At 38.2% G+C, this 57671-nt stretch carries 62 protein-coding genes (1 of these 62 only partly in view); 18 read left to right on the top strand and 44 right to left on the bottom strand.

Features of this window, described 5'->3' with window-relative positions; translation table 11 throughout:
* Positions 1–199: 199 nt before the first annotated feature.
* The 7 genes from BN999_RS16205 to BN999_RS16235 form a co-directional block, all read right to left on the bottom strand.
* Positions 200–838 carry a pentapeptide repeat-containing protein gene (locus BN999_RS16205; RefSeq protein ID WP_096273071.1) on the bottom strand — a complete coding sequence of 213 codons (639 nt, stop codon included), beginning with the start codon at positions 836–838 and terminating at the stop codon, positions 200–202.
* 34 nt (positions 839–872) lie between these two features.
* A complete protein-coding gene (locus BN999_RS16210) occupies positions 873–1658 on the bottom strand; it encodes an ion transporter (protein WP_096273073.1) in 786 nt (261 codons plus the stop codon).
* A gap of 140 nt (positions 1659–1798) precedes the next feature.
* Entirely contained in the window at positions 1799–2404 is a 606-nt protein-coding gene (gene wrbA, locus BN999_RS16215; protein WP_096273075.1) for an NAD(P)H:quinone oxidoreductase, read from the bottom strand.
* A 330-nt stretch (positions 2405–2734) separates the two neighbouring features.
* The gene (locus BN999_RS16220) at positions 2735–3337 is read right to left on the bottom strand and encodes a response regulator transcription factor (RefSeq protein ID WP_096273077.1); all 603 of its coding nucleotides are present in this window, start codon (positions 3335–3337) and stop codon (positions 2735–2737) included.
* Positions 3334–4467, bottom strand: a complete 1134-nt coding sequence (locus BN999_RS16225; protein ID WP_096273079.1) for a sensor histidine kinase — start codon at positions 4465–4467, stop codon at positions 3334–3336. Before BN999_RS16225 ends, BN999_RS16220 begins: the two co-directional genes overlap by 4 nt.
* 88 nt (positions 4468–4555) lie before the next feature.
* Complete coding sequence (locus BN999_RS16230) at positions 4556–5608, bottom strand: fatty acid desaturase (RefSeq protein WP_096273081.1); 1053 nt, start codon at positions 5606–5608, stop codon at positions 4556–4558.
* Positions 5609–5785: 177 nt separating this feature from the next.
* Positions 5786–6304 carry a DUF3231 family protein gene (locus tag BN999_RS16235; RefSeq protein ID WP_096273217.1) on the bottom strand — a complete coding sequence of 173 codons (519 nt, stop codon included), beginning with the start codon at positions 6302–6304 and terminating at the stop codon, positions 5786–5788.
* A gap of 127 nt (positions 6305–6431) precedes the next feature.
* Between BN999_RS16235 and BN999_RS16240 the strand changes: the two genes are divergently transcribed.
* A complete protein-coding gene (locus BN999_RS16240) occupies positions 6432–7046 on the top strand; it encodes an NUDIX hydrolase (protein WP_096273082.1) in 615 nt (204 codons plus the stop codon).
* A gap of 503 nt (positions 7047–7549) precedes the next feature.
* Here the strand turns inward: BN999_RS16240 and BN999_RS16245 are convergent.
* The 6 genes from BN999_RS16245 to BN999_RS16270 all read right to left on the bottom strand — a co-directional run bounded on the left by BN999_RS16245 (position 7550) and on the right by BN999_RS16270 (position 13504).
* Entirely contained in the window at positions 7550–9481 is a 1932-nt protein-coding gene (locus BN999_RS16245) for an ATP-dependent DNA helicase (protein WP_096273084.1), read from the bottom strand.
* Between the two features lie 107 nt (positions 9482–9588).
* Positions 9589–10062, bottom strand: a complete 474-nt coding sequence (locus BN999_RS16250; protein WP_096273086.1) for a hypothetical protein — start codon at positions 10060–10062, stop codon at positions 9589–9591.
* A 246-nt stretch (positions 10063–10308) separates the two neighbouring features.
* Complete coding sequence (locus tag BN999_RS16255; protein ID WP_096273088.1) at positions 10309–11826, bottom strand: acetyl-CoA hydrolase/transferase family protein; 1518 nt, start codon at positions 11824–11826, stop codon at positions 10309–10311.
* 129 nt (positions 11827–11955) lie between these two features.
* Positions 11956–12582: a LytTR family DNA-binding domain-containing protein gene (locus BN999_RS16260; protein ID WP_096273090.1), complete on the bottom strand. Its 627-nt coding sequence runs from the start codon at positions 12580–12582 to the stop codon at positions 11956–11958.
* A 130-nt stretch (positions 12583–12712) separates the two neighbouring features.
* On the bottom strand, positions 12713–13003 hold the full coding sequence (locus BN999_RS16265) for a DUF3219 family protein (RefSeq protein ID WP_096273092.1): 291 nt from the start codon (positions 13001–13003) through the stop codon (positions 12713–12715).
* 18 nt (positions 13004–13021) lie between these two features.
* Positions 13022–13504, bottom strand: a complete 483-nt coding sequence (locus BN999_RS16270) for a PaaI family thioesterase (protein WP_096273094.1) — start codon at positions 13502–13504, stop codon at positions 13022–13024.
* A gap of 143 nt (positions 13505–13647) precedes the next feature.
* Here BN999_RS16270 and htpX point away from each other — a divergent pair, with 143 nt between their 5' ends.
* Entirely contained in the window at positions 13648–14523 is an 876-nt protein-coding gene (gene htpX / locus BN999_RS16275; protein WP_096273096.1) for a protease HtpX, read from the top strand.
* 323 nt (positions 14524–14846) lie between these two features.
* Positions 14847–15521 (top strand): SIMPL domain-containing protein, encoded by a 675-nt coding sequence (locus BN999_RS16280; RefSeq protein ID WP_096273098.1) that lies wholly within the window; start codon positions 14847–14849, stop codon positions 15519–15521.
* 30 nt (positions 15522–15551) lie between these two features.
* Here the strand turns inward: BN999_RS16280 and BN999_RS16285 are convergent, their stop codons facing one another.
* Positions 15552–16322, bottom strand: a complete 771-nt coding sequence (locus tag BN999_RS16285; protein WP_096273100.1) for a hypothetical protein — start codon at positions 16320–16322, stop codon at positions 15552–15554.
* Between the two features lie 801 nt (positions 16323–17123).
* On the opposite strand from BN999_RS16285, the gene BN999_RS16290 reads away from it, so the two are divergent.
* Entirely contained in the window at positions 17124–18185 is a 1062-nt protein-coding gene (locus tag BN999_RS16290; RefSeq protein ID WP_096273102.1) for an NAD(P)/FAD-dependent oxidoreductase, read from the top strand.
* A gap of 51 nt (positions 18186–18236) precedes the next feature.
* Here BN999_RS16290 and BN999_RS16295 read toward each other — a convergent pair whose 3' ends face one another.
* Positions 18237–18992 (bottom strand): hypothetical protein, encoded by a 756-nt coding sequence (locus tag BN999_RS16295; protein ID WP_096273104.1) that lies wholly within the window; start codon positions 18990–18992, stop codon positions 18237–18239.
* A gap of 313 nt (positions 18993–19305) precedes the next feature.
* Between BN999_RS16295 and BN999_RS16300 the strand changes: the two genes are divergently transcribed.
* The 3 genes from BN999_RS16300 to BN999_RS16310 are packed head-to-tail and all read left to right on the top strand — an operon-like array spanning position 19306 to position 21447.
* Positions 19306–19998 carry a DUF1538 domain-containing protein gene (locus BN999_RS16300; protein WP_096273106.1) on the top strand — a complete coding sequence of 231 codons (693 nt, stop codon included), beginning with the start codon at positions 19306–19308 and terminating at the stop codon, positions 19996–19998.
* Positions 19995–20765, top strand: a complete 771-nt coding sequence (locus tag BN999_RS16305) for a DUF1538 domain-containing protein (protein ID WP_096273108.1) — start codon at positions 19995–19997, stop codon at positions 20763–20765. The genes BN999_RS16300 and BN999_RS16305 overlap by 4 nt, the downstream gene beginning before the upstream one ends.
* A complete protein-coding gene (locus BN999_RS16310; protein WP_096273110.1) occupies positions 20719–21447 on the top strand; it encodes a P-II family nitrogen regulator in 729 nt (242 codons plus the stop codon). The genes BN999_RS16305 and BN999_RS16310 overlap by 47 nt, the downstream gene beginning before the upstream one ends.
* Positions 21448–21486: 39 nt before the next feature.
* Here BN999_RS16310 and BN999_RS20760 read toward each other — a convergent pair whose 3' ends face one another.
* Entirely contained in the window at positions 21487–21633 is a 147-nt protein-coding gene (locus BN999_RS20760) for a hypothetical protein (RefSeq protein ID WP_176482007.1), read from the bottom strand.
* A 498-nt stretch (positions 21634–22131) separates the two neighbouring features.
* The gene (locus BN999_RS16320; protein WP_096273113.1) at positions 22132–23823 is read right to left on the bottom strand and encodes an FAD-binding dehydrogenase; all 1692 of its coding nucleotides are present in this window, start codon (positions 23821–23823) and stop codon (positions 22132–22134) included.
* 49 nt (positions 23824–23872) lie between these two features.
* On the opposite strand from BN999_RS16320, the gene BN999_RS20350 reads away from it, so the two are divergent.
* The 3 genes from BN999_RS20350 (at position 23873) to BN999_RS16335 (ending at position 26193) form a co-directional block, all read left to right on the top strand.
* Complete coding sequence (locus tag BN999_RS20350; RefSeq protein ID WP_141249082.1) at positions 23873–24325, top strand: hypothetical protein; 453 nt, start codon at positions 23873–23875, stop codon at positions 24323–24325.
* 115 nt (positions 24326–24440) lie between these two features.
* Positions 24441–25034 (top strand): sigma-70 family RNA polymerase sigma factor, encoded by a 594-nt coding sequence (locus BN999_RS16330; RefSeq protein ID WP_255247494.1) that lies wholly within the window; start codon positions 24441–24443, stop codon positions 25032–25034.
* Positions 25027–26193: a hypothetical protein gene (locus tag BN999_RS16335; RefSeq protein ID WP_096273117.1), complete on the top strand. Its 1167-nt coding sequence runs from the start codon at positions 25027–25029 to the stop codon at positions 26191–26193. The genes BN999_RS16330 and BN999_RS16335 overlap by 8 nt, the downstream gene beginning before the upstream one ends.
* A 274-nt stretch (positions 26194–26467) precedes the next feature.
* Here BN999_RS16335 and BN999_RS16340 read toward each other — a convergent pair whose 3' ends face one another.
* The 5 genes from BN999_RS16340 to BN999_RS16360 all read right to left on the bottom strand — a co-directional run bounded on the left by BN999_RS16340 (position 26468) and on the right by BN999_RS16360 (position 29546).
* Positions 26468–26671 (bottom strand): CDGSH iron-sulfur domain-containing protein, encoded by a 204-nt coding sequence (locus BN999_RS16340; RefSeq protein WP_096273119.1) that lies wholly within the window; start codon positions 26669–26671, stop codon positions 26468–26470.
* Positions 26672–26778: 107 nt separating this feature from the next.
* Entirely contained in the window at positions 26779–27711 is a 933-nt protein-coding gene (locus BN999_RS16345) for a fumarylacetoacetate hydrolase family protein (RefSeq protein WP_096273121.1), read from the bottom strand.
* Between the two features lie 73 nt (positions 27712–27784).
* Entirely contained in the window at positions 27785–28363 is a 579-nt protein-coding gene (locus tag BN999_RS16350) for a GNAT family N-acetyltransferase (protein ID WP_096273123.1), read from the bottom strand.
* A 55-nt stretch (positions 28364–28418) separates the two neighbouring features.
* Positions 28419–28838, bottom strand: coding sequence for a VOC family protein (locus tag BN999_RS16355; protein WP_096273125.1), 420 nt, complete (start codon positions 28836–28838; stop codon positions 28419–28421).
* 141 nt (positions 28839–28979) lie between these two features.
* Positions 28980–29546, bottom strand: coding sequence for a DJ-1/PfpI family protein (locus BN999_RS16360; RefSeq protein WP_096273127.1), 567 nt, complete (start codon positions 29544–29546; stop codon positions 28980–28982).
* A gap of 462 nt (positions 29547–30008) precedes the next feature.
* Here BN999_RS16360 and BN999_RS16365 point away from each other — a divergent pair, with 462 nt between their 5' ends.
* On the top strand, positions 30009–30842 hold the full coding sequence (locus BN999_RS16365) for an N-acetylmuramoyl-L-alanine amidase (protein WP_096273129.1): 834 nt from the start codon (positions 30009–30011) through the stop codon (positions 30840–30842).
* Positions 30843–30863: 21 nt separating this feature from the next.
* Here BN999_RS16365 and BN999_RS16370 read toward each other — a convergent pair whose 3' ends face one another.
* Positions 30864–31400 (bottom strand): D-glycero-alpha-D-manno-heptose-1,7-bisphosphate 7-phosphatase, encoded by a 537-nt coding sequence (locus BN999_RS16370; RefSeq protein WP_096273131.1) that lies wholly within the window; start codon positions 31398–31400, stop codon positions 30864–30866.
* Between the two features lie 718 nt (positions 31401–32118).
* On the opposite strand from BN999_RS16370, the gene guaC reads away from it, so the two are divergent.
* Complete coding sequence (gene guaC, locus BN999_RS16375) at positions 32119–33102, top strand: GMP reductase (RefSeq protein WP_096273133.1); 984 nt, start codon at positions 32119–32121, stop codon at positions 33100–33102.
* A 96-nt stretch (positions 33103–33198) separates the two neighbouring features.
* The gene (locus tag BN999_RS21100) at positions 33199–33330 is read left to right on the top strand and encodes a hypothetical protein (protein WP_255247495.1); all 132 of its coding nucleotides are present in this window, start codon (positions 33199–33201) and stop codon (positions 33328–33330) included.
* 64 nt (positions 33331–33394) lie between these two features.
* Here the strand turns inward: BN999_RS21100 and spxA are convergent, their stop codons facing one another.
* The 3 genes from spxA to BN999_RS16390 form a co-directional block, all read right to left on the bottom strand.
* Positions 33395–33790, bottom strand: a complete 396-nt coding sequence (spxA, locus tag BN999_RS16380) for a transcriptional regulator SpxA (protein ID WP_026907937.1) — start codon at positions 33788–33790, stop codon at positions 33395–33397.
* A gap of 319 nt (positions 33791–34109) precedes the next feature.
* A complete protein-coding gene (locus BN999_RS16385) occupies positions 34110–35216 on the bottom strand; it encodes a metallophosphoesterase (protein ID WP_096273135.1) in 1107 nt (368 codons plus the stop codon).
* Positions 35209–35739, bottom strand: a complete 531-nt coding sequence (locus BN999_RS16390) for a GrpB family protein (RefSeq protein WP_096273137.1) — start codon at positions 35737–35739, stop codon at positions 35209–35211. Before BN999_RS16390 ends, BN999_RS16385 begins: the two co-directional genes overlap by 8 nt.
* A 173-nt stretch (positions 35740–35912) precedes the next feature.
* Here BN999_RS16390 and BN999_RS16395 point away from each other — a divergent pair, with 173 nt between their 5' ends.
* Positions 35913–36470, top strand: a complete 558-nt coding sequence (locus tag BN999_RS16395) for a CDP-alcohol phosphatidyltransferase family protein (protein ID WP_096273139.1) — start codon at positions 35913–35915, stop codon at positions 36468–36470.
* A 19-nt stretch (positions 36471–36489) separates the two neighbouring features.
* Entirely contained in the window at positions 36490–36945 is a 456-nt protein-coding gene (locus tag BN999_RS16400) for a nucleoside deaminase (protein ID WP_096273141.1), read from the top strand.
* A gap of 86 nt (positions 36946–37031) precedes the next feature.
* On the opposite strand, the gene BN999_RS16405 is transcribed toward BN999_RS16400, so the two are convergent.
* From BN999_RS16405 to BN999_RS16455, 11 genes are all read right to left on the bottom strand, one after another.
* On the bottom strand, positions 37032–37643 hold the full coding sequence (locus BN999_RS16405) for a response regulator (RefSeq protein ID WP_096273143.1): 612 nt from the start codon (positions 37641–37643) through the stop codon (positions 37032–37034).
* Positions 37618–39006 (bottom strand): sensor histidine kinase, encoded by a 1389-nt coding sequence (locus tag BN999_RS16410; protein WP_096273145.1) that lies wholly within the window; start codon positions 39004–39006, stop codon positions 37618–37620. Before BN999_RS16410 ends, BN999_RS16405 begins: the two co-directional genes overlap by 26 nt.
* A gap of 21 nt (positions 39007–39027) precedes the next feature.
* Positions 39028–39618, bottom strand: a complete 591-nt coding sequence (locus tag BN999_RS16415) for a DUF6305 family protein (protein ID WP_096273147.1) — start codon at positions 39616–39618, stop codon at positions 39028–39030.
* A 96-nt stretch (positions 39619–39714) separates the two neighbouring features.
* The gene (gene nikC / locus BN999_RS16420; RefSeq protein WP_373453638.1) at positions 39715–40626 is read right to left on the bottom strand and encodes a nickel transporter permease; all 912 of its coding nucleotides are present in this window, start codon (positions 40624–40626) and stop codon (positions 39715–39717) included.
* Between the two features lie 36 nt (positions 40627–40662).
* The gene (locus BN999_RS16425) at positions 40663–41667 is read right to left on the bottom strand and encodes an ABC transporter permease (RefSeq protein ID WP_096273149.1); all 1005 of its coding nucleotides are present in this window, start codon (positions 41665–41667) and stop codon (positions 40663–40665) included.
* A 97-nt stretch (positions 41668–41764) separates the two neighbouring features.
* Positions 41765–43363 (bottom strand): ABC transporter substrate-binding protein, encoded by a 1599-nt coding sequence (locus tag BN999_RS16430; protein WP_255247496.1) that lies wholly within the window; start codon positions 43361–43363, stop codon positions 41765–41767.
* 69 nt (positions 43364–43432) lie between these two features.
* On the bottom strand, positions 43433–44428 hold the full coding sequence (locus tag BN999_RS16435; RefSeq protein WP_096273151.1) for an ABC transporter ATP-binding protein: 996 nt from the start codon (positions 44426–44428) through the stop codon (positions 43433–43435).
* A complete protein-coding gene (locus BN999_RS16440; protein WP_096273153.1) occupies positions 44425–45423 on the bottom strand; it encodes an ABC transporter ATP-binding protein in 999 nt (332 codons plus the stop codon). The genes BN999_RS16435 and BN999_RS16440 overlap by 4 nt, the downstream gene beginning before the upstream one ends.
* A 231-nt stretch (positions 45424–45654) precedes the next feature.
* On the bottom strand, positions 45655–46269 hold the full coding sequence (locus BN999_RS16445) for a PH domain-containing protein (RefSeq protein ID WP_096273155.1): 615 nt from the start codon (positions 46267–46269) through the stop codon (positions 45655–45657).
* Between the two features lie 155 nt (positions 46270–46424).
* Positions 46425–46904: a DUF4188 domain-containing protein gene (locus BN999_RS16450; RefSeq protein WP_096273157.1), complete on the bottom strand. Its 480-nt coding sequence runs from the start codon at positions 46902–46904 to the stop codon at positions 46425–46427.
* A gap of 12 nt (positions 46905–46916) precedes the next feature.
* Positions 46917–47459: a PadR family transcriptional regulator gene (locus BN999_RS16455; protein WP_096273159.1), complete on the bottom strand. Its 543-nt coding sequence runs from the start codon at positions 47457–47459 to the stop codon at positions 46917–46919.
* Between the two features lie 255 nt (positions 47460–47714).
* Between BN999_RS16455 and BN999_RS16460 the strand changes: the two genes are divergently transcribed.
* Positions 47715–48962 carry an MFS transporter gene (locus BN999_RS16460; RefSeq protein ID WP_096273161.1) on the top strand — a complete coding sequence of 416 codons (1248 nt, stop codon included), beginning with the start codon at positions 47715–47717 and terminating at the stop codon, positions 48960–48962.
* 64 nt (positions 48963–49026) lie between these two features.
* Here the strand turns inward: BN999_RS16460 and BN999_RS16465 are convergent, their stop codons facing one another.
* Genes BN999_RS16465 through BN999_RS16475 form a run of 3 tightly spaced genes read right to left on the bottom strand, consistent with a single transcriptional unit; the run spans position 49027 to position 50078 of the window.
* A complete protein-coding gene (locus BN999_RS16465) occupies positions 49027–49311 on the bottom strand; it encodes a hypothetical protein (protein ID WP_096273163.1) in 285 nt (94 codons plus the stop codon).
* Positions 49312–49320: 9 nt separating this feature from the next.
* A complete protein-coding gene (locus BN999_RS16470) occupies positions 49321–49704 on the bottom strand; it encodes an SHOCT-like domain-containing protein (RefSeq protein ID WP_096273165.1) in 384 nt (127 codons plus the stop codon).
* Positions 49705–49715: 11 nt separating this feature from the next.
* Positions 49716–50078: a DUF2089 domain-containing protein gene (locus tag BN999_RS16475; RefSeq protein WP_096273167.1), complete on the bottom strand. Its 363-nt coding sequence runs from the start codon at positions 50076–50078 to the stop codon at positions 49716–49718.
* 202 nt (positions 50079–50280) lie between these two features.
* Here BN999_RS16475 and BN999_RS16480 point away from each other — a divergent pair, with 202 nt between their 5' ends.
* Both BN999_RS16480 and BN999_RS16485 read left to right on the top strand, forming a co-directional pair.
* Positions 50281–52095 (top strand): LysM peptidoglycan-binding domain-containing protein, encoded by a 1815-nt coding sequence (locus BN999_RS16480; protein ID WP_096273169.1) that lies wholly within the window; start codon positions 50281–50283, stop codon positions 52093–52095.
* Between the two features lie 140 nt (positions 52096–52235).
* Entirely contained in the window at positions 52236–53927 is a 1692-nt protein-coding gene (locus BN999_RS16485) for a methyl-accepting chemotaxis protein (protein WP_096273171.1), read from the top strand.
* Positions 53928–54285: 358 nt separating this feature from the next.
* Here the strand turns inward: BN999_RS16485 and pstB are convergent, their stop codons facing one another.
* The 4 genes from pstB to BN999_RS16505 all read right to left on the bottom strand — a co-directional run.
* Positions 54286–55089, bottom strand: a complete 804-nt coding sequence (gene pstB, locus BN999_RS16490) for a phosphate ABC transporter ATP-binding protein PstB (protein WP_255247503.1) — start codon at positions 55087–55089, stop codon at positions 54286–54288.
* A 51-nt stretch (positions 55090–55140) separates the two neighbouring features.
* Positions 55141–56025, bottom strand: coding sequence for a phosphate ABC transporter permease PstA (pstA, locus tag BN999_RS16495; RefSeq protein WP_096273175.1), 885 nt, complete (start codon positions 56023–56025; stop codon positions 55141–55143).
* Position 56026: 1 nt separating this feature from the next.
* Positions 56027–56980: a phosphate ABC transporter permease subunit PstC gene (gene pstC / locus BN999_RS16500; RefSeq protein ID WP_096273177.1), complete on the bottom strand. Its 954-nt coding sequence runs from the start codon at positions 56978–56980 to the stop codon at positions 56027–56029.
* A gap of 110 nt (positions 56981–57090) precedes the next feature.
* On the bottom strand, positions 57091–57671 hold the 3' portion of the coding sequence (locus BN999_RS16505) for a PstS family phosphate ABC transporter substrate-binding protein (RefSeq protein WP_096273179.1). It continues 412 nt past the right edge of the window; 581 of the gene's 993 nt are visible here — the last part of the coding sequence; its start codon lies off the right edge, out of view; it ends in the stop codon at positions 57091–57093.

Genomic DNA, 57671 nt, shown 5'->3' on the forward strand with positions numbered 1-57671 from the left:
CCGGAAATATACTACGCTTTCCGCGGGCGGCTGGTGAGCCTCCTCAGAGCTAAAGCTCTTCCGGGGTCTCACCGATGCCTATCCTCCCGCAGGAGTCTCCGTATATTTCCGGAGCTGATGTGGCGTTACGTTCAGGTTTTTAACTTATACTTTTAGTTATGTCCCAGCCTCTTTTTTTAAGCCTCATTCTTATCTATGACTAGTCTTTAATCTCCAACCCTAAAATCCGTGCAAATCCTAAAGCTTGTTCGGTAGATACTATACAACCTTGTAAGCTATCAAGAGAAACCTGTAGTCTTTCAAACTTGCAGGTTGTCAAATCCACACCAGTTAGTTTCGAATTGGAAAAATTCGCTTCATCTATCATGCAATTCTGTAAGTCCACCTTTTGAATCTTACATTCATAGAAATCACTACCTTGCATCGTACATTCAGAAAATCTGACCTGTTTTAACTTAGTGTATCCAAATGTAGAAAGGTTCATCTGGCAGTTATCGAATAATACGTTTTCCAAGGTCGATTCTGGGATGGTAAATCCAATCATTCTACATTTCTTAAGTTCCACACGGTGAATACTTCCTTTAGAAAAGTCCGTATTCGATAAATCACATTGGACAAAGACACAGTCGGTTAATTGAATATCAGTAAAGTCAGTTCCTTCAAATGTCACTCGTTCAAAAACAACTTGATCAAATACCATACGGTCCATGTCTTCTCTTGTTATGACACAGTCCTTGAAGGTGCAGTTGTCATAGTATCCACGTTCCTGAGGATGAAAATCTTCTACTGGTAGATCGTAAACTATTTTAGGCGGATTTACTTTAAATGATTTAACCATATCCTTCTCCTTTTAATATATTTTTCCTATCATATCAAGATTTTCTTTCTAGCAATTTCTTAATATCAGCTAATTCCTTTTGTAGTTCTGCAAGCTTAATATCTGTTGGCGAAGGTGTTTCCTCGCGAGATGCTTCTTCCACATTATTGACAATAACCCCAACAAATAGATTGATAATAACAAAGGCTCCAATCACAATAAACGTGACGAAGTACCACCAAGATGTTGGGTCTTCTGCTAGAATGGGCCTCATCACACCGCTTGCCCACGATTCCAATGTAATCACTTGGAAAAGACTTAATAGCGAATCATGTAAGGTTGCAAAATATTCCGGTGCGATATCACTATACAGCATGGTGCCAATTACAGCATATATGTAAAAGAAAATACCCAGTAATAATAAAATGGTTCCCATGGAGGGAATGGTAAGTAATAATGCATTGACCATTTTACGTAAGGATGGAATAACGGACACTGCTCTCAACAATCGTAAAACCCTCACAACACGTAGAACGGTAACATAATGGCTGCCAGTCAATAAGTGACCTAATGAAACGATTACAATATCAAATACATTCCAAGGGTCCCTTATGAAATCCTTTATTGATGTTCTTCCAATTAATCGAATAATAATCTCTACTGTAAATATCCAGAGCAATATTCTGTCTCCAAGAATAATCCAATCATGATACTTACTTGCAATCGAAGTATACGTTTCTAGCCCTACTAAAATAGCATTTATAATAATTAATACAATAATCGTATTCGAAAATATCGGATGCTCCGATACGTTTCTACATGCTTGCTTAAAACTATTCATCTGTGTTTCTTCCTCCCCCATCTAACATTTTACGGTTTGTATCATTTTCTGTCATCTATTAAATGGATTCGGCTAATTCTTATTAAAGCCATCAAAAAAGGTATTAGAGCGCTCACTCTAATACCTTTTTCAAAATCTGATTAGTTCCCTGCAACTTTTTGAGCAATTTCTATTGTTCGCTTTGCTTGATGTTTAACTGCCGCTTGAACATCTTCTATCATCTTACCATCTTGCCCTTGCGTTACACTGGTTCCATAAGGGTTACCACCTGCAGCCATTAATAATGTATCTGTATATCCTGGTGGTACGATAATAGCACCCCAATGCATCATGGATGTATAAAGGGCTAGAATAGTTGCTTCTTGACCCCCATGCGGATTTTGTGCTGAAGTCATGGCACTAACTACTTTGTTAACTGTTTTACCTGTCGCCCATAGTCCACCTTGCATATCTAGGAATTGTTTCATTTGTGAAGCTACATTACCAAATCTAGTTGGTACACTAAAGATAATCGCATCTGCCCATTCGATGTCCTCTGATGTCGCTTCTGGAACTTCCTTCGTTGCATCAATATGTGCTTTCCATCCGGGATTAGAAGCGATAGCTGCTTCTGGAGCAAGCTCTGGTACCTTTACAACCTTCACTTCTGCTCCGGCCTCTTTTCCAGCCTCTTCAGCCCACTTTGCTAGCTGATAGTTCGTTCCAGTGGAACTGTAATAAATAACTGCTAATTTTACCATTACCATTCTCCTTTTCATAAATTACAAATTACGCTTCTATTATTTACCAATCGTAATTATTTATGACTAGGAAAAATTATTACTGAAATAAAAGAGGCTGGGACAAAAGAGTTTTAGTTGATTAAAATCCGAACGAACATGAAAAAGCGCATAGACCCGCTTCGGAAATATACTACGCTTTCCACGGGCGGCTGGTGAGCCTCCTCAGAGCTAAAGCTCTTCCGGGGTCTCACCGATGCCTATCCTCCCGTAGGAGTCTCCGTATATTTCCGGAGCTGATGTGGTGTTTCGTTCAGGTTCTCAACTTATACTTTTAGTTATGTCCCAGTCTCCTTATTATTTAAACCAACCTTTTTCTCGGAAACGTGAAATGGCTTCAATACGATTACTGACATCGAGTTTATCCAATATTACCGATACATAATTCCGTACTGTTCCGGTTGTCAGATAAAGTTGATTTGCTATTTCTTTCGTGTTTTTTCCCTCTGCAATTAACTTAATAACCTGCTCCTCACGTTCTGATAGTGGGTTATCCTCCTTGTTATAGGCAATATCAATTAATTCGGGAGCGTATATTTTCCGACCATCCATAATAACCCGAATCGAATTGGCTAATTCTTCACTAGGACTGTCTTTTAATAGATAACCACTGACATTAGCATCACGGGCACGTTCAAAATACCCAGCTCTCGCGAAGGTTGTTAAGATAATGACTTTACAATCATAGTCTTTTATTTCTTCCGCAACATCCAACCCGCTTTTTACCGGCATTTCGATATCCATTATACAAATATCAGGTTTATACTGATTGATCAGTTTTAAAGCCTCTTCCCCATCTTTTGCCATGCCAACCACTTCCATATCATCCTCTAAATCTAGTAAGGATCCTAGGGCACCGAGCAAAAGCCGTTGGTCTTCAGCGATCACAATACGAATCATGACAATCTCTCCTCTTGTTGTTGCTTTACAACATTTGGGATCCGAATGGTTAGTACCGTTCCATCTCTGTTCTCAATTTCCAAGCTTCCATTGACAAAGTCTAACCGTTCCCGCATACCGCGTAGTCCATTACCTTTTGACTTAGCTATATTACCAATTCCTATTCCATCGTCTTTGATAATAATACTAACCTCACCTGGTAATTGCTGAATGTTAACCGAGCATGATGTAGCTTGACTGTGTTTCACCACGTTCGTCACCGCTTCTTTCAAGCACATTCCAAGAACGTTTTCAACTAATAATGGTGTGCGCTCGAGTACAGGATTACCTTCGAGAAGAAATTTCATTTCCGCTGCACCAATTACCTGTTGGGCGTGGTGGACTTCATCCTCTAATTTCGTACTTCGCATATCAGAAACCATTTCTCGCACTTCTTTTAATGCCGTTCTTGCTGTTTGGTGAATATCCAATATTTCTTTTTGAACTTTTTCGGGATGTTTTTGTAACAACCTCCCAGCTAAATCGCTTTTCAGTCCAATTAATGAAAGTTTTTGTCCTAACGTATCATGTAAGTCCCGGGCGATACGCTGTCTTTCTTCCATCACCATTAATTGCGAGATCCGGACATTAGCATCTTCCAATTGGTGTTCAAGCTTTTCCCGCTTTATTCGATTATACATATTGAAAGGCAATAGTATGACACCAATAACACTAATGATGATAAATGGAAGCTGTGAAAAGAAGATTTGGCTTTGTGTAAAAAATCCTATTGTGGTAGCTGAAATAGTCGTGACCAGATGAACGACATAAAGCGTAATAAATCCGGCCTTGTTTTGGATATTTCCTATATAAAAGGCAAGAAATAAAGAGAAATAGACATAGCCAAAATATAAGGTCATCCCAATACTAATAGCCATTTCAATTCCAACTGATAAATAGACGGTCCATCCTTTTTTTATATAGGATAAGCGAAAAGTAGTAAAAAAAGCGACGATCATAAATACCCCGATAAGAACCTCTGTTGGAGTAGAGAACCTAATGATGAAATAGAATGGAAGGATACAGAATACAACCCAAATATAAATACTCAGACCTGTATTCTTAGAAAAAATATGATACCATTTTTGCATTTTCTTCCTCCTATTTCCTGTTTAGCTTGAGTATAGCAGATATTAGATAATACAAAAACCCTTTCAAACGAAGGGTTTTTATCAAATATTACTTTTCTTGAATACTAGTTTTTCTTGTTGGCAGTTGTATATTTGCTTTTGGTTCCTTTAAGCGTTCTTTAATTTCCTTAAAGCTTACAAATGTTTTACTCGCCTCATCGTATAAACGGAATCGAATGGATTGCAAGCTAGTCTTTAAGGTTATCGTTGTTGCTTTTTGTAATGGTGGTGTAGATTCATGTGCTTTTTCTAAGTTGTAATTCGGTACTCTTGGGCTTAAATGGTGAACATGGTGATATCCGATACTTCCAGTTAACCACTCGATAATTTTAGGCAACTTATAATAAGAGCTTCCGTCCACAGCTGCTTTGACATAGTCCCATTCCTCTTCATTTTCAAAGTAGGAATCCTCGAACTGATGTTGAACATAAAACAACCAAATGCCTGCCGCCCCAGCAATAAATAAGATAGGTAGTTGAATGATTAAGAACGCCTGCCAACCGATCGCCCATATTAATAATGCATAGATTGCCACGATAGATACATTAATTAAGTACGTATTGATCCGTTCTTTTCTTTTTGCACCTTTGCGATTAAAGCGGTTGGAGATTAAAAATAGATATAGCGGTCCTAATCCAAACATGATGATTGGATTTCGATATAGACGATACGCCAATCTACCCCAAAACGAAGCTTCTATATACTCATCTACCGTCATGACCCAAACATCACCAACACCACGTTTATCTAAGTTACTACTAGTAGCGTGATGAATAGAGTGACTCCATTTCCATTTTTCAAATGCAAAGTGCGTGATGATACCTGTAATAGTTCCAATTATCCGGTTTGCCTTTTTGTTCTGGAAAAAGGACATATGTGTACAATCATGGAAAATAATAAAGGTTCGGACTACAAAACCTGCAGCAAGAATGATACAAGGTACCGCTAACCAAATTGATATTGCCAGACTCTGATAGGCAAGGAACCATAGTACTAAAAATGGAATGATCGTATTGGCTATCTGAATAATACTAGCCCTTGTATTAGATTTAGCGTAAGGCATGACACTCTTTCTCAATTGCGCTTGTTTTTGTTTACTCACATTATTCCTCCTCGATTTTAAGTTATTAGTTATATAATAGGTTGGAATCATATGTTTTATAAGTCATATATGTCAGGATTTCAATATGACAAATGTCATATTGGGTATGTAATTGCCCAATAAAAAAGGGTGATGATTTTCATCATCACCACTGCTTACTTATTCTTCCTGAGCTATTTATTCTTCACCCTTGGAAAGATGAAGTGGTGGGGGTACAAGCCAGCCTTTGTCTTTATTTAACTTAAGAAGCTTCGCACCAAATGCTGCTTTTTGGGTATGTATTTTCCCAAACAATGCTGCAATATCTTCACGTATACACTGACCAATTGCAGTGCTAGCTGCTACTAAGCCAGCAGCAACATCGGCAGATACCTTACCTGCAATTTCATTATCCATAAAACGAGCGCCAGTAGGTATGGATTCTAAATCTGCAGTCGGGCGCTCTGGTGGAGTTGGTGGTAACCCAACACCATTTGCTTTTAACAATGCTTCTAGCTCCGTTAAATCCTGCTTACCTTGTTCAATTGCTTCTTTAATTAGTTGTTTTAAGTCTTCGTCGCCTGTATGGTTTAATAAAGTTTGGTATGCAGCAACCATTGCCTTTCCAGAAAACACAGCTGTCCAAACACCATAAACCTCTCCGTAATGCATCGGTTCATCTGTTGGATTTCCGGAGCGAGTATGTTGCGCTACCATAATACCTAGTTTCTGCACAGTTTCTAATCGACCGTCCAATATAAGTGAGTAGCACAATTAATATATTGGTTTTATTTCGTTGTTTATTAGTATAATGATATATAAAATAATAGCAGGAGGGGGAGTTATGGACATCAACAATATTCTAGGACAGTTGTCGGAGAAAGAACCGGGCATTATGGGAATGGAGGATTTCAAACGGTCGGCTGTTCTTATTCCGTTAGTTAATATTAATGGAGATACCCATATTTTATTTGAAGTTCGTTCGATGAAATTACGAACCCAACCAGGAGATATATGCTTTCCAGGTGGCCGTATTGACCCAACTGATCCTACTCCAATGGAATGTGCCATACGAGAAACAACCGAAGAACTTGGAATTAACAAGGAAAATATAGTAGATGTAACACCGATAGATTACATCGTTTCAGACATGGGAAGAATTATCTATCCTTATGTAGGCGAACTTCAACACATTGACGAAATCACTCCTAATGAAGAAGTTGGAGATTACTTCACAGTTCCTTTATCTCACTTTCTTAACACTACTCCTGAGTCCTATAAAGTAAACTTCAAAGTAATACCCGAAGAAAACTTCCCATTTGATTTAATTGTTGGTGGAGAAGATTATAATTGGAAAGTTCGTCATATCAATGAGCTGTTTTATCGTTATGAAGACCGGGTCATATGGGGTCTGACGGCGAAGATATTGACGCATTTTATAAAGTTAATAAAGAGTTAATGAATTGTTGGTTGTCATTATTCTTTTTGATTTAATTATGAGAGTAAAATGATGAATGGCTGGTTCTTATTATTCTTCTTGACTTGAATGTGGGATTGAAATGATGAGTGACAGCTCCTCATTATTCTTTTTGATTTGATTATAAGAGTGAAATGATGAATGGCTGGTTCTTATATTTCTTTTTGACATATATATGGGAATGAAATGATGTGTGGCTGGCTCTCATTATTCTTTTTGACTTGAATATGGGAATGAAATGATGAGTAACGGCTTCTCACTTTTCTTTTTGATTCGATTATAAGAGTGAAATGATGAAAGGCTGGTTATCATATTTCTTTTTGACTCGAACACCAGAGTAAAATGATGAATGGCAAGTTATCATTATTCATTTTGATTCAAACATTGGAATGAAATAACAATTCGCAGTCCCCATTAACCTCGTTAATACTAATTTCATCATAAATATAATCGGCTAGGATTACATAATCCTAGCCGATTTTTATTTAATCCCATTTTATCTCAACAGGCATGACAGATTTTATTTCGTCTTTGTACGTTTCCCATTCTTGTTCCTTCATCCATATATGAATAGAACCGTTGTCTTCACTGGTTCGGATTAATCGTCCGATACCTTGACGAAGACGTAGTAGCATGTATGGTGCATCTACTTCTCTTTCTGGATTTGCCACATGTTTTCGCTTGGCTTTAAAGACCGGGTCATGTGGTGGAAATGGTAGTGATGAAATGATTACTTGGCTTAAGGCTTCTCCCGGAACATCTAGGCCTTCCCATAAGTGGTATGCACATAGAACAGAATCGGTTTCGGTTTGGAAGTGATGAACGATTTCACTTATCTCTCGGTCCCCTTCATATAAGAATTTAAAGGACCAGTCCTTCTCTCTTGCCCAGAGCCGGAATTCGTTCATTTCCTCTATATTTGAAAATAATACTAGTGTACTTCCATTATTCTCTTGGATTTGGTCACCAATTCGGCTCCACTTTTGTTCCTTATCTTGCTCCATATGACCAAATAGCTGCATTTGTTCTTCATACTCAAATGGTGATTCCACGGAGAATGAATCATAGGAATCAATTCCAAGGCTTTTTGCCAAATATGAAAAGTCTCCACCTTGAGATAGAGTTGCAGATGAGAATACAAATGGAATATTTTTTGAAAATACCTCTTTCTTCAACACATCTTCTACCAGCCTTGGCATAAGCACTAAAGTTGTTGTGTTTTTAGATTCTTCAATCCAAGAGATCCCTTCATCCTCTTTCAGGAATATAGATAATCCATAATGGTAAAACTCCAAATACTCCTCAATAATCTTAAGATGATAACCGTCAATCGTAAACATCTCTGCATCAAAAACTAACTGGTCAAGCAGCTTTTCCACTTTTCCATATAGTGTTGACGCTATTTCTAACATACCCTTTGTAACTTGTACTTCTTTTCGGTTAGATCCAGCTATATTACTAGCTGATTCACTAAGCGCATCGAACCAGTCTTCATGTAAGGTTAGAATATCTTCAATAAGGTATAACGATTCTTCACGAACATCTTGTCCCATGTATCCCGTAAGAACCTGATTAAGGGTTTCAGAATGAAAGCGATAGGTTAGCCCTTTTTGTGCAGAGAATTCGAGTAAGTGTCCTTCATCAAAAATTACCGTACTTGCTTCTGGTAGTAATGGGATTTGCCCTTCTCTCTTTCTTGATTCCTTCGTCCATACGTGCTCCATATAGAAATCATGTGAACAAATGATTAAATCAGTCGCGTGACGGTAATACTCACGGTTCAATGTTTGTCCGCTTCGATGCCTTAATTGACAAGTTGCACATTGTTGAAGAGGGTCCCAGGCAATCATTTCCCATGTTTCATCCGATACCCACGGATATTCTTTACGGTCACCATATCGTTCAAAAGCCTTCTTAGCTGAACTGGTATCAAAGACAAAGTCAGGTATCTCATCGTACACTCTGGTGATATCTTCATCATTTGTTTCACTTATCAAGTTGTCCAATTTACGGGCACATACGTAATTTTCTCTTGCCTTTGCTAATCTTACATCCACTTGAAGGCCTAATGCTTTTTCTAGTTTTTCGATATCTCCGCCCTTTTTCACTAGCTGTTCAATCAAGGTTTCATCAGCGCAGGATATAATCGCAGGTTGGCCAATGTAGCGAGCATAACAAATGGCATAAATTAGATAAGCGAATGTCTTTCCCGTTCCGACACCAGCCTCGGCAAAAATTGTACGTCGTTCTTTAAAAGCTTTTTCCAATTGGAAGGCCATGAAAATTTGCTCGTCTCGTGTCTCAAATCCTTGCTCAGGCAAAATATCATAAAAAACATCCCCGACATAATCGCCTAATTTATCATAGAAGTTTTCTGTTTTTGAAACTTGAAATGGTAAAGTACTTTTAGTTGGCATTTAGTTCCCTCATTTTTACATTTTTAACATAGGAATAATTCTATCATGCCGGTCCATGTTTTTACTATCTTTTGCATCTTATGTATTTGCTCATTTTGTAACGAAGATTAAAGTACTTTTTCACTCCCTCTAAAACGAAATAATTTATCATTACCGGTTCTTCTCACTAATTCATTTTTTAGTTCCGCGTAGTCATTTTCTGTGAGCCACTCCCCATGGAATGTGATTTCTTTGTCGTTGATTAACTTAATCGTTATAATCTTCCGGTCATAATTATGAAATTCAACGCAATATGCAATATCGTAATAATTTGCCCGTTTAGTTGGTAGTAATGGACCATGATTAACCTCTAGTTCACTTGGGGTCATATTAATATAATCTTGACTTGAACGATTCATATAATGGATTCCACGAATCACACCAATCACGACAGGTAATAATCCAAGAGATAAGAATATTACCTCCATATCAGGTTGTCGTTGCACGGTCAGAACCATCGAAATAAGCGCAATGACGGCTGCAGCAAATGACCCAAATGCCTGTTTAGACCAATCACTTGTATCTGAAAATCTATATCCCATATGCGTTCACCCTTTTTTTGTCGATATTTTTCATACGATTCATATCCTAAATAGTTTCACTAAAAATATAACCGATTTTCCTTCCCCCCAGAAAGAATATCGGTTATAAACGTTGTATATAGTAAACAAACCCCTAAATATATGAAACTATGTTACCGATAATCAAGCTGCCCCAAGATTATCGATTCCGTAGCAATACTACCTTAGCTTGGTGTATTGCCTTTCTCCCCTTTTTCTATAAGAAATCTAATTTGTTACCAGTTCACTTTTCAGCATTGTTCCATGCTTGGCATAGTTTTCATGCCAGGAGAATGCTTTTTCTAGCACATGTGGAGTCTGCCCACCCCGTTCAAGTGCTTCTTCATAATACTCCAAAAGTTGTGCACGGTATGTTGGATGTACACAGTTTTCAATAATTAGTGGAACTCTTTCACGTGGAGCGAGTCCTCTTAGGTCAGCATAACCTTGCTCCGTTACGACAATATCAACGTCATGCTCTGTATGATCAACATGGGAGACAAAAGGTACGATACTAGAAATATCTCCGCCCTTAGCAATAGATTTCGTAACAAAGATTGCTAATCTAGCATTGCGGGCAAAATCTCCAGAGCCACCAATTCCATTCATCATTTTTGTTCCAGAAACATGAGTAGAATTCACATTACCATAAATATCAAACTCAAGTGCCGTATTGATGGATATTAACCCTAGGCGTCTAATAATTTCAGGATGGTTCGATATCTCCTGTGGACGCATGATTAATTTATCACGATAATTCTCAAAGTTGCTATAAACCTCTTTCATTTTCTCTTCCGATAGTGTAATAGAACAGCAAGATGCGAAATCTACTTTTCCTGCATCAATTAAGTCAAATACTGCATCTTGAAGCACTTCCGAGTATACTTCTAAGTTCTTGAATTCGGAATCAACCATACCATGTAGGACAGCATTCGCAACAGAGCCAATACCGGATTGTAACGGTGCTAATCGTTCTGTTAATCTACCAACTTCTATTTCCTTACGTAAGAAATCTAGTAGATGATTAGCCATAATTTGTGTTTCTTCATCTGGCGGAACAATAGTGGACGCGGAATCTACTTGATTCGTAAATACAATGCCCTTAATTTTGTCATCATCTACCGGAATCCCGATAGTACCAATTCTATCATTCGCCTTTGTTAACGGAATTGGATCACGTTCACCTTGTTTTCCTGGACTGTATAAGTCATGCAACCCTTCTAACAGTTCAGACTGGGCAAGATTAATTTCTACTATGATATTCTTCGCATTTTCAGCAAAAGCCATTGAGTTACCGATGGAAGTTGTTGGAATAATGGTTCCATCTTCTTTAATCGAAATCGCTTCCAAAATTGCATAATCAACTTGATCGATAACATTAGCTCGTAGCAATTCAGCTGTATGGGATAAGTGATGATCTACAAATAAATGCTCCCCAGCATTTAACTTCTTTCTCATCGTAGGATCTGCTTGGAATGGAAGGCGTTTATTTATAATTCCAACCTCAGCAAATAATTTATCCACATCCGAACCAAGAGAAGCCCCTGTAAATACATTGACTTTAAAATTCTCCCCTGCTTCTGCACGCTTTACTAACGCCATCGGCACTGCCTTCACATCACCTGCACGAGTAAATCCACTTAACCCCAATGTCATACCATCCTGAATCCAAGATGCTGCAACATCTGCTGAAACCACTCTATCTCGTAAACGAGGATCTTTAATACGATCTGTCACGTTTTCCATATTGCCATCCCCCTTGTTAAGCGTTTTCATTCATTTTAGCTTATTAAATGTGACAATTGTGAAAACTAGACGGGATAAGTAAATTATGGGGTGAACCAAGGAATTCTATGTCTAAAGCAGAATATTTTTCTAAAACCCAAGTAATTTACGGAAATAACTGGAGTAAGATTGACTAACCGGAATGGTATCTCCATTTATCATTTCTAATAAGAATGTAGAATGGGTATCTGGAAAAATCTCCTTTATATGATGTACATTGACAATAAACGAGCGGTGACAACGAATAAACATTTCTCTCGGAAGATTATATTCAAACTCTTGTAATGTGTTTTTATGAGTTCCGGCGAATTCACTCGAATAGACGTGGGTTTTACGGTCTTTTACCTCAATATAGTGTACATCATGAAATGGTACTGGTTTCCATCCATCTTGTGACTTTAATGTGATCACGGATTTGCCTTCCGTAAATGCTGGATAAATGGCTAAAACACACCCAGCAATTTCGCCTTTTTCTTTAAAAGGAACGGCCATCCCATGATATGGAACACCAAAAACATTTCGGTCAATAAACTCCGAAACTTTCTGTTCAGATTGCCATGCTTTAAACGCAATGGTCCCCTCTTTCACAAGGTCGCCTGGCCGGATTTTTAAATCAATTCGTTTACTTGGCCTGTAATACACATACTTGTCCCCTCGTGTTACCGCTATAGAAATCTCGTCCGAAAAAAGCTCACCGATGATATTTAAAATATCCATACAACTATAACTCCTTTGTCCTATTAGCTCTGATGATAGGCACCCAGTAGAATGTGCCCGAAGTTAGTTGTATTTTAACATGGATTGATATAAAAAGGGCTCTTGGTATTGTCCCCAAGAACCCTTCCTATTACTTCCTTTGTACTAGCACTAATTTGAAATCACCAACAGCATCTTCTTCATACAAATTAGTAATGGAAGTGGAGTAGTTGTTTATTTCCGCTTGAAATTCAAGACTTTTATCTGGTACTTTCACGAGGAAATCATTTTTGTATAATTCCGTGGTCACATCATGATAGGTATCATGCGTTACTTTAAACTCTACTTCTAATTGATAGAGTGTGTGTCCGTTCTTTTCGATCTTTGTTTCGTTTAATTGATCCACTTCTACTTCTAAATCATTGATCCAAATTCTAGTCATTAGTGTCTTTCACCTCGATTATGATTGGGTAAATGTGTTTGGCATGACAACTGCTATTACTTCCCCTTTAACAACGCAGACATCCTCAACATACACTTCCGTTTGTACTTTCCACTTCTTTGGATGTATCTCTTCCACTGTGCCAACGGCTTTCAATACTTTACCTTGTGGTGTTGGTTTCAAATAGTCTACTTTCAGAGATCCCGTAACAAATCTTGGAGGTTCTTCGCCATCTCCTGGCTCATGGCCATTCTTGCGATGTAAGGCAAGTGCAGCAGATCCAGTCCCATGACAATCAACCAATGATGCAATGACCCCTCCATACACAAAACCCGGAATTGCCATTTGTTCTTCTCGAGGTGTATAAATGGTTACCGTTTTATCACCGTCCCAACCAGTTCTCAAGCGAAGACCTTTCTCATTTAATCTTCCACAACCATAACACCAAGAATAGTCATCTGCATAATCATCTTGAATAGCATGCTTAACTTTTTCTGCCACTTCTCCCACTCCTTTTCTCGAATATCTTGTACCATCTGTTCATATATATATTCCAGATGACAACAAGAGCTTTTACCCTTATAATAAACATAATCGTTTTGTAAATACAATTTTAAAAAATTTAAAAATAGAAAGGTGAGAATATGGGAAAAAGAATTTTTTATTTCTTACTAACGAACGTTTTAGTACTTTTAACGATTAGTATCATTTTTAGCGTCTTCCCGATCGGTAGATATATTACGAGTGCAGGAAATATCGACTTTCTGCAATTGCTAATTTTTAGTGCTGTTATTGGTTTTACAGGAGCATTCATTTCACTAGCCATTTCACGTTGGATGGCAAAGAAAATGATGGGTGTACAAGTTATTGATCCAAATGGTCCAATGAATGAGTACGAAAAAGCAGTTGTTGAGAAGGTTCACCGTTTATCTAGAGCTGCTGGACTTATGCATATGCCTGAAGTTGGAATCTATCAATCTCCTGAAGTAAATGCCTTTGCAACTGGTCCTTCTAAGAAGCGTTCCATGGTAGCTGTTTCTACTGGCTTACTACAAGAAATGGATGACGACGCGATTGAAGGTGTTATTGCACATGAGGTAGCACATATCGCTAATGGGGATATGGTTACCATGACATTACTGCAAGGTGTGGTGAATACATTTGTTGTATTCTTGTCACGTGTTGCAGCATTTATCGCTTCCCGCTTTGTTAAAGAAGAACTGGCACCAATCGTGCATTTTATTGCCATTATTATTTTCCAAATTGTATTCTCAATCTTAGGTAGTATCGTAGTTTACGCTTATTCTCGACACCGCGAGTACCACGCAGACCGTGGTGGTGCAGATTTAGCTGGTAAAGATAAAATGCGTCATGCACTGGAAAGCTTAAAAGCCTACACCAATCGCATTAAAGGTGGAGAAGATACATCTATTGCCACTTTAAAAATTAGTAATAGACGAAAATCATCTTTATTCTCTACACACCCTGATTTAGATGAACGTATTAAACGTTTAGCTTAAAGCTTAATGAGGCTGGGACAAAAGAGTTTTAGTTGATTAAAATCCGAACGAACATGAAAACGCATAGACCCGCTCCGGAAATATACTACGCTTTCCGCGGGCGGCTGGTGAGCCTCCTCAGAGCTAAAGCTCTTCCGGGGTCTCACCGATGCCTATCCTCCCGCAGGAGTCTCCGTATATTTCCGGAGCTGATGTGGTGTTTCGTTCAGGTTTTCAACTTATACTTTTAGTTATGTCCCAGCCTCTTTTTATGTACAATAGATACACTTTTTACCTAAATAAACATATATTTACCTATATATACCCTTTAAAGAGGTGAATTTATGTACTATCAAGCTAATCCATATTTTCGTCAATCATTCCCAACTAGGCAGAACCAACGAAAAGTTACCCTATACGGTGAAGGTTCCGTAATGGCACAACCTGACCAGGCAACAATCGTATTAGGTGTTATCACGGAGAACAGAAACTTGCAACAAGCCCAGCAAACTAATGCCACCGAGACTACTAATGTAATTAACGCCATTCTAAACAGTGGGGTTCCTCGAGAAAACATACAAACATCTGAATTTCGCATCGATATTGATTATGACTTCCAAGATGGCAAACAAGTATTTCGCGGATATCGAGTTACTAATCTCCTAACCATAACCGTGGAAGATATTGAAAAAGTCGGTGAAATAGTAGATATTGCAGTAAATAATGGGGCCAATACCGTACGTAATATTAATATGACCGTTTCCAATCAGGATCGATATTATCAACGGGCACTTGCCAATGCCATTAAAAATGCACAAGAAAAGTCCTTATTAGTTGCGGACACGTTAGGTGTTTCCATTAACGAAATTCCAGATCAATTAAAAGAAATCTCGAGCACAACACCAGAACAACCAAGACCATTTGTATTAGGTGTTTCCACTGAAAAAGCATCCACGACGCCAATTGAGCCTGGTCAATTCAAAATAACCGCCCTCGTTGAAGCAATATTTCATTACTAAAAAAGAGGAGGTACCATCCTCCTCTTTCCATTAATCAGACCCCATATGATGATATAAGTAAAACTTATCCTCATTATTTTCAAATGGGAATATCTCTAACTCCTTCGCTTTTGCAGCATAATTCTCAAAGATTTCATCTAGAATTTCATTTGGTTTTTTACCTTCTGTTTCCATTCCTAGTTTCTCTGCAGAGTCATAAATTTTTGCTTCATGTATATCCATCACAATTTCATGTTCTATTTTCCCTTTTGTTTCTACACCGTAAGTTTCAGCCTCGCGCTCTAGAATGGCCTTTCTTACTTCATTTAATAGATCATCTACATCTTTGCCTTCAGTTTCGATTCCTAATTCCTTCGCTTTTGCTTTAAACTTAGCATCTAAGACCTCTTCTGCTAAATCATCATGGTCTTTCCCTTCCACTTCAATACCGAGTTGTTTTGCTTCTTTGATAACTTTTGCCTGGTGAATTTCCATGGATAACTCTTTTGCATCTTTTCCTTCTGTTTCGATACCAAGTTCACTTGCCTTCTTCATTACCTTAGCTTCTTTTACTTCTTTGGATAATGTAGCAAGGTCTTTTCCATCTGTTTCAATTCCCAATTCTTTTGCCTTATACTTAATCCATGCTTCATGCTTATGTAAATCCTTTTTTGCATGTTTTTTTGGCTTTTCATCGTCTTTGTCTTTATCCATGAAATCAAACCATGCATTATCCGTGTTTGTTTCTCCAAATACAGTTGATATCTGCCAGGAGCTTGCAATTAGAGCTGTCATTACAACGATTAACAACTTTGCTTTCATATTTTTTCTTCCTTTCCTGTATGGTTTTTCCTATAAAATCATTTGTTACTATTTCCCAAAAAGGAAAATACATGAATATTTTTCCACTTTTTTTGCAGGAAATGTCCTTATCATTAGCTATTTTCTAAATGATTTTTATTTTTTTTCGGTTAGTTTAAACTAATTAACTAGTAGATAAAAACTACGTGGTATACATAATTAGAATTGGTGAAGCTTGATACTACCGCTCCGGCAGAATACTCCGCTTTCCGCGGGCCCGGCCTCAGCCTCCTCGAGGAAAGTTCGCCTCTGCGGGGTCTTCGGACACGTGCTATTCCCGCAGGACAATGGTTTTCGGTGGGGCGAGTAATCGCAGTCCCAAGGAATGCTTCGTCAGCGTAATCATCGCACGAAGAAAATTGTTCTTTATTTTCGAGGAGTCTCCGTATTTCTGCCTGCGCTGGTTTAGTCTTATATTCATTGTTAGTTATTGAATCTTGTTTTGGATTTATGTGGTGCTATTGTTTCTAATCACTAATTACTAGCGAAGGAAATACACGGAGACTCCTGCGGGAGGATAGGCTTCGGTGAGACCCCGCAGTGCGTTAGCGGAAAGCGGAGTGTATTTCCGTAGCGGGTATGTTGCTCCCAACTATGAATAATTATCCGCACAGAATTAAAACTCATCTGTAACAGATTCTTCATATTTTACTAGTCGAACTTACAATTCTTTGATACTCTTAGAAGTGGAAAGCGTTTACGGATATCGTATCCCAAAAGACTAGCATTCTAGATTTCTACCAGGGGATGGGGGTTAAATAAATGAGAAATTTAGTTATTCTAGGTGGTGGCTATGGAGGGATTAAGGTTGCTCTAGGTTTGGTCGATAAGGGTCTACCTGATGACATTAATCTGACAATTGTTGATCGTAATCCATATCAATCACTAAAAACAGAATTTTATACCATTGCAGCAGGTACAGTTGCGGATCGGGAAGTACGGGTCGATTTTCCAAAGCACGATCAAATCAACTATGTCTATGCGGAGATTGACAAAATTGATGTTGAAAATCAACAAATTATCTTTCGGGATTTGAGCCAAGTGGTCTCTTACGACTTTTTAGTTGTCGCTTTAGGATGTGAAGACAATTATCATGGCATTGAAGGGGCAGAACAATACACCGAGAGCGTACAAACCTTTGCTAATGCCCGTAAAACTGGTTTAGCAGTTTGCAATTTAAAAGCCGGAGGAAAAGTTACTATTGTTGGGGCAGGCTTGAGCGGTATTGAAGTAGCTTCAGAGATTCGGGAAAGCCGGGCAGACCTTAATATTCGTCTACTAGACCGAGGTGGTTCGGTTCTGAGAGCATTTGATCCGAGAATCCAAGGTTATGTAGCCGATTGGTTTAATAAAAATGACGTAGAAGTATTACATCATGCTAATGTGGAATACGTAGAAAAAGATGGCGTGTGTAACAATGGTGTATGTTATGTGAACGATGTAACGATCTGGACTGCTGGGGTTCGTCCAAATCGAGTGGTAAGGGAATTGCCTTTCAAAAAGGACAATCAGGAAAAAGTTGTGGTCAATGAATACTTTCAAGTTCCTGAGCAGCAAAATGTGTATGTAATTGGGGATTGCGCATCTTCTGTTCATTCACCAAGTGCACAATTAGCTGGTATTCAAGGAGAACAAACAGCACTTATTTTGAACTCGATTATACGTAATCAAGAACCAAAACCTCCAAAGGAGATTCGCCTAAAAGGAACACTGGGTTCACTAGGGAAGAATGATGGTTTTGGGAATATGATGAAGCAGCCATTGGTTGGAATAGTTCCTAGATTAGTTAAAACAGGAGTCTTATGGTTGAACAAACGACATTAAAGCTTAAGGCTTTTCCTTAGAGGTAGGAATCTCCTGGAAAAGCCTTTATTGTTAGTCATCTTTCTTATTCGCTTGTTTTTTCTGATTCGTCATCATTAATGTTAATGGTTTATCAGTTCCTGTTAGAAATTTATACAGAACGGAAGAGGTTAACTTGTAACTCTCTTCTATTTTATCCGCAATAAATCCAGTGCGTTCGAATAGAATAGAACGTAAATTAGTTAATTGTAAGTTGGACTTCTCCATCAGTGCCTCTTGATTCTCTAACTGGTCCAACACCTTATCTTGCTTTTCGTGTTGGGTAGAAACTTGTTCTGCCATAAGCTCCTGTTTTTCTGTCATTTCACCAATCTGGTGAGAGAAACTTTCGCTATTGGTATCCAGTTTCATTAACTGCTGCATTATTTCTTCATTGGATTGGTGAATCCGATAAATTTCCTTCAATATGTCTTGGTTAACTGTACTATTTTCGTGGGCAATACGATGAAGTTCCTGACTATTACGTTCTAGCATCGTAATCCACTCCCTTGTCTGTTTTTCAAACTCCTCGCGATGTTTGGTATTCTCCTTCAATAGGTTAATATCCTGAACCACATCACGCCATCTACTATCCTGATGATAACGCTGCTTTTGGAATGAAATTCGAAGACTTTTCATCGACTTTTGTAATACCTCATTTACCCGATTCTGTTCTTCTAGTAGTTCCTTTAGGTGATCACTTTGAAAATATGATTGATTTGGTCCTTCAATCGAGACGTTATTTTTAAAAAGATTTGGATGTGAATTGGTATTGATAAATATGCTCACCATTCCCTCTCCTTTTCCCACCAAAATTCAATACTTTATACTATGCTAAAGGAGAAAATGTCGGGACAAAAAACTATAAACCTATATAAAAAATCATGCATCCTTCCCTATAAAAAAATACGATTTTTACCGCTCAATAATTTTAGAAAAATTATAAACAATGCTATAATTCTCTTATATGAGTATATTTATCACTCAACTATCCCCATTAGCACGGAATATCCACAGATAGTTTTAAGAACCACGCGCACACAGCTATCTGAATACTCTTGTTATTTTCCTTTTATAATATCCATAAGAAGGGTGGTCATATATGGACAATATCAAAGAAACCATAAGAGAAGTAATTTTATCTATTTTGCCGATTACTATTATCATTACTATTTTGCAATTTACAATAATTTGGCTCCCAATGGAGGTATTCATCCAATTTCTAATTGGTGCTCTAATGGTTGCAATTGGTCTTATTCTTTTCTTATTAGGTGTTAGTGTTGGTTTACAGCCCGTTGGAGAGCTAATTGGATCGGCACTGTCCAAAACAAAAAAGGTATGGATGATTATATTATTCGGGTTTATTCTAGGGGTTGTTGTGACAATTGCAGAACCTGATGTACGGGTACTTGGCACTCAGGTTGACAGTGTGTCTGGTGGCGCAATTCCACAATCTATATTAATATTATCCGTTGCGCTTGGAGTTGGGATTTTCGTTGGACTTGCAATGCTTCGTATTATTTTAAACATAAATATTGTATATTTACTAATTGCCGGTTATGGTATTGCTTTCTTTTTAGCCGCTTTTACACCTCCTACTTTTGTTCCGATATCGTTTGACTCTGGTGGGGTTACTACTGGCCCATTAACCGTTCCATTTATATTAGCTTTAGGTGTCGGAGTTGCTACTGTAATCCGTGGTAAATCATCATCTAGTGATGGTTTTGGATTAGTAGCACTTGCATCCATTGGCCCTATTATCTCTGTTCTATTGTTAGGGGTGATTTATGGATGACTCTGCATATTTTCGAAGGATTCACGGAGGTATTATTGGAGGTATTCAGTGCGTTAGCACCATTAGCAGTTCTATTTATTTTCTTCCAATTATTCTTCTTAAAATTGCCGATTAAACGAATAGTTGATATTGGAATAGGTTTCTTACTAACGTTTTTAGGTCTTTCCATCTTTTTACAGGGTGTCCATATTGGATTTCTTCCGGTAGGGGAAATAATGGGTCAAAAATTAGGATCACTACCAAATAAGTGGGTATTATTACCAATAGGATTTATTATCGGATTCTTTGTTGTTTATGCGGAACCAGCTGTTAGTGTACTGATTAACCAGGTGGAAAAAGTCTCTGGGGGTTATATTCCAGGGAAGATTCTTTTATATACATTATCAATTGGTGTGGGGCTTGCAATTGTTGCTGCCTTTATCCGAATCTTTTTGGGTATTTCCCTATGGTATTTTATCGTACCAGGTTATATAATAGCACTAATCATGGTTAAATTTTCATCCAAGACATTTACATCCATAGCATTTGATTCCGGTGGAGTAGCAACCGGTCCAATGACTGCAACCTTTCTCCTAGCACTATTTGTAGGGGTTGCGTCGGTAACAGAAGGTAGAGATCCTCTTCTAGATGGATTCGGAATGGTTGCACTGGTAGCACTTGCACCAATCTTAAGTGTCCTCACCCTCGGAATTTTATTTGGAAGGAAGGAGAAAAAACAAAATGCCGAAAACCAAGCTCAGGTCAAAGCTCATCATCACGATCGTTAAAAAGGAAAAGGCAAAAAAGATCGTTCAAGCTACGAAAAAAGCTGGTGCAAAAGGCGGAACTACTCTCCTAGGAAATGGTTTTCGTGCTGATGAAAAGATGCGTTTTATGGGTATTCCAGTTGAACGAGAACGAGAAGTCATCCTTACATTAGTGGATGATGATATATACCCTAACGTACTTGATGCCATTATAACCACTGCAAAATTAAACCAACAAAAGCAAGGAATTGCTTTTGTATTGAATACAAAAAATGTTACAGGTATATGCCATATGCTTGGAATTGATATGGAAGTTGAAAGTGACAAGGAGGCTTCAATCACCATGAATGAGGAAAAAATTCTTTACGATCTAATTATCACCATCGTGAATAAGGGTGACTCAGAAAAAGTGGTTGACGCTTCAAAGAAAGCTGGCGCTGAAGGTGGAACCATCATCAATGGTCGAGGTACTGGTATTCACGAACAAGCAAAACTATTTAACATTCTAATTGAGCCTGAAAAAGAGGTTGTACTCACTCTTATTACAAGAGATAGGACAGAAGCTGTTCTTAACGCCATTAATATAGGCGCTGGGTTAAACACCCCTGGAAAGGGAATAGCATTCGTATTAGAAGTTGAAAAAACGGTTGGAATCAACCATTTGCTTAATAATATGGTTAGTGAAAAAATGAATGAGAATTAATAGTAAAAGGCATTCGCAAGCTAGCGAATGCCTTTTTAGTTAGTCTTTGCTATTTAAGTATTCATCAGGCTTATCGCCGCCATGTGCAGAGCTATTTTTGAATTGACTCTTCCTACCGTTTCGGTGCTCACCATGGTTTCTATTTTCTTTAAACATATTGTTAAATTCCTTCTCTTTATTAACCAATGACTATCGCCTCCTTGAGGGTAGTTTTTGAGTGTATGTAAAAGTTATGCAAGTTATATTGAAATATGAAGAAGGTAGGGTTGTGGTAGTGCATTTTGTTGTCAATTGGTGCTCATGATATGGTACTCATAAACATTTCTGCTTTGATTCTCTTCAAAATGTTTATGAGCGTGGCTCTCATGATCATTTCTACTCTGTTTCTCTTTTAAATGTTTATGAGAGGGGATCTCATGATCATTTCTACTCTAATTCCCCTTAAAATGTTTATGAGCGTGGCTCTCATGATCATTTCTACACTAATTCTCCTTAAAACGTTTATGAGGGTGGCTCTCATGATCATTTCTACCCTGATTCTCCTCAGAATGTTTATGAGAAGGGTCTTCATGAACTTTTCTATTCTGATTCCCCTCAAAAAAAGTCCATGAGAAAGATACTCATGAACTTTTCCACATTTATTTACATCCTAATGTCTTTGACAATTATCCTAAGACAACCTAATTAGTTAGTTACCACCTGAGCATTCGTAACTATGCCTTTGCCTAGAGTTTCGGCTACGCTTTTACCAGCAATCCTTCCACTAAATAAACAGCCCCCTAAAAAGGTACCTTCTAAAGCTCGGTATCCATGAACGCCACCGCCACCGAATCCAGCAACTTCTCCAGCTGCATATAACCCCGGTATTGGTTCCCCGTTTTCATCTAGCACTCTTGAGGATAAGTCGGTTTGTAATCCTCCTAGAGTTTTTCTGCTCAGTATATTTAAACGAACAGCAATTAATGGACCATTTTTGGGGTCTAGTATTTTATGTGGGGAGGCGACACGAATCAATTTGTCTCCTCGATAATTTCGTGCACCTCTAAGAGCTGTAACCTGAAGGTCCTTGGTAAATTTATTATCCATTTCACGATCTCTAGCTGTAAGTTGTCTTTCTATATCATTCACATCCAACAGGGAATCACCGGTCAGTTCATTCATTCCTTTTACTAGATCAGGTAGATTATCTGCAACAATAAAGTCTTCACCTTTTTCCATAAATGCTTTCACTGGTGCGGGTGGACCTGGCAATACTCTTGATAATAGCTTAGGAATACTCTTTTCCGTTAAATCAGGATTCTGTTCCGAACCAGATAAAGCGAATTCCTTCTCTATGATTTTCTCTGTTAATATAAACCACGAGTAATCATAGCCCGTTTTCATAATAGCTTCTAGTGTGCCTAATGTATCAAATCCCGGGAAATTCGGGGCAGGAAATCGTTTCCCCCGAGCATCTAGCCAGATAGATGAAGGCCCTGGTAGAATTCTAATTCCATGTAATGGCCAGATTGGATTCCAATTTTTTATTCCTTCTGTGTAATGCCACATGCGGTCTCGGTTAACAATTCTTCCGCCTATACTTTCTGTTATATCAAGCATACGTCCATCTACATGGGCAGGAACTCCAGATATCATCGTTTCTGGTGGGTTGCCTAACCTGCTAGGCCAATTCTTTTTTATCAATTCAAAGTTTGCCCCAATACCCCCACTAGCAACTATAACTGCCTCTGCATGAAATTCAAATTCCCCAACAACATTTCGGGAACTTTTCTCTCCTCTATTGACATCACTAGGCTCCAGTATTGCTCCCTGTACTCCAGTCACACGCTCATTACTTTGGATTAATTGATCCACTCGATGTCTAGGTCGATATTCCACCAACCCAGCATCAATATACTCTCGTACTTTAGATTCAAATGGTTTTACTATTCCTGGTCCAGTTCCCCATACAATATGGAAACGTGGAACAGAATTTCCATGTCCCTCTGCTAAATAACCCCCACGTTCTGCCCAACCTACAACCGGAAAGAATCGAATTCCTAGGCTTCTTAGCCACTCTCGCTTTTCGCTAGCCGCAAATTCTACATAGGCTTCTGCCCATTTTCTCCCCCAATAATCTTCATCATCCTCCCGATCAAATCCCGCCGTACCTAACCAGTCCTGCCATGCTAACTCTTTAGAATCCTTTATTCCCATCCGACGTTGTTCGGGTGAATCTACTAGAAACAAGCCGCCAAATGACCACCAAGCTTGTCCCCCAAGTGAGGCCTCTGGTTCTTGATCTACAAGCAGTACCTTTTTACCTGAATCTGCGAGTTCCTTTGTTGCTACTAGCCCAGCAAGCCCCGCCCCCACAACGATAACATCATAATTCATAGCGTATCCCCCTTAAGTTAGAAAACGTGTTATACCTAGTATAATATTAATGAATTATATTTTAAATCAGAAAATTCTTTCTGTTTTTTCATCTAGGGTGCGAGCCTGGAATCATGTGACCAATCTTGAGAGCGATGTGACTGCTCTTCCCGTGCATGTGACCAGTTTTAGGCAACTTGTGACCGCTCTTTCCATGCATGTGACCAGTTTTGGGCAACTTGTGACCGCTCTTCCCGTGCATGTGACCAATTTCAGCCTCCTTGTGACCGTTCTTTCCATGCATGTGACCAAATTCGAGTACCTTGTGACCGCTCCTCCCGTGCATGTGACCAATTTCAGGCAACTTGTGACCGCTCTTCCCATGCATGTGACCAACTTCGAGCTCCTTGTGACCGCTCTCCCCATGCATCTGACCAATTTCAGCCTCCTTGTGACCGCTCCTCCCGCGCTTGTGACCAATCTACATAACCTTGCACCCGATTACCCATTCCAATTGCAATAACAGAGTTACATTCAATCCTCATTATGATAGACTACAAATAAAATAACTCTAGTATGAAACATCCAAATCGAACATCACGTCTTATATATGAGTTAGGAAGTTAGGGGGAAATAGAGTGGCCACTCATGATACTTTCCATCCGACATACGATAAGGAGGGCATTAAGGAACTGCAGTCCAACCCTGCCCTTGCCATAGAAACAATTATGGATATGTATGGCGATGAAATAAAACGACTTGTATTTGCTTATGTTAAGAACTCCGCAGATACAGATGATGTTACTCAAGAGGTTTTTGTAACGATCTATCAAAAATTAGATACTTTTCAAGGTAATTCTACTTTAAAGAGTTGGATATATTCGATTGCCATCAATAAATGTAAGGATTACTTGCGTAGCTGGCATGCGCGAAACAAGCGGTTAAAGGAGAAGCTTATTACTTCCTCCCATACCACGGCGAAGGATGAAGTGACTCCTGAAGAGAGAGCGCTACAAAAAGACCATTCCAGTGAGCTTTTTCATACGGTAATGGAGCTCCCAGTTAAATACCGGGAGATTATTATTTTGTTTTACTTTAAAGAACTATCCACTGGTGAGATAAGCCAGATTTTAGATATGAATGAAGCAACCATACGCACAAGACTTAGACGTGGTCGCGAAAAATTAAAAGAAAGCTTATCTTCTATAAAAGGTGGTGTAGACCGTGGATAAAGAATTAAAAGATTTACAGAGTCAATTTAATCAAATCCCTACTTCCTTTACGAATAAAGATAAGCAGGCAGTTCGTGATAAAATAGATAAACTTCCAGTTAAATCGAGACGAAAAGAGCTTCCCATCTATCCCAAGGTAATCACGGGTGTTGCTGTGGCTGTAGCTGTATTGATCTTTGCCATTACCATCAATCAATCACCGGATTTATTTATGAGTGAGAATGATTCTGGTTCTGATGCTAAAATGTCTCAAGAATTTAGTATTCAGGAAGACAATGCAATTTATGATTCAGATACCTCTAACTCGTTTAATGGTGATGCAGCAGAAATGGAAGAAAGTTTAGGCTTGAACATCTTTAATCCTGAAACTGTAAAAGAGCAAATGATACTACCAGTTATGGATGTTCAACAAAACGGAGATGTAACGATTATTACCTTTAAAGGGGACCGCTTAACAGGACGTTTCATTGAAGATGAACAGCTAATGTTTAGCCCTGATGCTGATAGTTGGAATCGCATTCCAATTGCTGAAGGGGATATGAACAAGGATATACCAATATACTTCGATGATGAAGCATATACAAGGTCTACTTTTGACGTGGAACAAGGAATAACTAATGATGTAACCATCACCCCTTATGCGATGGAGTATCATTATTCACCGGGAGGTTCAAGTATTACATTAATAATGGAAGAATATAACCGAATTAATGGAGAGGCAACCAATTCCTATTCCGAAACCATTGCTTTATCAGATGAGCTTATGCAGATATATGAGGAATATAAGACTACATTTGATGATAGGTTGTTAGAAGGTCTCAGTGCTTTTGAGGTCTTTAAGATTTATCACTACGCTAGTCGTTTTAATGATTTAGATACGGAATACGCGCTATATTATAAAAAAGATTCTTTTCCGTATCCTGATAAGGAAAGCTTTATTGCTGAAGTTAGTTCAACCAATTACACAATAGAGCAGGCAGAAGCTTTTTATGAGGAAATGCTAAAGATACAACAGTTTGATGAGCTTCAACTGAGTGGTAATGAGGTTTTAATACGATACACTACCAGAAATGAAATGGGACAAAATGATATCGGATTTAGGCTCTATCTTGATGAGGAACTTGGAGTTTATAAGATAGCTTGGATGGCAATTCAATGATAAAAAAAGAAGAGGCTGGGACATAACTAAAAGTATAAGTTGAGAACCTGAACGAAACACCACATCAGCTCCGGAAATATACGGAGACTCCTACGGGAGGATAGGCATCGGTGAGACCCCGGAAGAGCTTTAGCTCTGCCCCGGAAGAGCTTTAGCTCTGAGGAGGCTCACCAGCCGCCCGTGGAAAGCGTAGTATATTTCCGGAGCGGGTCTATGCGCTTTTCATGTTCGTTCGGATTTTAATCAACTAAAACTCTTTTGTCCCAGCCTCTTCTCACTTTGCTCTAGGAGCACTTTCAAACCCTATTTTACGATGTGTACCGTCACAGAATGGTTTGTTTTCAGAATGCCCACAGCGGCATAGGGAGAAGCTTTTCTTCGTTTCAAATACATTACCTTCAGCATCTACCAACTCTACATCGCCTGTAATACGAAGGGAACCATTATCATTTACTTTAATGACGACCTTTTCACTCATGAAACCCCTCCTATACGATTTTTAATCTTCTTATATAAAATGAATTAATCATAATGAAGCAAAATATGCCTTTTACTATCTTACGTGAATCAGACTAAGAATATGAATTATTCATTAATAGCTTGTCTTACACGGTTCTCCATACGACCTAATTTTTCAATCTCTAACGACACTACATCACCGTCTTTCAGGAACTTCGGAGTTTCCATACCAAATGCCACTCCATCTGGTGTTCCAGTCATAATAAGATCTCCTGGTTTTAACGTAATGAGGTTAGATATAAATTCGATTAAAAATGGAACATCAAAAATAAACTTTTCTGTATTAGAGGATTGACGAAGTTCTCCATTTACATAACAGCGAACATCTAACTTTCCAGGATCACCAACTTCATCTGTTGTAACAACCCATGGTCCAACGGGAGTACTTCTATCGATTGACTTACCTTGTAGCCATTGTGGCGTTCTTTTTTGTAGATCTCGCGCAGAAATATCATTCCCTATTGTATATCCAGCAATATAATCGTATGCATCTTCCTTTTTAACCTTTGATGCTTCCTTTCCAATGACAATTGTTAACTCCACTTCATAATCCAACTTCTCTGTATAAGGTGTTTTCTCTATGTTATCTTCCGGACCAATTAATGCGTTAGCAAATTTAGCAAATAGCACCGGATATTCTGGGATATCGCTTTTCATTTCTTGTGCGTGCTCTACATAATTTCTTCCAACACAAATAATCTTAGAGGGTTCTGGAATTGGCGTACCAAGGTATACGTCATGCCGTGAGTATTGTCCCGCCGCAATTCGGTCCGCATTTCCCTTCACATATGTATAGAGTTTCTTTGCCACTTGAATGGCGGGTTCACCTAACTTAAAGAATGACGTTGGCTCTGAAGGGAATAGTACATCTACCTCTTCTCCTTGGCTTGGATACTTAGCAAGGTAGGCTTCTTGCAAATCTATAACCATATCATCCATCACCATTCCAACTCGAAGTGGAACTTCTTTATCTTTCAATCGATAACTTACTAGTTTCATTTTTTTCCCCTCCATTATTTTGATGTGAATGACTCTATTATATAGTTTTCCAATTATTATGTAAATTTCACCGTCATAGATTACGTAATCTTTTCATCTCCAGGTACTCGGACCTCAACATAGAATACACAACCGTATCATGAAATCTCTCCCCATCAAAGTCTGTATGTCTAAGTACCCCCTCTTTCGTAAACCTATATTTCTCTAAAAGCTTTCTCGACCCCTCATTTTCTGCAAAGATATCACCGACCAATCGGTTTAGCTTTAACGTCTCAAACACAAATGGCAATAAGCTTTGAATAACTTCACTCATGACTCCTCTTCGTTGAAATTCCTCTCGAATAACTGCTCCCATTTCTGCCTTTCGATGCCAGGTATGGACTTTATGCAAACGGAACTGGCCTATTACTCTACCAGAGTCCTTCTCTATGATGACCCAGGGGATTTCTTTTTTCTCTAAGAATCTAATTCGATAGTTAGCGATTAATTCTTCCACTTCTTCTACTGATTTAACTGGATTTGGGGTGATGTATTTCATTGTCTCTTTGTTACTTAGCATGTCAAATAACTCTTTCGAATCTTCTAGTGTAATTTCTCTGAGTATGTAATGCTTGGATTCTAAGATGGGGATTTCTGTGAAATAGTTATCCATTGTTTTTTCCTCCAAAAAGAAAGGACTTGAATAGGTTCAAGCCCTCCTGAACTCTTTACGCTTCTGTTGTAGATACTTGCCACAAGACACCAAACTTATCTTGAACCTGACCGTAGAGCGGGCTCCAAAATGTCTCTTGCAATTCCATGATGACCTTCCCACCATCTTCTAGTTTGGTGAAAACGTCCTTCGCATTATCAGATCCCTCTATCATAATAGCAATGGATAAATGGTCACCAACTTGATATGGATTTCCAGGAAAGTTATCGGATATCATGAGTACAGAATTTCCGATTTTTAAATGAGCATGTAGAACAAGGTCTTTCACTTCCTCGGGAACAGCCTTTCCTTCCATCGGATTTTCACCAAAGGTTTGAAAACTTAACACCTCTGCTCCAAAAACATCTTTATAAAACGTTACCGCCTCTTGCCCATTTCCGTTCGTAACTAAATAGGGATTGATTTCTTGAATCATATTCGCACCTCTTGTCTATAAATTTATCATATTTTCTCCTGATTTTTACCACAGTATAGGATTACCCATCTTGCAGGACGGTATTCCTTTATTGGTTGGAGAATGGAGGGAGTAGCAACATTACGCCTCTCCCTTCCCCTGTTACGCCTCTACTCCAACGCCATTTACTTGCTTAACAAACTCTTTCATTAATCCTGGCAAGTCAGGCCATGCATGACCAGAGATTAGGTTACGATCAACATGATTGGACTCACTCATGTAGGTTGAACCTAATGCTTCTACTTCCGGTTTACAAGCAATATAAGCCGTTAGCTCTCGCCCTTTCATATGTTCCCGTACCGTTGTAAGGACTTGTGCTGCATGACATACAGCAGCAATAGGCTTATCCGCTTCAAAAAAGTGACTGACAATAGCCGGAACATGCTCATTCAAACGCATATGCTCAGGCGCGCGCCCACCCGGAATGATTAATCCATCATATTCCTTTGGATTAATTTCAGCAAAGCTTGCACTTGCCTCAATTAAATATCCTTCCTTCTCTGTATAGGTCTCCCATCCGATGAAGTCATGAACCACAGTATGTAGCTTCTTAGGTGATGAGGCAGCAATGGTAGTTTCATATCCTTCCTCTAGGCAACGAAAGTAAGGATAATAGATTTCAAGTGCCTCTACTGCGTCTCCAGCAAGAATTAATACTTTTTTGGACATGATAATTCCTCCTTTAAATTGATTAAATTTAAAGCTTCACTAATATATTCTCTATTTTGGAATAATAATCCTCCTATTCATATAAATTCACGAAAACTTAATATCCAATTTATTCATCATTTACCCCTTCGCATCTGTTTAAATTGTCTATGATAATAGTACTGATTACTTCTGCGTAATTCATTAATATTTTCCATTACTATCTTCCTTATCACCAATTTTCCACTAAGAATATTACCTCATTTTTCCAAATAATAAAGGAATTAAGAGGGCCTTCACCGAATAGTTCACTAACTAAAAAGCAAGGGAGGGTATTGATATGGGACAAACCTCACGATACATTCCTAACTATCCAAATACTTCTTAGAAACATTCACAAACAACTTATCAACAAATAGCTTTATCCACCTTAGAAGTTTCTCATGTGCTTTCTATCCAAAAATTATTTAGGAGGAGATTTACATGAAACTATATTTAGATCCTGGTCATGGTGGTACAGATAACGGAGCTAGTGGAAATGGGTTGTTAGAAAAGAACATTACCTTAGATATTGCACTGCGCATACGCAATACGCTCATCAACGGGTTTGATAACGTGGACATTATGATGAGCCGCTCAAGTGATATTACAAAAACCCTCAAGCAGCGAACAGACGAAGCAAACGCCTGGGGAGCTGACTACTTTTTATCCATCCATTGTAATGCCTTTAATGGATCTGCTCGAGGATATGAGGATTATATTCATAGTAATTTGTCCGATTCATCTTTGACTGCTAGATACCAAGATATTCTTCACACGGAAATCACCAAGTTAAACCAACTTACCAACCGCGGACAGAAGAAAGAAAACTTCCATGTTCTGCGCGAATCAGCAATGCCAGCAATTCTTACTGAAAATGGATTCATTGATAATGCTTCTGATGCTAATTTGATGAAACAGGCAACTTGGCGTCAAGCGGTAGCGCAAGGTCATGCAAACGGGATAGCCATAGCATTTAATCTTCCTCCGAAACAAAGCGGTGGCGATGTGCTATACAAGGTTATTGCAGGTTCCTTTACTTCTAGAGCCAACGCAGAAGAACGTGTTACCTTTTTGAGTAATAAAGGAATTGATTCCTATATTGGTACGGTTGTCCTTTCTGGCACCACATGGTACCGCGTCCAAGCTGGTGCTTTCTCTAGCCGAGACAATGCCGAACAACGCTTACAACAAGTTAAAAATGCAGGCATCCAAGACGCATATATTGCGATAGAGCAAAGTACGTCTGCACTTGAACCTGTAATGGCTAGTGAATAATTTAATAAAAAAGGGTGGCTCTTATTCAGAGTCACCCTTAACTAACCATTCCGCAAATCCAAGCAAATCATCAAATCGCATATCCGCTTCACTAGATGTTTTTTCCCTTGTACCAACTAGAACAGTCGTTACGCCGGCTTCTCTACCGGCATCTATATCTGGATCACGATCCCCAACCATATAGCTTTTTTCTAAATCAATATGATGTTTCTCCGCTAAATCAATTAGCATTTGAGGTCTCGGCTTTCGGCAAGCACAACCGGCATGTGGTTTATGCGGGCAATATGCAATATCATCGACACTTGCACCAAATTCAGCTAAATCATCCTCCATCTTTTGATGTACCTTCTCCAGTGCAGTTTCTTTCATATAACCTAGTCCAATCCCACCCTGGTTCGTTACCACAAACACCTTGTATCCTGCTTCATTAAACAGCTTTATCGCTTCCCCAACACCATCCAGCAAGTAGAAATCGCTAGGTTTATTTACAAATTTCACCCGGCGGGTTAACACTTCATTTATAACACCATCACGGTCTAAAAATATTCCAGGTAGCATAATCTCACCTTCCAACTTTTCTACGGCTAGTATACCCAATATTCGCAATCAAAATCTATGCTACACAGCCGCATTCTTCCTTTCAGCCCCAATTCAATAGTAAAATGATGTGATACACGATCTCATTACTTCATTTCAAACTCAATTCAACGGCAAAGTGATGTACTACACGTTCTCATTCTTCATTTCAACACAAATTAAATGGCAAAGTGATGTACTACACGTTCTCACTCTTCATTTCAACACAAATTCACTGGCAAAGTGATGTACTACACGTTCTCATTCTTCATTTCAACACAAATCTACTGGCAAAGTGATGTACTACACGTTCTCATTCTTCATTTCAACACAAATTCAATGGCAAAGTGATGTACTACACGTTCTCATTCTTCATTTCAACACAAATCTACTGGCAAAGTGATGTACTACACGTTCTCATTCTTCATTTCAACACAAATCTACTGGCAAAGTGATGTACTACACGTTCTCATTCTTCATTTCAACACAAATTCACTTCAAATAGCTCAATACTTCCTAAAGTTACCAGGTATTTTCTATTAAACAGCTCCACTCCCCATGAATACACCCTATCTAAATCAATAGATTAGTATAGCCTTTATATCTAATTTGACATACTACCAAATATATAGTAAATTAGCTAATGGCGAACGATTTTTATTCGCTATAAATAAAACATTCGTGTTTAGGAGTGTAAATTATGGATAATGTATTTGATTACGAAGACATTCAATTAATTCCCGCAAAATGTATTGTTCAAAGTCGTTCTGAATGTGATACATCTATCACATTTGGCGGACGTCAATTTAAATTACCAGTCGTACCAGCAAATATGCAAACTATTATAGATGAAAAAATCGCTTTACAATTAGCAGAAAACGGCTATTTCTATATCATGCACCGATTCCAACCTGAAAAACGCATTGATTTCGTTAAAGATATGCAAGAGCGTGGTTTGTATGCATCCATTAGTGTTGGAGTAAAAGAAGAAGAGTACCGTTTTGTTGAAGAATTAGCAAATGAAAACCTAACGCCTGAATATATCACAATTGATATTGCTCACGGTCATTCCAATGCAGTCATTGATATGATTAAACATATTAAAAATCACTTACCAGAAAGCTTTGTCATTGCTGGTAATGTTGGTACACCAGAAGCTGTTCGTGAATTAGAAAATGCTGGTGCTGACGCAACTAAAGTAGGGATTGGACCTGGGAAAGTATGCATTACGAAGATTAAAACTGGATTCGGAACAGGTGGCTGGCAGTTAGCAGCACTTCGTTGGTGTGCAAAAGCAGCAAGTAAGCCAATTATCGCTGATGGTGGTATTCGTACTCATGGTGATATTGCTAAATCTGTACGATTTGGTGCATCCATGGTCATGATTGGTTCCTTATTTGCCGGACATGAAGAATCACCTGGTGAAACGGTTGAGAGAGATGGCAAACTATTTAAGGAATACTTCGGTTCCGCATCAGAATACCAAAAAGGTGAGAAAAAGAATGTAGAAGGTAAGAAAATGCTTGTCGAACATAAAGGATCTTTAAAAGATACTTTAATTGAAATGCAACAAGACCTTCAATCATCTATCTCTTACGCAGGCGGAAACAAATTAGATGCAATCCGAAACGTTGATTATGTAGTCGTGAAAAACTCTATCTTTAACGGGGACAAGGTTTACTAAGATAACAAAAGCGCAGGGCGCCCGGTTAGGGACTACGGACTGGACTGAGCCGTAGGAGATATAGGAAACATGCCCCTTCATAGGGGTATGTCGACGTTGGCCGCAAAGGTTGGTATTAGTCGACCTTCCTTTGTAACCGGAGTCGATGTTGACTTATCTTGTCATGAGGTGAGGGAAGTCTCGCTAGTCCCTGGGCGCCCGGAGCTAGACGTGGCCGTTCCTGATTAATTATTCTCGAGCAGCCTATAACATAAGAAAAAGGTGAACACATATGTGCTCACCTTTTTAAATACTAATCAACCATTTTTTGTAGTTGGTGTAATTGAAATGTACGAACCGATCTTGGTAAGAAACGACGAATTTCATCTTCGTTGTAGCCTACTTGTAGACGTTTTTCATCAATGATAATCGGTCTTCTTAATAAACCAGGATTTTCTTGGATTAATTGATACAATTCCTTCATAGGAAGTTGTTCGATATCCACATCAATTTCTTTGAAAACCTTCGAACGTTCTGAAATAATTTCTTCTGTACCATCCTCTGTTAAACGCAATATCCCTTTAATTTCATCAAATGATAACGGTTCCGAAAAAATATTACGTTCCTTATATGGTATGTTGTTCTCTTGAAACCAGGCTTTTGCCTTTCTGCAGGATGTACAACTTGGTGTAACGTATAGTGTTACCATGTAATTACTTCCTTTCTCTCTAGAAGAGATTTGACAACTCATCCCGTATTCTGTTTCCAATGGTAGAATCACCTAAAGACTCATGTATTCCCATAATAAAAACATATCTTTTTATATTAAATATCTTTAATTCAATATAAGTTTAGTACAGCTAGACAGCAGTGTCAACCTCATATCCCTTACTAATTAACTATACATAGATAATTATAACATTAGAAACTTCTGTTCGCTATGGCTTTTTTAAAACATCTAATAATATTTAAAACCCTATCTGAAAGTATGCCCTAAAGGAGAGGGGGTTTATGCACTAATTTTGATTTTACCTGCTGAAATTCTCATTTTTTACACATTCTTTCGGAATCCATCCTACCTCACCGTTACCTTTTTTCACTAGAACAAATCCTTCACATTCGTCATCTACTATTTTTACATATTCCCCGTACTTTACCGTTATAAACGTCACACTTAGATCATTCTTACAGTAATGCTTTTCTCCTTCTTTAACTAAATATTCATTTTTCACCCACTGGATTGTACCTAAGTTGATATTTTCACATTTAGTGAAATACTTTTTCTGTTCAATTGGTCTCATCTCATAATTAGGATATGTAACGGTTCCTTTTATGTTAGTTGGATCTATATACTCTTTCACAATTTTTGCTTCCTTCTCCAGGTCATCCACATAGGCAAAGGAATATTCACCATCCTCTATAATTAAAGCATTAAGCTGCCCATCCTTCTTAATTCGATTCCCACCATCAATTGAAATAATTCGCTTATCATGATTGATTAGAGGGTTATGGGAACTAGCTTGTTGAGAGCGATAATTTACAACTGGCCAGTGCCCAACGATAACCGTTTTCTCTGATTGATGTTCTTTTTCCTGGAACGCCTTGGCATATAATGCTGTTGATTCCTCTGTATGATACCAATCTACTAAATTATCAATTCCTGCATGAACAATAATATGGTGATTCGTCTCATAAGCAGTTGCTAGAGATTCTAACCAATTTATTTCCTCCTGAAAGTTTTCTTTATAGAATCTTCCTAGATCGCTTAGGTCAGTAAAGTCATCCAGCGTCTTGCCATGCTTGGCCATCATTTCATTTAATATAGAAAACTTTCTTTGTTTCATATAATTTCGTATTCCTTCATTTCCATCAAACACATAACGATGCACCACATCACAATTTCCCTTTGTAACAAAGACAAGCTGATTGTTCGCTACTAAGTCCCTTACAAAGTCAATGACTTCCAAACTATTAACACCTTTTTCACAGAGATCACCATTGATAAAGAGGTAATCATCTTCGGTGAAATTCACTTTTTCTAATAGTCTTTTGAACAGATTAAGGTTTCCGTGGATATCTGATGTAACAATCATTCTTCTAGATTTATCAAGTTTTAACTTTTGAATTTCAATCATGTTTCTTATCCTCTCTTTCGTACCAACGAAGTGCCTTTTTATCTATTTCTAAAGCGAGTTCATGCTTTCCATTAATATAGGATTCTATATCATATGGATAACGAAGTGCTAATTGTTCTTTCAATCTTCCATATCTCATTGCATCTTCAGGATGTTTCCTTAAATAATCCCTAAAGGCCAGATGGCGAATGATTTCCTTGTTTCCCTTTTCATAAATATGGACATGATGCGTCCTCTCGTCCCCACCTTTTTGAAAATATCTTCGACCCCTGATGCCGTTTTCCCCTTTGGGTTTATAGCCTGCCTTCTTCATTTCATCATCATAATTTTCGATTCTAGTAATATCATTTACTACTGGCATCATATCAATAATTGGTTTGGCTGAAAGTCCTGGAACTGCAGTACTTCCTATATGGTAGACTTCCACTATCTCAGTTCCGAGAATTTCCTTTAACCGTAAAGCCTCCAATTGAAATATTTTTTCCCAATCTCGATGATAAGTTGTAACGATAACCTGTCTCATAAACACCCCTGCAATTTACCATAATCTTCTATATTTATAATTTTATCATGAAAATCTATCATTACCATTCTTATTTTCAGACCTCGTACTTCCCAATATTACCCAGAAATATTACAATAACCATTAGGAACAATTGACTAACAATTGTGTTAGCTTCTAGGGGGAAACGGTCCATGAAATTTACAACAAAAGAAATATTTTCAATTCCTAATGTCTTATCTTATATAAGACTATTATTAATACCTGTCTTTGTTTATATATACATAACCGCTGATAGCACTGGTGACTATTATGTCGCAGCATTTATTATTCTTCTATCTGGACTAACCGATATGTTCGATGGACTAATAGCCAGGAAATTTAATCAAATTACTGAACTCGGGAAACTGGTCGACCCAGTTGCAGACAAATTTACACAAGCAGCCATTGTCGCCTGTTTAATGTTTCGATATGACTATATGTGGATATTAGTGATACTACTAGTTGTGAAGGAATTATTTATGGGGATCAATGGAATTATTCTACTAAGAAAAGGTAGAAAACTAGATGGCGCAATGTGGTTTGGTAAGGTCTCAACGGCCGTTTTCTATGCAGCTACTTTTATATTAATAGGTTTCCCAGAAATTAGTATTCACTTTGCTACAATCTTAATGTTAATAACCGGGGTATTTTTAGGGCTATCTTTCTTATTGTATATTCCAGAGTTTTTAAAGCTTTACCGGAGAGTATAATCAAATAGGAGGCATCATTATGGATGAGTTTTTAAGTAGAGCAGTAGAATTGGCAGTAGACAATGTAAAAGAAGGTGGACAACCTTTTGGAGCAGTATTAGTAAAAGACGAGCGCATCATCGCTGAAGGTGTGAATGAACTACATAAAACTTATGATGTTAGTGGTCACGCAGAACTCCTTGCGATAAGGAGAGCACAAGAAGAGCTCCGTACAAATGATTTATCTGGTTATACCATGTATGCAAGTGGTGAACCTTGCCCTATGTGTCTAACCGCCATGTATTTTGCTGGCATTGACAAAGTTTATTACTGCCAGTCTGTTGAGGATGCTATCAAAGTCGGTTTAGGTAAATCTAGCATGATATATGAAGAAATAAAAAAGGAACGAGCAGATCGGTCGATTACTATGACAAGAGTTCCTTTAGAACGAGAACAAGAGAATCCAATGCAGCTTTGGAAGACTGTAAACAAATAATAAATCCACCCAAGTCAAACATTTGGGTGGATTCTTTTTCCAATGAACAAATTCTTTTATCATCTCTGATAAAATTCAGGTTTTATTTAAATTAATCGATATCGATTCTTCGGCCTCCCCTTCTTGCCGTATTGTGAAACAACCTCCACCTCTCCTCTACCTTCGAGGTAATTTAAGTACCGATGAACAGTCTGATAGGCAATTGGCAAGGCGTTCTTAATTTCATCAATCGTTATTGCTTTTTCTTGATTGAGTAGGTAACTTTTAATTGACATCAACGTATCTTGTTTTATACCTTTGTCTACAAATGCACTAATATGATCCTCTGTAAGCTTACTGACTTTTAGATTTAATCGAATTCTAGAAATTAAATCAGGTGCTTTGATAGGTTTTAATGCAAAGTCTGTTGCACCAGCTTTCATAAATGTATCCGCCACTTCCTGTCTTTCATCAACCGTAAGCACAATGATTGGTACATGAACATTAAACTTGCGTATTTCCTTTGTTGTTGTAATCCCGTCTCCATTCGGCAAATGATAATCCATCAGTATGAGGTCAGGCTCCATCTTTTCAAATAAAGCAATTGCATCTTTACCACTTACCGCTTCAATCACATTCCATTCGGCAAACTGACAAATTTCCTTCAGTGTATAGCGAATACCTTCATTGTCATCAACGACTAAGATTGTTGTACTCATAAGCTTTCTCACCCTCTTCATGAATTGGAAGTATTATGTTCATTTGTGTATGACTACCTGGAACACTACTAACCTGAATAGTACCATGGTGATTTTCAACAACTGATTTTACAAAGGATAAGCCTATCCCGGAAGAATTTCTAGTACTAAAACCTTCGTCCCAAATGGCATGGAGATGGGATGTTTTTATCCCTTGTCCATTATCAATAATTCGAAATACAATATGTTTATCTACTCTATTAACATTCACATGGATGCTTCCCGCTTTTCCGGCCATGGAAGAGATAGCATTCTCTAATAAATTGGATATCGCACGTGAGAATCTAATTTTATTTACACATATAGGAGGCAAGTTTCCTTCTAAATTGACCACAATCTCTATATTCTGTTCAGCTAATATCAGATGGCTGGTTACATATTCTAATAGTTCTTTTATAGAAATTGGCTGTTTATTATGTTCATAAAGAATTTCAGAAATCATATCATTCATTTTTTGAATAGAACTTCCCATTCTTTCTAGATAATTCTTAATAGAAGTCTCTCCACTTTTCTCGAGCCGCATCTTAATTAAGGAGGATAGCCCCTCCATTGTTGTCAAAGGAGTTTTCAAATCATGTACTAATGAGTTTATTTCTTCATGTAGTTTTGATTCTACTAAAGCAATCCTTGCTGCCTTAAGTTCCTGCTCACCCTCCTGAATCTTTTCCATTGCAATAATCCGTTTGTTAAGCAGATTCAAGAGAAATGTTAGTATTACTGAGATAATTAAAAATAAAATAAAAAATAAGCTTGCTAGTGTATTTAACAAATAATTACCAGTTAGATAGTGATCGGCAATTTTCAGACTGGTCGCAATATCATTGGTCCCTATTCCGAACTTTGATAACCATGGAATTAACTGCATCCAACTCATTGCAAGTAGCACGATAAATAATAAAACAGAGTAGATCAAATAAAAATTCTTTCGCCTTGGGATAAATCCCTGAATAAATAATAAAATTGCTAATGTAAGTAAAATGCCAATGTAGGAAAAACCTTCCTTGTGAAGGTAATTATATATAAATAATATTAGGAGTATTGTAAGAGCATATAATAATTGCCAAATTAGATTTCCATTTCTATTAAACTTGCCATGTATCACAAGGATTCCACCAAAGAAAATAAAAAAGAAAATCATCGTGTACTTTGCTACATAAAGAATTGAAATAATAACTAACTTCCCACTATCCCTTAGTAGAATGCTAGCTTCCATATTCTCTATCATGTAAGTTGAGCTACTTTCCACTATTGTTGGTAGCAAGATGCCAAGCATAACTAGTAGACTGCCTATCATTATGGATATGTGATTGTCATTCTTTTTCATATGACCACCTTTTCTTAAGCCTTAACGATATGCTGAGTTAAACGGAACTTCTATTTCTTTTATTTCATTCACAAGCGTTGTTGGAACATGGTGCTCTTTCAACAACATTCGCAAATCACGACTATGCTTGGAGTTTTTTAAACCGATGTAGTAGGTTGTGTGTGGAATAATAGACTCTAGTAATCCCCATGTTGTTTCATCTTCACGTAGGACCCCAGATATGTCTACTAAGATTACTGGAATAGAGTTTTTCTCTGCTTCTTGGACCAATTCCTTTGCCCTATGAAATTCCTCCTTCACATTTCTTAATGTTTGGGATAGTCCATTTTTACTATAGCCAACAATCATTACAACACTTTTATATTCGTATAGGTCTGTTGCAAGAGCACGCGGTCTATAATCTGATTCTAAATTTAAATTATCAGCAATTGACTTGAGCACTGCGCTTTCTACAGCTTGTCCTGCTGAGGTAATTAAAATATCCTCCATAGCAATTGGTACAGGTAGATTGGGATATGTATTAATCTTTCCGCTAGAGGGGTTTACCATCTCAAAAGTTAGTAGGAAACAAGCTAAACATATGCCAATGAAGGTTGGAATAAATTGCTTCAATTCGAAATCCCCCCATTATTGGTTATATAGAAACACAAAAAAGGATAAAGCATTAACTTTATCCTTTATCATACTATTAAATTATCTAAAATGTCACTATTGTTTTAATTTTGGGTCTAAAGCATCACGTAGACCATCTCCAAACAGGTTAAATCCTAAAACAAATAGGAAAATTGCTACACCTGGAAAGGCAACTACCCAAGGAGCATTCTGGATTGCCGCTCTCCCATCACTTAGCATTGCCCCCCATTCTGGCGTAGGAGGTTGTGCCCCTAACCCTAGGAAACTCAGTCCTGCAGCATCTAGTATCGCAGTCCCAATTCCTAGTGTAGCTTGAACTATAATTGGTGCCATACTATTAGGTAGTACATGTCTGAACAGGATTCTACCATGCTTTCCGCCAATTGCACGAGCTGCTTCAATGAATTCCGTTTCCTTAACAGAGAGGACCGCGGATCGAACAATTCTCGCAAACTGTGGTACTCCTACAATTCCTACTGCAATCATCGCATTGGTTAAACTTGGTCCAAGTACCGCTACTAAAGCGATAGCTAATAGAATACTAGGAAATGCCATCATGATATCAATAATTCGCATGATTATTTGATCGACCCATCTTCCAAAATAACCTGCAATTGCTCCGAGGGTTACCCCAATAACCATAGAGATACCAACAGCAATTAATCCAATTCGAATGGATATTTGCGTGCCATATACTATTCTACTAAATATATCACGACCCAATTCATCCGTGCCTAGCCAATGCTCTCCTGATGGTGCTTGGTAACGATTAGGAATACTTTGTGTTGTTGGATCATGCGTAGCAATGATTGGCGCTAGAATGGCTGTAATAATTAATATGGTAATAATAATTAACCCAATAACAGATGTTTTACTCTTTAATAGCCGAAATAAGGCCTCTATCCAAAGACTTTTTGATTTTGCTTGTTTTGTTTCTTGTGTTTGTATATCTGGTGTTGAAATTGGTTGTAGCGACAATGCCTGCACTTCCTTTCTAATGACTTCTATCAAGGGAAAACTAGTCTATTCAAACTTTATTCTAGGATCTAAGTATTTATATAAAATATCTGTAATTAGATTAACTAACACAAAGATAATTGCGATGATCAAAATAGTACTCTGAACCACCGGATAATCCCGCCCAAGAACCGCTAAATAGACATATCGACCAATCCCCGGCCAAGAGAAAATAGTTTCGGTTAACACGGCACCACCGAGCAATAAACCAAATTGTAAACCAATAACAGTTAATACCGGTAATGAGGCATTCTTTAAAGCATGCTGGAAGATAATAATAGTTTTCTTCAAACCTTTTGCATTAGCCGTTCGAATATAATCCTGGCGCATAACCTCGAGCATACTAGACCTCGTCATTCGTGCAATAATAGCCATTGGAATCGTAGCTAAAGCTAAACCAGGCATTAGTATATGTGATAAGGAATCTTTAAAGGCTAGCCAATTCCCTGTTAATATACTATCTATCAAATAAAAATTGGTAATAGTATGTAATTCAACACCAGCTGTTAGTCTGCCACTTGGAGGCAATATATCAAAGGTAACTGAAAATAGCCAAATCATCATTAAACCTAGCCAGAATATTGGCATGGAAACACCAAATAATGCAGCAGTCATACTCATATTATCAAACCACGAATACTGCTTAACTGCAGCAATTACACCTGCAATCACCCCCACAATAACAGCAACAAGCATCGCAAAAACAGCTAGTTCTATCGTGGCTGGAAGTTTCTGAATGAGTTCCACTCCAATACTTTCCTTCGACTGTATAGATTCACCTAAGTTCCCCTGTAAGATATCACCTAAAAACCTTCCATATTGAACGTAATACGGGTCATTCAATCCAAGTTCTTCTTGTAGTGCTTCCAATTGGTCCTTAGTTGCCTTTTCACCTAATATACTCCTAGCTGGATCCCCAGGGACCAAATGAATAAGGGAAAATGCAAGAATCGAGACACCGATAAGTACGGGGATTAGCATGAGTAGTCTGCGAGAAATGTATTTTATCATTGCTTCTTTCCTCCGTTTTTCTTAGGAATAAAGAGATTGCCTCAGGGGAGGAGGGGAATCTGCCCCTTATCCCTCTGAGACAACTAATGTACAGCTTTTACTCTTTCATATCTAATAGATTAAAAGGTTCACTTCCAGTAGGATGTGGTATATAGTCTGCAATACTGCTACTTGCAGCCAGTGGTGGTGTAGTATGTGCAATTGGTAACCACGGAGCATCCTCATGGATAACTTCCTGAGCCTCAAGATATAACTCTGTACGTTTATCTTGATCCATTTCAACTTGAGCGGCTTTTAGAAGATCATGTAGCTTATCACTCTTATAGAATGCGATATTTCCAGCTGAGCCAACCGTAGCATTATCTTTATCAAGTAATACATACATGAAGTTGTCTGGATCTCCATTATCACCAGTCCATCCTAAGAACGCCATGTCATGCTCTCCATTTTCGGTAAGTGTTAAATGAGTGTCCCAATCGCTTTCAATGATTTCCACATTAATATTAACCGCCTTCAGCATCTCGGCTATTGCCTGTGCCGTTACCTTTGGCTGTGGCATATATGGACGTGGATTAGAAAATGTATTTAACGTAATATCAAACCCATCTGCATATCCTGCTTCTGCTAATAATGCTTTTGCTTTCTCAACATCAAATGGATAAGCTTCAATATCATCGTTATATCCCCATAAAGATGGAGGGATAGGGTTCTTAGCTTCTTTTCCAATACCTTCATATAATGCAATTAATTCCTCTTTATTCACTGCCATATTAATTGCTTGACGAACTCGCTTATCAGATAAAGGTCCTTCTTTATCTGTGTTCATTGCCATATAAGCAACGTTCATAGATGGCCTACGAATAATTTGTAACGCATCATCCCCCTCAGCTGTTGAAATATCCTGAGGATTTAATCCTGTCATCAAGTCAATTGTTCCTGCTTGTAACTCCATAAAACGTGCACCGTTATCAGGAATTACACGAAAAATCACTTCATCTACTTTGGCTACTTCTCCAAAGTAGTCTTCATTTTTAGTAACGGTAATACTGTCATCTGCAACCCATTCCTTAAATATAAATGGTCCAGTTCCTACCGGATTCTTGAAATAATCATCGCCGTGCTCCTCGACAGCTTCAGGACTCGCGATGCCAAATGGAGGCATTGCTAATGTTTGTAGAAACGGTGCATTCGGTTCAGATAAAGTAATTTGAACTTCATAATCTCCTGTCGCCTCTACCTTTTCAATGATACCTCCCATATCTTCTTCAGAGGCACCAAACATGTATCCGTAGTAAACAAATTCAGCAGAAGTTGTCCAGCGCTCAAAGTTAAATACTACATCGTCTGCAGCAAAGTCAGTTCCATCATGGAATTTCACATCATCTCGAAGTTGGAATGTCCAAACAAGTCCATCATCACTTACATCCCAATCCGTAGCCAATGCAGCCTTTACCTCAGTGTTTTCTTCTTCATAACGAACTAATGTATCATAAATTTGATTTGTTACATAAATGGACTCTCCATCAGTAACTTTGGATGGGTCAAGCTGAATGGAGTCCGCCCCACGCCCAAAGACAAGTGTTTTCTTTCCACCCTTTTCATCACCATCATCAGCGGTGCTTCCAGTACTATCACTACAAGCACTAATAATCATGGCAACAACAGCCAACAACATAAATAAATAACGCTTTTTCAACTCTCTTCCCCCTCATTTTTTGATGAATTTATAAAAATCCAGGACACTATAGAACGTTTCCTGAAATTTTCACGTTACCAGTTCCTTACTAATTACTTCTTTAACAAAATGACAGGCTGCCATCTGGCCATCCTCAGAAACAGGCTTAAGCTCTGGTTCTTGTATACGGCAAATCTCTTCCGCAAATGGGCACCTTGTGTGAAACTTACACCCCGTTGGTGGATTAGCTGGTGATGGCAAGTCCCCTTTTAGAATAATTCGTTCCTTTTCAAGACTGGCATTGGTCTCTGGAATTGCGGACAATAATGCTTGTGTATATGGGTGCTTTGGATTCTTGTAGAGTTCATATGCCTCTCCAATCTCTACAATCTTACCTAAGTACATAACCGCAACACGATCACTAATGTGGTGAACAACGCTTAAATCATGTGCGATAAAGATATAAGTTAAGTTAAATTCATCCTGCAATTCTTCCATCAAATTTATTACTTGCGCTTGAATAGAGACATCTAATGCCGAAACCGGTTCATCACATATCACTAATTCAGGTTCTAAAGAAAGTGCCCTAGCTATCCCAACCCGTTGCCTTTGCCCCCCACTAAACTCATGAGGATAACGACGCTTATGATAGGAACTTAAACCAACTACATCTAATAGGTAATCAATTCGTTTGAGACGTTCCTCTTTTGGCATTCCAAATATTTTCATTGGCTCCGCCAGGGTTTGTTCAATAGTTTTACGGGGATTTAGGGAAGCGTAAGGGTCTTGGAAGATAATTTGCATTTCTTTTCGTAGTTTTCTAAGTTGCTCCCCTTTGTAATTGGTTATGTTCTCACCCTTGAACCAAATCTCACCTTCTGTTGGTTCCAATAATTTTAAAGCAACCCTTCCTGCAGTTGATTTTCCACAACCACTCTCACCAACAAGCCCCAATGTTTCACCTGGTTTTACCGCCAATGAAATACCATCAACAGCCTTCAGCATTGGCTTTTCTCTAGAAAGTATTTTTTCACTTTTTAACGGGAAATACTTTTTGACGTTTTTCAGTTCTAAAAGTGCACTCATGTCGTAACCGCCTTCTTTGTTTGTTCGTAAAGTAAACAACGTACTAAATGATTATCATCCACTTTCGATAAGGTAGGATCATGGGTTAGACAACTTTCCATTACATGCTTACATCTCGGAGCAAAGCTGCATCCAGTGGGTAAGGACCTTAAATCTGGCGGAAGACCTGTTATGGGCTGAAGTTTTTCCTTGTTTGGTGTAATCTTAGGAATAGAATTCATAAGACCTATCGTATAAGGGTGTTTTCCATTGTCAAATAGTCTTTTGGTCTCTGTAAATTCTGCGGGTTTCCCAGCATACATAACCATGACACGGTCACATACCTCAGATACTACTCCCAGGTCATGAGTAATCATGATAATTGCCATGTCTAGTTCCTTTTGCATTTTCTTAAAAAGCTCGAGTATTTGCGCCTGAATGGTTACATCAAGAGCTGTCGTCGGCTCATCGGCAATTAATAAGGATGGATTACAGGAAAGCGCCATTGCAATCATGACACGCTGTCTCATTCCACCACTAAATTCATGGGGGTAATTTTTCAGACGTTTATTTGGGTCTGGAATCCCAACAAGGTTTAACAATTCGGTTGCTCTGTCTTTTGCCTGCTTCTTGGTCATATTCTCATGGGCTAAAATGGTTTCAACCATTTGTTTCTCCACTGTAAACACTGGGTTCAACGATGTCATTGGATCCTGAAATACCATAGAGATTTCCTTACCACGAATTTGTCTCATTTGTCTCTCATTTTTCTTTAAGAGATTGTCACCTTTAAAAATTATTTCACCATCCACTATTTTCCCTGGTGGAGATGGGATGAGTCCTAAAATAGACATAGCAGTAATACTCTTTCCAGAACCTGATTCACCAACAATACCTAATGTTTCACCAGGCTTCACATCAAAACTTACACCATCAACAGCTCGAACAACACCAGCTTTCGTAAAGAAATGCGTATGTAAGTTCTTAACCTCTAACAGCGGCTTCACGGACTTCATAAATCACCCCTCCTTTGACATCAAACAGTTAACTGATAAATCGGAATTATATACATTATACATATCATTCCGTCAATATATGTTTTTTCTCTTTTTTCTCATAAAAAATTTCTAGGAGTTTCTAGGTGCCTGTCACTCCCCGACTTTTATCAGATTTTGTCGATAGTTCTGGACATACAGAAAGGGTTCAGCACCTTAAATTAAGGTACTGAACCCTCCTTATATATATGTTTAATTATTTATATATTTCTCAAATACATCCCCAAAATCCTTCTTATGGTATTGTTCACGGATAGATGTTAACCAGGAGAAACCATACTCTGTTAGTTGCTTGTATTGTTCCGAAAGCTGGGTATCATTTGTTCTAGAATTATGAAGTACCGCTACTGCTTTATCAAGGCTTTGATGTGCTAATTCTTGTATCGTATTGTTTTCTTGCGTTAATTCTGCAATATAAAGAAGTGCTTTGTATAAATCATTTAAGCGATTTATTTCCTTCTTATCCACATCAACAGACATATTGACATTCCCAATAGTAAACTTAATTTCAATATCTAAATCTACTCTTCCAGCTGTTTCTAGTAATACATTTGAGATCTTATTATGTGAGTAAGAATATCTCTTGAGAACTCGTTTAGATGATACTGCATTTTCCCCGTCCACATGAATTAATGCCAAGTTAGTAAAGCAATACTCGTCAGACTTTGTTTTAATTAAGAAATAAATCTTCTCATTATCCTCATGTCTAACATAATCATCTGAATCTGTTTTGTCATAATCCTCAGGGCCAATAATCTTACCAATATCGGATAAGCCCAATGCATCAGAAGCAAGTTTCTTTAACATAAAAATCCCCTTCCATACCAATGTGTAACTAATTTCACTTTCATGTTACCACATTATTGTATGTGGGTAAGGGGACTTTATGCCTAATTCACAAGATTCACCATCACCATAATACTAACACTAATCACCCTTGTTAAAGAGTGAATTCCTTAAGCTTATTTCACCCCAGAAAGCCGCTTCCTTGCTGATCTAATATCAGGTGTAATCATACGATGATTCCTTGCTTTAGCTAGGCCATATAAAGGCATATTTCCATATAACGCCTCATAATTACCTTTTGAGACGGAATACGTTTCATGATAGATTCCAACGGCTTCATTATCACCTATCTTTTTATTAAATTCTCTCCATGCAGTTAAATGAGTTGGACCTTTTGCATAAGCCAATAAATCCTCAGTCGACTTCCAATAAGAAATCATAACAGTGGTTCTTAGTCCAAAGAAGCTTTCCATGGATAGAAACCCCAATTCTTCCTTATTCTCATACAGTTCCCGAATCATACGCGGCATAGCCTTAAATACGGGCAACCACTTCCTAACTGCTAATCGCTTATTAACCCTCATCCCAATTATAAATACAACCATATCCTCGTCATTGTCCGTTGTGTAACGCCCAGGAAACAATTGTTTTCCCATTTATATTCCTCCTTATTCTAATTTCGTAATCGTATCTTTACACCAACCAATCTCAGCAGCTGTAATCCGCTTTCCATAGTCCAAAGTAAACAACCAGTACTGGGCATCTGCACTATCAAGAGAATGCATTCGGATAGTGGATTCAATACCTTCATAGGTTTCGTATCGCTTTTGTAATATCTCTTGATAATTTATTAAGAATTCCATGGTAGTATGATTCGCTTGATGACGGCCAAAAAATAGCTTTAATAACACTTCATTTTTATTTACGGGAATGTCTTCTAATGGGAACTGTAACCAGCGCCTCAGCTCTTCTTCCCCTTTTTCCGTCAGAAAGTATTCCTTTTTATCCGGTTTCCCCTCTTGTACGGAATCTTCTACAGTTGCCAATCCTTCCTCCACCAACTGCTTTAACGTAGGGTAGATTTGACCATAGCTGATTTTCCAGAAGTGGTTCAAACTATTATCGATCATTTGTTTAATTTGATAGCCAGTTCTGCATCCTGTTGTCAGTATGCCTAATATCGCGTATCTTGTTTGATTTATCTTCTTCATGATTACACCTATCTTCTTGATATATATCTTTATGATATATATTACTAAAATAGTCTAATAAATGCAAATTTTTTCTAAATGCATGTGTAAAAAGTTTCCCAGATAAAAAGCCAAATACCCATTTACTTTTTCTTCAATTGATTGTATATTACTTAGGGACACGAAATAAATTTTCTTAGTGGAGGTACCCAGATAGGGACTACGATATGCTAGTCACTAGGTGCTATAGCTAGACAAAAGAAAGGCGAGACAACGATGGCTTTATTCTTCCAAGAATGGTCTTCGCAACTTAAGACTTACAATCAAAATATTAAACTAGCAATATGGGCCAACATCTTCTCCCAAATCGGGATGGGAATGTTTATGGTCATGTACAATATTTATATACAAGAATTAGGGCTCAGTCATGAGGTAAATGGGCAAGTTATTGCGCTAACTGCCTTAGCGACGGCTATCATTCTCGTACCTGCAGGGATCATGAGTGATAAACTTGGGAGAAAACGTGTGATGATCTTTGGGGTACTGCTAACGGGACTTATTTTATTTTTCCGGAGTATTGTAGAGGCACAAACACTTTTATTACTAACTGGTTTTGCTACTGGGATATTCACAGCCTTCCTACAAGTCTCCTCTATTCCCTGGTTAGCTGAAAATTCTAATCCGAAACAGCGTGTTCATCTGTTTAGCTTGCATTCAGCGATCATGACAGCGGCTAATGTTATTGGTAGTTTACTAGGTGGTACCTTAACAGATTTCTTTACGCTTTTTACTACGGAACTTAGTAGTATCAGGATTACCTTGATAATTGGTAGTATCTTTTATATTCTAGCGTTCTTCCCTATTCTTAAAATGGTGGAAAAACAAAAGCAAAAGTGGGATAAAACGGAGAAGATTCCGTTTAAAGAGTTCTTTCGGAGTAATAAAACAGGCTTTAAAATCATTATATTATTTGCCATCTCACAATTACTTATCGGCTTTGGTAGTGGACTTGTTATTCCTTATTTGAATCTATATTTCGCAGATCGATTTGCTGCTTCAAACTCAGTCATCGGATTAATTATTTCCTTAGGCCAAGCAGCAACAGCTGTTGCCATGTTTATAGGTCCTTTAGTCGTGAAAAAAGTTGGCGAGGTACGAGCGGTTGTTTACTTACAACTTGCATCGCTACCATTCTTATTACTGACGGCCTATACGGAGAATCTACTGCTTGCAAGTCTCGGATTTCTATTCCGCCAAGCACTTATGAATGCCGGAAATCCAATTCAAGCTTCTCTCATGATGTCAAAAGTAGATGATTCCGTAAAAGGGCTAGCAAACTCTATCAACCAGATGGTATTCCAACTAGGTTGGGCATTAATGGGACCAGTATCTACATCTATCGTAATGATGTATGGTTCTTATTGGGGTTATGCACATGTCTTCTCTATTACCGCAGGTTTATACCTTGTAGGATCCCTATATTTCTTCATCGTCTTCCGAAGACTAAAGTCAACAGATGATTAATAGTAAAAGGACAGTACCCACTGCTCATGTTAAAGCGGTGAGGGACTGTCCTCTTCTTTCCTTATTATAATCTGATTAATATCTCTTCACCGCTTGCGCTTTTCAAGTCAAAAATAGTTGTTCCGCGATGATTCTTTGCTTCTTTGATGGCTGTCTTAATAAGAGGTTTAAGTAGTTTATTATGGATTGGAGATTTACTAGTTGGTATTAATTCATTGGAGTGATTGTCAGACTGGGTTATTTTCTTCCAGACAAAGTTGGTCAGCATGATAGTTGTTGCAATATTTAGTGCAAAATAGGGCACGAGAATAGTAAATTTGCGTTGAGATTTTACTCTTATCTTTACCATATTGACTCCCTACTCGATGAAAATAGCAACTTTGTCACCATCACCTGAAGTGATATCAACAATTTGCCCTTCTACCTTTTGGTCAATTGCCTCTAAAATTAAATCTACATCAAGGTCCTGCACATACTTCTTTGAATCTGGTAAACTCGCAGCAATTCCATGACCTGCTTTTAGTACTGCATGGCATAGTCTGATAGGTAAGTTTACATTAACATTGTCATTATCATGAGACTGTATACGAATTTTCAAAGTCTTATCCATGTAATTCGTGGAATTTACCTTCTTTGATGGACCTTCCTTTTCTTTTAATAAAGAAATCAATTCAGCAGCTTTATCCGCGCTTATCTTTCCTTGTTCCATCATACTTAATATTTTCGCAACCTCTTCCTTCATCTTTATCCTCCTTATTCTTTTAACATTTTAATTGCTTCATCTGCCGTAATTTCTCCCCGTTCTAGCATCCCAACAACCTTACGTTCATCAGTGATGGTCTTGTCATTAGAATCATGTCCAAGTGTTTGTACAATGTCATTCAGTTTACCTCTAACAGTGGGATATGATATTCCTAATTCTTTCTCCACTTCCTTAATATTTCCTCTGCAAACTAAGAACGTTTCAATAAATTGAAGCTGTTCCTTTGATAGTAAATGAAATTTAGGTAGTTCAAATTCATTTTCGATAATCGTATTGCAGTGGTTACATTGCAGTTTGGTAATGGTAAGTGTATCGCTACAAACAGGACAACGGGTTAGTAATGTGTGGGTCATAAATGGTTTCCTTTCCTTATTTTGGTAATATTATATACGATATCAAATACATTGTAAATACCGAATTAACATATTTAACTTTTTATTTAAAAAACATTTAATATGTTAATCCTTATATTAATATATTAAAGAAAAGGATTTTCAGAACAAACGACAACTAGGTGAATATCCTATATTAAAGTGCTTTACTTGGAGGGATCTTATGCAAACATTCTATACCGTACAATCTGGAGATACATTGGGTGCAATAGCGAACCGCTTTGGACTTACAACGCCAGCCCTTATCGCAGCTAATAACATACCATTTCCGGATACCATATTCACCGGGCAACAACTGTCCATCCCACCTGGAATAAATCACTATAGGGTAAAAACAGGGGATACAGTATATAAAATAGCTTCTCACTTTAGAATTCCAACCTCCGTTATCATACAAGCAAATAACTTACAGGCTCCATACACCATTTATCCAGATCAACTTTTGGTAATACCATCTGGTCTTCCATTCTACACAGTGCAACCTGGTGATACACTATACCAAATCGGCCTACGCTATCATGTAATCACTGCCGGAAGGGTAAACACAGACCTCATTCGTACCACCAATAACTTATCATCTACTTTGATTTATCCTGGAATGCGACTTATTATTCCTTATGCTCCATTTGGAGAAGATGGGATCATTGCCTATACTGCCGGTGGAAGAGAAGGTTTTGATATTTGGCTTTATGATACGGCAAACGGGAGTACACATCAACTAACAGAGGGATTAGGCGAATCTTTCTCTGTTCCCTATTGGTCACCTAACCGTGACAGAATCGCGTTTGTGGGTAGAAACAACATCATCTATACAATCGATACTTCAACAGGTGCTATTGCTCGAATTGACCAGCTAGCAGAGGGATTAGGTGCATACCTCGATTGGTCACCTGACAGTCAAACCATTGCCTACAGCAAACAAAACCAAATTATACTGTACAACGTAATCACACACCGTGTACAAACCATTACCCAACCAGGTGCGACCGATGTACAATGGTTTCCAACTGGCAATCAATTACTCTTTCAAGCACCCGATGAAAATGGAGTTAGTCAGTTATACCGTATTCAAGCAAACGGAACTGGCCTAACTAAAATCACTGCCAATACAGGTGGAAGGTACAATCATGTTCGGCTCTCACCTAACGGCCGCTATGTACTCTATACGACACCCGGGGCTAGCATCTCCATCATTCATATTATTGATTTATCTACTGGAAATGAATTGGAGGTAGAAGGTGGACCATTAGCAAAGAATTACTTCCCAACCTGGTCTCCTGATTCTTCGTCCATTGTCTTTAGTGCAACAGCATTAGAAGAACTAGGATACTTTTCTTTTATTAGACTAACGGACAATCAGGCAACTAATGAACAAACCATCGCCATATCAAACTGCTTCTCCACTCCAGTCGATTGGTCTACAAATGGTACCAAGATTGCTTACCTATCTGGTTGTACTACGGAATCGTCAGCTAGTGAGCTTTGGGTAACCGATATAACTAATCAAGCAACGAGAAAATTAATCACACACCCTAACATCACAGCTTTACAATGGGCACCAAAAGCAGTTAAAGAGACACTAGCAACCTATCGTAATAACCAATTCCGCGTTCAATTTCATTACCCATCACACTGGAAGCAGGTCAGTCCAGAACGGTATGAAGGAAACAATGGATTCTTCCAAATTGCAGCGATATCATCCCCTGCTTCTATTGACATGGTATGCCAGAATGAGGCACATCATATTCTATTGCCTTATGGCTCCAATCCACAAATCAGCCATACATCCATCCAAAATCAGGAAGCTTGTTTCATCTATCCATCATCCGACCAACCACCAGAAATGAACAACCAAGCCGCTCTTATCATACGATACCCAACTCCAATCACTATCGGCGAAGACACATACCAGTTCTTCATCTTATGGGCAGATAATGCACATATCAAAGAGATTGGGTCGTCCATTAGATTTATATAATTAGTCTTGGGAGGTAAATTACAACCTCCCTTCCCCTATGCCAAAAGCACTATAAACTTCACACTAACTTAACACTAGGTTTACATTGCCTTGGTATAATTTACTATATATTTAATTTTGGTTTGTGTGGGGGATCAATATTGAACAACAAGAAGAATAAAAACAGTACCAATAAAGGAATTAGCCTTAGAAAACGATTATTATTTTTATTCCTTTTCTTATTAACGATTTCCGTTATTGCAGTCGGAATTAGCGCCTATACCATCGCTAGAAATACAACCATGGAAGCTATTGAAAAGCGACTCTTAAGTGAAGTAGATTTAACGAGTGATATTGCTAGTAATTTGAAATTCACGTATGTGAGTGATGAAGACTACTTCTGGCAACAACTCGAAATCAGCGTACGCTCGCAAAAGACAAAGCTTGATAACGATGGAATGATATCGGATTACTTTTACATAACGGAGAATAATGTAGTACCGTTTAAGATCAGTGAAAAGAGCATGATAGACATACCAACATCGCTAATCTCGACCATTCAAGAAAAAGGACATGGTACCATTCACCAAGTAGTTAACGGAGAAGACTATACCTTTAGTTTTGCACAGATGGATGAAATAAACGGAACCTATGTGGTTATGGTGAAAACATCCAGCTACATGGGGAGCATTAATCAAATGGCCTATCTCATGATTGGCATTATAGCCTTTAGTTTGTTCGTTGCAACCATCACTGTACTGATTTTCGTACGAGGTATTACGAAACCATTAAGTTTACTTAGAGAAAAGATGAAAAATGTTCGCAATGGTAACTTACAAGAGGATACGTTTACCATTAACACAACCATCCCTGAAATTTCTTCGTTAGTAAAAAGCTATCAAGCTATGGTAACCCATATGAGGTCCATGCTAACTCAAATTAATGAGACAACCACTCAACTGGAGAAAACGGGAAGTGAATTACAACAGTCATCTGAGGGAACACTCGCATCAAGTCAGGATCTAATAGAAGCCATATACGCAGTAAAAAATGGCGCAGAGGAAACTGCTAGTAGTTCGGAAGGAAGCTCCGAATCCTTCCAATCCATGAAGTTAAAAATAGAGACCATGATCCGTAGCATGGAAACCATCTTTTCCAATGCACATGATATGGACATGTCAGCAAAACACGGTGAAAGAAACATAACGGAACTTATTAATACGGTAAATTCGTTCAATCAAGATTTTGACCATTTAACGTCAACCATACATCATGTTCAAACCTATTCCAATTCCATCAGTCAACTGGTTGGATTAATTCAGGGTATTGCAGATCAAACCAAGTTATTATCGTTAAATGCATCGATTGAGGCTGCTAGAGCAGGGGATGCTGGTAAAGGGTTTGCGGTGGTGGCAAATGAGGTCGGTAAACTTGCCGAGCAATCATCTAGTGCAGCCGAACAAATAACGGAGTCCATTTCCAATATGGACACAATTACTACAACTGCCACAAAAGAATTCGAACAAATGCTTTCTAAAACAAAAACAACATTAAATAAATCCAGTGAAGCGAAACAATCTATCGACGAAATGATGCAGGAAATACTTGATGTAAACACTGAACTCGAACGTGTTCAGGGAGAACTGAAAGTATTAGAACAGTTCTTACCTCCACTCGAAAGAGAAACCGCTGGATTCTTATCCGTATCCCAAGAAACACTAGCAAGTGCCGAAGAGATGTTAGCTAGTAGTGAAAGTCAAGTGAAGCAAATGGAACACACACATGAGGTTGGATTAAAGCTTACCACCATATCCAAGTCCCTTATAGAAAGTACGAAGCAATATAAAATTTAAAAACAAAAGAGGCTGGGACATAACTAAAAGTATAAGTTGGGAACCTGAACGAAACGCCACATCAGCTCCGGAAATATACGGAGACTCCTGCGGGAGGATAGGCATCGGTGAGACCCCGGAAGAGCTTTAGCTCTGAGGAGGCTCACCAGCCGCCCGCGGAAAGCGTAGGGCATCGGTGAGACCCCGGAAGAGCTTTAGCTCTGAGGAGGCTCACCAGCCGCCCGCGGAAAGCGTAGTATATTTCCGGAGCGGGTCTATGCGCTTTTCATGTTCGTTCGGATTTTAATCAACTAAAACTCTTTTGTCCCAGCCTCTTTCTCTATTCATCAAGGGGGGAAGATGAAATTCAATATATAGTTTATCCAAAACGACCAGAAATATAATCTTCCGTACGATTATCAGTTGGTTTTGTAAAGATAGTATCAGTAACATCAAACTCCACTACTTCTCCATTCAAGAAGAACGCAGTACGGTCTGAGATACGTGCAGCTTGTTGCATATTGTGTGTCACAATAATAATGGAATAGTCTTTTTTCAATTCCTGCACTAAGTCTTCGATTTTAAGGGTTGATTTCGGATCTAATGCTGAAGTCGGCTCATCCATTAAAATAACATCTGGTTCAATCGCTAATGTGCGAGCGATACATAAACGTTGTTGTTGTCCACCAGATAAACCGTACGCATTTTCCTTTAAACGATCCTTCACTTCGTCCCAAATGTAAGCACCGCGTAGACTTTTCTCCACAATTTCATCTAGTATCTTCTTGTTACGAATTCCATGAATTCGTGGACCATAGGCAATGTTATCGTAAATAGACTTCGGAAATGGATTCGGTTTTTGGAATACCATCCCAACACGAGTTCTAAGGTTCTCCACTTTAAAGGATTTATCTAAAATACTTTGTCCTTTATACGTGATCTCACCTGTAGTTCGTACTGTCGGAACTAATTCCACCATACGATTTAATGTTTTTAAATAGGTAGACTTCCCACATCCAGAAGGACCAATAATCGCCGTTACTTCTTTTTCATTAATTTGTAGATTAATATCCTTTAAAGCATGTGTTTCACCATACCAAAGATTTAAATCCTTTGTATCAAAGACTACTTGATTATTCGCATGTACAGCAGATGCTATATCTGTTTTACTATTGTTTACCATCGTTATATTCTCCTTAACTGTCAAAAGACTCATTGTTATTTCCTCCTTGGTTTAGAAACGTTGTTGGAATTTATTACGGATAAATATTGCTGTTGAATTTAATACAAATAACAATACTAATAGAACGATAATGGTACCTGCAGCAAGATTTGCATATTCCGCAACTAACGATGAATCAATTGTCCAATAATAAATTTGCATCGGTAGAGCTGTAAATTTATCAAAGATTCCTTCCGGGAAAGGAATAATTAACGCAGGGATTCCGATTACTGTAAGTGGTGCTGTCTCACCAATTGCACGGGAAAGGGCTAAAATCGCACCTGTTAACATACCCGGTAATGCAGCAGGTAAAATAACATTTTTGATTGTTTGCCATTTCGTTGCTCCCATACCGTAAGATGCTTCACTTAAGAATCCTGGAACAGCACGTATGGCTTCTTGAGCGGCAACAATTACGATAGGAAGAATGAGTAGTGATAGGGTTAAACCACCAGCTAGGATAATATTCCCCATTTCCATTGCCCGAACAAATATCGTCAGTCCTAAAATCCCATAAACTATTGATGGTACACCTGCTAGATTCGATATATTCGTTTGAATAATAGATTGCAAGCGACCTTTTTTCGCATATAATTCCAGATAGATTGCAGTCCCAATTCCTAGAATTAACGTAACAGGTGCTACGACTAACATCATCCATAACGTACCAAGTAAGGCACCCATTATTCCTGCACGTTCTGCATCTGTTGATTGCCTTCCAGTTAGAAAGTTCCAGTCTATCCAACCAATACTATCCACTACAACTCGATAGATTAATATAGCTAAAACAATAAGTCCAAAGAGAGTCGCAAGGAAGAACAAGGCCTTTGAAATATTATTTTTGGCAATTCTACCATTCATGCGCTTCGTAACTTGTTCTACATTTAAATACTTCATCCTAGTATTCCTCCCTAAACTTACGAGAGACGTATCTTGCAAGTAGATTCATTAATAATGTGAATACAAATAAAGTCATGGCAACAGCATATAAGCTATAATAAATCGTCGTTCCAGCTGCCGCTTCTCCACCAGATACTTCAACAATATAAGCCGTCATTGTCTGCATAGATTGAGTTATATCAAAGGTAAAGTTTTTCGAGCTACCACTAGCAATCGTAACGATCATGGTTTCTCCAATTGCACGAGAAATTCCTAGTACAAAGGAAGCAATAATCCCTGATAACGCTGCAGGAATTACAACCTTAAACGTTGTTTCCAATTTAGTAGCCCCTAGACCTAATGCCCCTTCACGCATTGCTTTAGGAACAGAGCTCATGGCATCTTCAGAAAGCGAAGCAATCATCGGGATAATCATGATTCCCATGACAATACCAGGACTTAGAATATTAGTCGCTGCCACATCTGGCCAGAATGAACGGATAAGTGGTGTCACAAAAGTAAATGCAAAGAATCCATAAACGATTGTTGGAATTCCAGCTAGAATTTCTAACATTGGTTTTAACACTCTTCTTACTCGGTCGGATGCGTACTCACTTAGATAGATTGCAGCCATTAGACCAATTGGTCCTGCCACCAACATAGCAATTGCCGATGAAATGATTGTTCCATTTAACAATGGCAATACACCAAATTCTGGATTTTGACTCATTGGCTTTAATACAGTTCCAGTAAAGAAATCCCAAATAGGAATACGTTTGAAAAATTCAATTGTCTCGGATAATAGTGTGAATACAATTCCAACTGTCGTAAACACAGTGATGATCGCAAACAAAAATAGCACTACTGGAATTAACTTTTCCGTTATACTAGACAAACTTTTGCTTTGTTTGTTTTTTGCAATCATACCTTTTACATCGATGGAGTTATTCTCGTACTTGTTGTTTGCTGCCATCGCACGCAGCTCTCCTTCCAAATCGTAAAGTCAATAAGATGAGAGCATCCTTGCGCCCTCATCTTATGATATTTTTGTGTGAAAATAATTCTATGTTAGTCTATATTCAATTATTGAAGTCCTTTTAATTCCTCAACTAAGCTTGAAGCTTCTTCTTCAGGAATTGGAGCAAATCCAGTTTCACCTGCAACATTATTAGCATTTTCCATGACGTAGATTGCATAATCTAGTACTTGTGCTTTGTCTTTTGCATTGTTTACGTTCAGGTACGTGAATACTGGGCGAGTAAATCCTGCATAATCTCCATCTTCAGCAATCGTATCAAGAGATGGTATTACTGCACCTTCACCAAAATCAATTCCTACAGCATTAACTTTTTCTTTGTTGCTATCATAGTAACCAAATCCAAAGAAGCCAATTGCATTTGTGTCTTCAGAAACTAGTGTTACTAAAGTTGAGTAATCTTGTTGAAGATTAATATCACTAACTAAATCTTGCTCTTCCAAGATGTTTTCATAAAAGAACTCATAAGTTCCGTGGTTTTCGTTTGGACCGTAAGTTTGGATTTTTTCATTAGGCCAGTCAGCATTTACATCAGACCAGTTTGTATATTCGCCAAGGAAGATTCCTTTTACTTGATCAGTAGTTAATTCAGTTGCCCAGTCATTATCAGGGTGTGTCACAATAGTTA

The sequence above is a fragment of the Paucisalibacillus globulus genome, from assembly GCF_900184735.1.
In the GTDB taxonomy this organism is placed as follows: Bacteria; Bacillota; Bacilli; order Bacillales; family Amphibacillaceae; genus Ornithinibacillus; species Ornithinibacillus globulus_B.

What these genes read in the sequence shown, in the direction of transcription:
- BN999_RS16300 (WP_096273106.1), top strand. Translation starts at nt 19,306, where the DNA reads ATGGACAATATCAAAGAAACCATAAGAGAAGTAATTTTATCTATTTTG.
- BN999_RS16390 (WP_096273137.1), bottom strand. Translation starts at nt 35,739, where the DNA reads ATGAGACAGGTTATCGTTACAACTTATCATCGAGATTGGGAAAAAATA.
- BN999_RS16240 (WP_096273082.1), top strand. Translation starts at nt 6,432, where the DNA reads ATGGACATCAACAATATTCTAGGACAGTTGTCGGAGAAAGAACCGGGC.
- pstA (WP_096273175.1), bottom strand. Translation starts at nt 56,025, where the DNA reads ATGAAGTATTTAAATGTAGAACAAGTTACGAAGCGCATGAATGGTAGA.
- BN999_RS16445 (WP_096273155.1), bottom strand. Translation starts at nt 46,269, where the DNA reads ATGTTAAAGAAACTTGCTTCTGATGCATTGGGCTTATCCGATATTGGT.
- BN999_RS16210 (WP_096273073.1), bottom strand. Translation starts at nt 1,658, where the DNA reads ATGAATAGTTTTAAGCAAGCATGTAGAAACGTATCGGAGCATCCGATA.
- BN999_RS16345 (WP_096273121.1), bottom strand. Translation starts at nt 27,711, where the DNA reads ATGAAACTAGTAAGTTATCGATTGAAAGATAAAGAAGTTCCACTTCGA.
- BN999_RS20350 (WP_141249082.1), top strand. Translation starts at nt 23,873, where the DNA reads ATGAATTATATTTTAAATCAGAAAATTCTTTCTGTTTTTTCATCTAGG.
- BN999_RS16395 (WP_096273139.1), top strand. Translation starts at nt 35,913, where the DNA reads ATGAAATTTACAACAAAAGAAATATTTTCAATTCCTAATGTCTTATCT.
- BN999_RS16460 (WP_096273161.1), top strand. Translation starts at nt 47,715, where the DNA reads ATGGCTTTATTCTTCCAAGAATGGTCTTCGCAACTTAAGACTTACAAT.
- BN999_RS16280 (WP_096273098.1), top strand. Translation starts at nt 14,847, where the DNA reads ATGTACTATCAAGCTAATCCATATTTTCGTCAATCATTCCCAACTAGG.
- BN999_RS16290 (WP_096273102.1), top strand. Translation starts at nt 17,124, where the DNA reads ATGAGAAATTTAGTTATTCTAGGTGGTGGCTATGGAGGGATTAAGGTT.
- BN999_RS16400 (WP_096273141.1), top strand. Translation starts at nt 36,490, where the DNA reads ATGGATGAGTTTTTAAGTAGAGCAGTAGAATTGGCAGTAGACAATGTA.
- BN999_RS16480 (WP_096273169.1), top strand. Translation starts at nt 50,281, where the DNA reads ATGCAAACATTCTATACCGTACAATCTGGAGATACATTGGGTGCAATA.
- htpX (WP_096273096.1), top strand. Translation starts at nt 13,648, where the DNA reads ATGGGAAAAAGAATTTTTTATTTCTTACTAACGAACGTTTTAGTACTT.
- BN999_RS16365 (WP_096273129.1), top strand. Translation starts at nt 30,009, where the DNA reads ATGAAACTATATTTAGATCCTGGTCATGGTGGTACAGATAACGGAGCT.
- pstC (WP_096273177.1), bottom strand. Translation starts at nt 56,980, where the DNA reads ATGGCAGCAAACAACAAGTACGAGAATAACTCCATCGATGTAAAAGGT.
- BN999_RS16475 (WP_096273167.1), bottom strand. Translation starts at nt 50,078, where the DNA reads ATGACCCACACATTACTAACCCGTTGTCCTGTTTGTAGCGATACACTT.
- BN999_RS16220 (WP_096273077.1), bottom strand. Translation starts at nt 3,337, where the DNA reads ATGATTCGTATTGTGATCGCTGAAGACCAACGGCTTTTGCTCGGTGCC.
- BN999_RS16425 (WP_096273149.1), bottom strand. Translation starts at nt 41,667, where the DNA reads ATGATAAAATACATTTCTCGCAGACTACTCATGCTAATCCCCGTACTT.
- BN999_RS16285 (WP_096273100.1), bottom strand. Translation starts at nt 16,322, where the DNA reads ATGAAAGCAAAGTTGTTAATCGTTGTAATGACAGCTCTAATTGCAAGC.
- BN999_RS16340 (WP_096273119.1), bottom strand. Translation starts at nt 26,671, where the DNA reads ATGAGTGAAAAGGTCGTCATTAAAGTAAATGATAATGGTTCCCTTCGT.
- BN999_RS16360 (WP_096273127.1), bottom strand. Translation starts at nt 29,546, where the DNA reads ATGTCCAAAAAAGTATTAATTCTTGCTGGAGACGCAGTAGAGGCACTT.
- BN999_RS16465 (WP_096273163.1), bottom strand. Translation starts at nt 49,311, where the DNA reads ATGGTAAAGATAAGAGTAAAATCTCAACGCAAATTTACTATTCTCGTG.
- BN999_RS16355 (WP_096273125.1), bottom strand. Translation starts at nt 28,838, where the DNA reads ATGATTCAAGAAATCAATCCCTATTTAGTTACGAACGGAAATGGGCAA.
- BN999_RS16265 (WP_096273092.1), bottom strand. Translation starts at nt 13,003, where the DNA reads ATGACTAGAATTTGGATCAATGATTTAGAAGTAGAAGTGGATCAATTA.
- BN999_RS16205 (WP_096273071.1), bottom strand. Translation starts at nt 838, where the DNA reads ATGGTTAAATCATTTAAAGTAAATCCGCCTAAAATAGTTTACGATCTA.
- BN999_RS16310 (WP_096273110.1), top strand. Translation starts at nt 20,719, where the DNA reads ATGCCGAAAACCAAGCTCAGGTCAAAGCTCATCATCACGATCGTTAAA.
- BN999_RS16370 (WP_096273131.1), bottom strand. Translation starts at nt 31,400, where the DNA reads ATGCTACCTGGAATATTTTTAGACCGTGATGGTGTTATAAATGAAGTG.
- BN999_RS16385 (WP_096273135.1), bottom strand. Translation starts at nt 35,216, where the DNA reads ATGATTGAAATTCAAAAGTTAAAACTTGATAAATCTAGAAGAATGATT.
- BN999_RS16470 (WP_096273165.1), bottom strand. Translation starts at nt 49,704, where the DNA reads ATGAAGGAAGAGGTTGCGAAAATATTAAGTATGATGGAACAAGGAAAG.
- BN999_RS16305 (WP_096273108.1), top strand. Translation starts at nt 19,995, where the DNA reads ATGACTCTGCATATTTTCGAAGGATTCACGGAGGTATTATTGGAGGTA.
- BN999_RS16350 (WP_096273123.1), bottom strand. Translation starts at nt 28,363, where the DNA reads ATGGATAACTATTTCACAGAAATCCCCATCTTAGAATCCAAGCATTAC.
- BN999_RS16410 (WP_096273145.1), bottom strand. Translation starts at nt 39,006, where the DNA reads ATGAAAAAGAATGACAATCACATATCCATAATGATAGGCAGTCTACTA.
- spxA (WP_026907937.1), bottom strand. Translation starts at nt 33,790, where the DNA reads ATGGTAACACTATACGTTACACCAAGTTGTACATCCTGCAGAAAGGCA.
- BN999_RS16450 (WP_096273157.1), bottom strand. Translation starts at nt 46,904, where the DNA reads ATGGGAAAACAATTGTTTCCTGGGCGTTACACAACGGACAATGACGAG.
- wrbA (WP_096273075.1), bottom strand. Translation starts at nt 2,404, where the DNA reads ATGGTAATGGTAAAATTAGCAGTTATTTATTACAGTTCCACTGGAACG.
- guaC (WP_096273133.1), top strand. Translation starts at nt 32,119, where the DNA reads ATGGATAATGTATTTGATTACGAAGACATTCAATTAATTCCCGCAAAA.
- BN999_RS16245 (WP_096273084.1), bottom strand. Translation starts at nt 9,481, where the DNA reads ATGCCAACTAAAAGTACTTTACCATTTCAAGTTTCAAAAACAGAAAAC.
- pstB (WP_255247503.1), bottom strand. Translation starts at nt 55,089, where the DNA reads ATGGTAAACAATAGTAAAACAGATATAGCATCTGCTGTACATGCGAAT.
- BN999_RS16260 (WP_096273090.1), bottom strand. Translation starts at nt 12,582, where the DNA reads ATGGATATTTTAAATATCATCGGTGAGCTTTTTTCGGACGAGATTTCT.
- BN999_RS16455 (WP_096273159.1), bottom strand. Translation starts at nt 47,459, where the DNA reads ATGAAGAAGATAAATCAAACAAGATACGCGATATTAGGCATACTGACA.
- BN999_RS16440 (WP_096273153.1), bottom strand. Translation starts at nt 45,423, where the DNA reads ATGAAGTCCGTGAAGCCGCTGTTAGAGGTTAAGAACTTACATACGCAT.
- BN999_RS16435 (WP_096273151.1), bottom strand. Translation starts at nt 44,428, where the DNA reads ATGAGTGCACTTTTAGAACTGAAAAACGTCAAAAAGTATTTCCCGTTA.
- BN999_RS16235 (WP_096273217.1), bottom strand. Translation starts at nt 6,304, where the DNA reads ATGGTAGCGCAACATACTCGCTCCGGAAATCCAACAGATGAACCGATG.
- BN999_RS16250 (WP_096273086.1), bottom strand. Translation starts at nt 10,062, where the DNA reads ATGGGATATAGATTTTCAGATACAAGTGATTGGTCTAAACAGGCATTT.
- BN999_RS16255 (WP_096273088.1), bottom strand. Translation starts at nt 11,826, where the DNA reads ATGGAAAACGTGACAGATCGTATTAAAGATCCTCGTTTACGAGATAGA.
- BN999_RS16405 (WP_096273143.1), bottom strand. Translation starts at nt 37,643, where the DNA reads ATGAGTACAACAATCTTAGTCGTTGATGACAATGAAGGTATTCGCTAT.
- BN999_RS16225 (WP_096273079.1), bottom strand. Translation starts at nt 4,467, where the DNA reads ATGCAAAAATGGTATCATATTTTTTCTAAGAATACAGGTCTGAGTATT.
- BN999_RS16320 (WP_096273113.1), bottom strand. Translation starts at nt 23,823, where the DNA reads ATGAATTATGATGTTATCGTTGTGGGGGCGGGGCTTGCTGGGCTAGTA.